We start from the raw sequence: 55082 nt of genomic DNA, 5'->3' as shown, positions 1-55082 counted from the left end.
GCACCTGCGTGCTCATGGGTCAACGGTAATGCCGATCGGCGCGTGGCACGACATCGCGGGGCGGCGGGGCGGGTCGTGCTGAGCCGGGTGAGGGGTCCGGTGATCGTTCCTCCGGATCGGCGGCCGGACTTGTGCTCCGGCGACGGAATCGCCCCCGGTCCGGCTGGTGGCGAAGAGCCCCGAATGCCTTGCGCCATCGGTGCTACTCGCCAGTAGGAGGGTGTGACGGGGGTCCGCCCGGGTAACCCGGCAGACAGGGGTCGCTAACTAGCTGGGAGGACTGCCGTGGAGGGGCCGTTCATGCGGATCGAGGACAGCGGGCTGGTGGTGCCGCTGCGCCCCGACGTAACGACGGTCGGGAGAGGGAGAGGAGTCGACATCCGCCTCGACGACCCGAGTGTGTCCCGTTTGCACGCCGAGATCGTGCGGCGCGGCCCGTACGTCTACGTCGTCGACATGGGCCTGTCCCGCAACGGGACCCGTGTCAACGGCCGGCCGATCGCCCGCCGTGTGCTGGAGGACGGTGACGTCGTGAGCTTCGGCACGGCGCGCTGCCGGATGGGGGGCATCCCCCGTGAGGAGGTCGACCCGGACGTCGAGCTGCGGCGCGCCGTGGCCCCCGAGCTCACCCGCCGCGAGGTCGACGTGCTGACCGCGCTGTGCCGTCCCGCACTGTCCGACGAGGCGTTCGTGGCCCCCGCCACGGCGCGGGACATCGCGGGAGAGCTGGTCGTGACCGAGGCCGCGGTGAAGCAGCACCTGCTGCGGCTCTACCAGAAGTTCCGGATCCCGGAGGGGGCCAACCGGCGCACCCGGCTGGCCAACGAGGTCATCGCGATGGGGCTCGTCCGGCCGCTGCCGCCGGTGCACGTCCCCCAGCAGGGCCGCCCTCCGATCGACGGGCGCCCGCCGGGGATGCGGGGCCCGGCGGAGGCGCGCAGGCCGGGGGCGCCGGGACACGCGCCCGGCCATCCGGGTCCGGCGCGCACCGCGCACACCACGGCGGGCCGCCGGGCCAGCTGAGGTGCCGGACCGGCCTGGCCGAGCGTGCGGTCGCCCTTGATGGCAGCGCAATGAGGGCGACCGCCAGACCCGCCCGAGCGGGGCCGCGCAAGTGACGGCGCGGCTCCGTCCGGGAGTATCCGGGTGATGCGGAGGGGCCGCCACCGTGGGTGTCGGTGGCGGCCCTCACGCATGTCCGGGACCGGTCAGGCGGCCTGCTCGGCGGCCTCGACGACGTTCTGCAGGAGCATCGCGCGGGTCATGGGGCCGACGCCGCCGGGGTTCGGGGCGACCCAGCCGGCGACGTCGCGGACGTCGGCGGCGACGTCGCCGGTCAGCTTGCCGTCGACGCGGGAGACGCCGACGTCGAGGACGGCGGCGCCGGGCTTGACCATGCCGGCGGTGATCAGGCCGGGCACGCCGGCGGCGGCCACGACGATGTCGGCGGCGCGGGTGTGCGCGGCGAGGTCGCGGGTGGCGGTGTGGCAGAGGGTGACGGTGGCGTTCTCGCTGCGGCGGGTCAGCAGCAGGCCGAGGGACCGGCCGACGGTGATGCCGCGGCCGACGACGGTGACCTCTGCGCCCTTGAGCGGGACGTCGTAGTGGCGGAGCAGCTCGATGATGCCCTTCGGCGTGCAGGGCAGCGGGCCGGGCTGCATCAGGACGAGCCGCCCGAGGTTGGTCGGGTGCAGGCCGTCGGCGTCCTTCGCGGGGTCGATCAGCTCCAGCACCCGCTGCTCGTCCAGGCCCTTGGGAAGGGGGAGCTGGACGATGTAGCCGGTGCAGGCGGGGTCGGCGTTGAGCTCGGCGACGGCCCGCTCGACGTCGGCCTGGGACGCGGTCTCGGGCAGGTCGCGGCGGATGCTCTCGATGCCGACCTCGGCGCAGTCGCGGTGCTTCATGTTCACGTAGGAGCGGCTGCCCGGGTCGTCGCCGACCAGGACGGTGCCGAGGCCGACGGACACGCCGCGGTCGCGGAGCGCCTCGACGCGGCGCTTGAGGTCGGAGCGGATCTCGGCGGCCAGGGCCTTGCCGTCCAGAATCTGTGCGGTCATGCATGCCTCCGCGGTGTCTCGCCAGGGACCGAGCCCGGCTCGAGGTCCCGTCCACCCAGGCGCGCGGTGTCCGGACTGTCGTTCGCTCCCCGGTGGTGATCCACCTTGACCGCGCCAGTCGCGTCGAAACCCCATGGTAGCCGTCCCGGGGGCGGCGAGTGGCTCGCGGAAATCGCCGTGAAGTGGCCCTGCCGGACGCTCAGCGGCCCCTCATAGCGTGGACGCCATGAGCGACGAGTGGTTTGACCGCCCGGTCCTGACCGGGCGTTACGTGCGTCTTGAGCCTCTTTCCCTCGACCATGTGGACGGGCTGTTCGAGGCGTCGAAGGAGCCGTCGATCTGGACGTGGAAGAACGAGCGCCAGCCGGAGACCGTGGACGCCGTGCGCGCCTGGATAGAGAAGGCGCTGGCGGGGTGCGAGCGCGGGCTGCGGCTGCCGTTCGCGCAGGTCGACGTGGCGACCGGGGAGGTCGCGGGGAGCACGTCGTATTACGAGATCGCGCCGCACGACCGGGGGCTGTGCATCGGGCACACCTGGCTGGGGGCGCGCTGGCAGCGGACGGGGTTCAACACCGAGTCGAAGCTGCTGCTGCTCCAGCGGGCCTTCGACGACCTGGGGGCGATCCGGGTCGGCTGGCACACGCACGTCCGCAACGAGCGGTCGCGTGCGGCAATCGAGCGTCTCGGCGCGTCGTTCGAGGGGATCCACCGCAAGCACCGGGTCCGCGCGGACGGGTCGATCCGCGACACCGCCGTCTACGCGATGACCGACGATGACTGGCCGGAGGCGTCGAAGGCGCTGCGCGCCAAGCTGCGCTGAGCGCGCACGCCGATGGCGCGCCGGGGGCCGCGCTAGTCGTCGGCGCGTTCGCGGCGGGCGAGGATCCGGTCGGTGCCGTGCCAGCCGAGCTGCCCCGCGAGCATCGCCGCGAGCACCGCGGCGACGAGCCCGACGGCCTGCCGGGACTCCATCAGCAGCGCGTCGGCCTGGCCGACGTGGGCGACCAGAAAGGTCGTCAGCGAGTCCATGCGCGCCTCCCTAGGCGGGCGATCGCGCCGGGGGTCGGGAACGTTCAGGGGGCGCGGCCAGCCAGAGGCTACCTCCCGCGCAGAAGTGGAAAGGACGGCCGGTGCGGGGATCGTGCGTCCCGCACCGGCCGTCCTCAAGCCCCGGCCGCCGACGGCCTCAGTGGGATCAGTGGAAGAAGTGCCGCGTCCCGGTGAAGTACATCGTGATCCCGGCCTTCTTCGCGGTCTCGATCGCCAGCTCGTCGCGGATCGAGCCGCCCGGCTGGACGACGGCCTTGACACCGGCCTCGACCAGCACCTCCAGGCCGTCCGGGAACGGGAAGAACGCGTCCGACGCGGCGACCGAGCCGCGCGCCCGCTCCTCGCCCGCGCGGGCGACCGCGAGGCGGGCGGAGTCGACCCGGTTGACCTGCCCCATGCCGACGCCGACGGTGGCGCCGCCGGACGCCAGCAGGATCGCGTTGGACTTGACGGCGCGGACGGCCCGCCACGCGAACGCCAGGTCGCGGAGGGTGTCCTCGTCGACGGCGTCGCCGCACGCGAGCTCCCAACCGGACGGGTCGTCGCCGGGCGCGTCGACCCGGTCGACGGTCTGCACGAGCAGGCCGCCGTCGATCCGCCGCGACTCGGTGGCGCCGCCGGGGGCGTCCGGGCAGATCAGCAGCCGGGTGTTCTTGAACCGGTTCGTCAGCACGGTCACGGCCTCGTCCTCGAAGGACGGGGCGACGACGACCTCGGCGAAGCTCCCGGTGATCTGCTCCGCCATCGCGGCGGTGACCGGGCGGTTCGCGGCGATCACGCCGCCGTAGGCGGACGCGGGGTCGCATTCGAGGGCCAGCCGGTGCGCCTCGGCGATGTCGGCGCCGACCGCGATGCCGCACGGGTTGGCGTGCTTGATGATCGCGACGCAGGGGTCGGTGAAGTCGTAGGCGGCGCGGCGGGCGGCGTCGGTGTCCACGTAGTTGTTGTAGGACATCTCCTTGCCGTAGATCTGCTCGGCGCCCGCGAGGCCCGTCTCGCCCGGCACCCGGTAGAGGGCGGCGCGCTGGTGCGGGTTCTCGCCGTACCGCAGGGCGTTCGACCGCTCCCAGGTGGCGCCGATGAAGTCCGGCCACCGCGTCTCGGCGGCCTGCTCGTCGGGCGCGTACTCGCTCGCGAACCAGGACGCCACGGCGACGTCGTAGGACGCGGTGTGCTTGTAGGCGAGGGCGGCGAGGCGGCGCCGCTGCTCCAGCGTGAAGCCGCCCTCCTTCACCGCGTCGAGGACGTCCCCGTACGCGGACGGGTCGACGACGACGGCGACGGACGCGTGGTTCTTCGCGGCGGCGCGGACCATCGTCGGGCCGCCGATGTCGATCTGCTCGACGCACTCGTCGGGCCCGGCGCCGGACGCGACGGTCGCGGCGAACGGGTACAGGTTCACCACGGCCAGGTCGAACGGCTCGACGTGCAGGTCGTCGAGCTGCTGGAGGTGGTCGTCCTTGCGCCGGTCGGCGAGCAGCCCGGCGTGCACCTTCGGGTGCAGGGTCTTGACCCGGCCGTCCAGGCACTCGGGGAACCCGGTGAGCTTCTCCACCTTCATCACCGGCACCCCGGCGGCGGAGATCCGGCCCGCCGTGGACCCGGTGGAGACGATCTCCACCCCGGCCTCGTGCAGGCCCCGGGCGAGCTCCTCCAGCCCGGTCTTGTCGTACACGCTGATCAGTGCGCGCTTGATCGCCACCCGACTCACCGGCCGAGCTCCCCTCGTTCCGTCTGACCTGGACTGCCGGACGGTCCGCCGTCCGGCGCGGCGCCGCCGGTCGGGCCGTCGCCGCAGGTTCTGCATTTCATCGAGACCCGCCGGCCCCGCGTGGTCCAGCCGTCGCGGGCCAGCCGTCCGACGACGTCGACCAGGAGCCGGCGCTCCACCTGCTTGATGCGCTCGTGCAGGGAGTCCTCGTCGTCGTGCCAGCCCACGGGGACGGTCTCCTGGGCGATGACGGGTCCGGTGTCCACGCCTTCGTCGACGAAGTGAACCGTACAGCCCGTGACCTTCACCCCGTACGCCAGGGCGTCCCGTACGGCGTACGCGCCGGGGAACGAGGGCAGCAGCGCGGGGTGGGTGTTGACGATCCGTCCGCCGAACCGGGCGAGGACCTCCGGGCCGAGGATCTTCATGAACCCGGCGGACACCACCAGATCGGGTTCGTGCTCGGCGATGGCGGCGGCGAGCGCCGCGTCCCACTCGGCGCGGGACGGGAAGTCGGGGATGCGGAGGGTGAACGCGGGCAGCCCGGCGCGCTCGGCGCGCTCGGTCCCGCCGATCCCTTCGCGGTCGGCGCCCACGGCCACCACTTTCGCCCCGTAGGCTGGGTCTGCGCAGGCGTCGAGCAGCGCTTGTAGGTTGGTCCCCGCACCGGAGACGAGGACGACGAGCCGGGCGGACACCATGACTCCCTTGTGGACGGTGGGGTTGTCGGCAATCGGCATGAAGCCTATCGGCCCTGTTCGGCGCGGTTGAATCCACGGTTGGGAGGAGCGGACGTGAGCGAGCAGCCGGGAGGCCCGGCCCATCCCGTCGAGCAGGGGCGGGATCCGGCGGGACCGCCCCCGGGCCCCGGCCCGGGCTCTCCCCTGGGTCCCCCGCCCGGGCAGCGGCCGGTGGAGCGGACCGGCCGGCGGGCCCTGTGGCTCGGCGTCGTCGCCCTGGTGACCTCGGTGTTCTTCTACCCGCTGGGGCTGGTGCTGGGCGTCGCCTCGCTGGTGATCGGGATCCGGGCGCGGCGGCGGGCGCGGACGGCGCGCGCGACCGCGCCGGGCGCCGTGCCGGGCATCGTGCTCGGCGCGGTCGGGCTGGCGTTCTCGACGATGTCGGTGGCGCTGACGGTGTTCCTGTGGTCGGAGCTGAGCGGCTACCAGGAGTGCATCGGCGCGGCGAACACCGGCACCGACAAGACCGCCTGCAAGCACGAGTACTACCCGAAGATCGAGAAGAAGCTCGACCTGCCCGCGGGCAGCATGGACAAGTACGGCGACCTGCTCTGACCCGCCTCTGACCCGCCCGTTCGGGTCCGCCGGCGAGGCTCGGTCGCGGGAGCCGGTCGCGGCGCGGGGCTCGGTCGCGGCGCGAGGCTCAGTCGCGGCGCGGGGGCCGGTCGCGGCGCGGCTCCTCGCGCAGGACGTAGATCGCGCCGCCGCGGTTCTCGGTGCGCTCGGGGTCCTCGCGCGGCGGCGGGACGGGCTCCGGCTCGGGGTCCTCGACGATGTGGCCTTCGAGGACGACCTTGCCGTCCCGCTCGTCCGGCTCGGGCTCCCCCGGCACGGGCGCCGGCTCCGGTTCCGGATCGTGCAGGACGGGCTCGTCCGCGATCAGCTCGGGCAGCGGGTCCGCGGCGCGGCCGCGGCCGCGCGGCCGGCGCGGCGCCAGCACCGGTTCGGCCTCCTCGAACTCCAGCGGGTCCGGCGCGTAGGGCGAGGGGCGGGAGGCGGGCGGCTCCTCGGGCGCCGGCCGGGGCTCGTCGAGGACGGGCGCGGGCAGCGGCACCGCCGCCTCCGGCAGCGGGGCGGGGGACGGCTTCGCCGCGGGCCGCCGCGCCCTGCTCTTCTTCGGCTTCGGCTTGCGGGGACGGGCGGGCGCGCCGTCCTCCTCCGGCCGCCGCATGAGCCGCCAGTTCGCGACCCACGCCGCGAGCGCCGCGGAGATCCCGACCTCCAGCGCCGCCAGCAGCCCCACCTGCCAGGCCGACGGCCCGACCGTCGCCATCCGCCCGCCGCCGAGCGGGCCGCCCGACAGCGCCGCCAGCAGCGCGACGACGGCGCCGGTCAGGGTCCCGGACACGAAGCCCCACAGCGGCGCGCCCTCCGACGTCGCGCTCGGCATCGTCCGGATCGTCAGCACCCCGCCCACCGCGCCCGCGACGAACGGCGCCGCGAGCGCCAGCAGCGACACCGCGGGCGCGGGCCCCGGCTCGGGCAGCGCGGCGAGCGGCGGGAACGCGGGGACCGTGTCCAAGAACACACCGGTGGGCGACACGCTCGTCCCGGCGCCGACCGCGAACCCGGGGCCGACCGCGTACGCGATCCCCCAGATCACCGCGTTCGGCAGGAACGCCAGCTCCACCAGCAGCAGCAGGACGCCGCCGACGATGCCCGGCGCGAGCAGGTCGTACACCCGGTCGGACTCGGAGACGTGCAGCGCCAGGGACCCGCCGACCAGGACGGCGCCCGCCGCCGCCAGCACCGCGACCGACCCGGCGACCCCGATCACCAGCGACCGCGGGCGGTCCGGCAGCAGCCGCAGCAGCGCGCCCAGCCCGGACCGGACGCGCCGCCCGCGCGCCTCCGCCGCGACCTGCGCGGCGACCATGGCCCGCGCGGCGCCCAGCCCGCCCGCGATGACGGCGACGAGGAGGCAGCCGAGCAGCGCCTGCCACGCGGACGGGTGCACCTCCGGCGCCGACACCGCGAGCGCCATCAGCATCGCCAGCAGCGCGTACGGGACGGCCAGCGCCGCCGCCACCCGCACCACGGCGACCCGCGGCCGCGGCGGCAGCCCGAGCCCCCGGATCATCCACGCGCCGCCCCGGTACAGCAGGGCGCCGGGCAGCACCAGCACGCCCAGCGGCAGCAGCCCGACGCGGCCGTGCCCGTAGGAGAACCCCGCGTGGTGGGAGACGAGCCAGAAGTTCACGGCCGTGCGGAACACCCCGGACAGCCCGTGCCCGAGCGCGGTCTTCGGCGCGGCGACCCAGCCGAGCAGCGTCACGGTCGTCAGCACGGTGAGCCCGATCCCGACGCACCACAGCGACGCCACGAGGCCCGTCACGTACAGCGGGCGGCCGTTGCCCGGCGGCGGCGCGGGGCGCCCGCCGCGCGCCTTCCCGGGGCGCGGCGCGTCCTCGCGGCGCCGCCCCCTCGGGTCCCTCGCCGGTTCGGGGGTCGCGCGCTGTCCCGGCCTCACGTCGCTCACCCGCCCATGCTGGCACCCCGCCCCCGCGCACCCGCCCCCTCGACCCGGCGTGTCGCCTTTGTCGCCCGCCGCGCGTCCCCGGAAGGGCGGCGCGCCCCGGGCCGGCGGCGGCCCCTCGACCGGCCGGGGACGCCCGCGACGACGAAAGACGCCCGGGCCGCGACGGCGGCTCGGGCGTCTTTCGGTGCCTGGTCAGGCGATCGGAAGGGCTCAGAGGCTCTTCATGATCTCCCGCATGAGGACGGCGGTCTCGCTCGGGGTCTTCCCGACGCGGACGCCGACCTTCTCCAGGGCCTCCTTCTTCGCCTGCGCGGTGCCGGCGGAGCCGGACACGATCGCGCCGGCGTGGCCCATCGTCTTGCCCTCGGGGGCGGTGAACCCGGCGACGTAGCCGACGACCGGCTTCGTGACGTTCTTCTCGATGTAGGCGGCGGCGCGCTCCTCGGCGTCGCCCCCGATCTCACCGATCATCACGATGGCGTCGGTCTCCGGGTCCTCCTGGAACGCCTTGAGGGCGTCGATGTGGGTGGTCCCGATGATGGGGTCGCCGCCGATGCCGACGCAGGTGGAGAAGCCGATGTCGCGCAGCTCGTACATCATCTGGTAGGTCAGCGTGCCCGACTTCGACACCAGGCCGATGCGGCCCGGGGTGGTGATGTCGGCCGGGATGATGCCCGCGTTGGACTTGCCGGGCGAGGCGATGCCGGGGCAGTTCGGCCCGATGATGCGGGTCTTGTTGCCCTTGGACTCGGCGTACGCCCAGAAGTAGGCGGTGTCGTGCACCGGGATGCCCTCGGTGATGACGACGCAGAGCGGGATCTCGGCGTCGATCGCCTCGACGACGGCGTCCTTGGTGAACTTCGGCGGGACGAACACGACGGACACGTCCGCGCCGGTCTCCTGCATCGCCTCCTTGACGGTGCCGAAGACGGGCAGCTCGGTGCCGTCGAAGTCGACGGTCGTGCCGGCCTTGCGGGCGTTCACGCCGCCGACGACCTGCGCCCCGGCGGCCAGCATCCGGCGGCCGTGCTTGGAGCCCTCGGAGCCGGTGATGCCCTGCACGATGATCTTGCTGTTCTCGGTGAGCCAGATGGCCATTGTCATGCACCTGCCGCGGCGAGTTCGGCGGCGCGCTTGGCCGCTTCGTCCATGGTGTCGACCTGCTGGACGCCGGTCAGCCCGGCGTCGTTGAGGATCTTGCGTCCGAGCTCGGCGTTGTTGCCGTCGAGGCGGACCACGAGCGGCCGGTCGACGGCCTCGCCGCGGTCGGCCAGCAGCTTGTAGGCCGAGACGATGCCGTTGGCGACGGCGTCGCAGGCGGTGATGCCGCCGAAGACGTTGACGAACACCGACTTGACGGCGGCGTCGGAGAGCACGATCTCCAGGCCGTTCGCCATCACCTCGGCGGACGCGCCGCCGCCGATGTCGAGGAAGTTGGCGGGCTTCTGGCCGCCGAACTCCTCGCCGGCGTAGGCGACCACGTCCAGGGTGGACATGACCAGGCCCGCGCCGTTGCCGATGATGCCGACGGAGCCGTCGAGCTTGACGTAGTTGAGGTCCTTGGCCTTCGCCGCCGCCTCCAGCGGGTCGGCCGCGGCCTTGTCCTCGAGCTTGTCGTGGTCCTGGCGGAACCCGGCGTTGTCGTCGAGGGAGACCTTGCCGTCGAGGGCCTTCACCTGGCCGTCGGCGGTGAGGATCATCGGGTTGACCTCGACCAGCGTGGCGTCCTCGTCGGTGAACACCGCCCACAGCCGCTCGATGAGCTCGGCGGCGCCGTCGAGCGCCTCCTCGGGCAGCCGGCCCTGCTCGGCGATCTGCCGGGCCTGGGCCCGGTCGACGCCGGTCAGCGGGGACACCGGCACCATCGCGAGGCGGTCGTGCGGGACCTCCTCGATCTCGACGCCGCCCTCGACGGAGCAGATGGACAGGAAGGTGCGGTTGGCGCGGTCGAGCAGGAACGAGAAGTAGAACTCCTGCGCGATCGCCGAGCCCTCCTCGACCAGGACCCGGTGGACCGTGTGGCCCTTGATGTCCATGCCGAGGATCTGCCCGGCGAGGGCCTCGGCCTCGTCGGCGGTGTCGGCCAGCTTCACGCCGCCGGCCTTGCCGCGGCCGCCGGTCTTGACCTGGGCCTTGACGACGACCTTCTTGCTGCCCGCGGAGAACAGTTCCTCCGCGATGGCGCGCGCTTCCTGGGGAGTCGAGGCGACCTTGCCGGTGGGCACCGGTACCCCGTACTCGGCGAAGAGTTCCTTCGCCTGATGTTCGAACAGGTCCACGAGGGCGTCCTTAAAACGGATCGACAGCCAGATGACCACGCGAGTGGGGGTACACGGGTGTCCGTGCGGCCGGCACTCCGCGGTCCGCTCCGTCGATGCAGCCTAGTCAACGCCGGTCCGTGCTGCCGCCGCCGGGTCCATTTGTCGCCCAGAGTCCGGAAACCGCAGGTGCGGGCGGTGCGGTGGCGAGCGCGTACGCTCCCTCACGACGGTGACTCGATTGGCATAGTTTGATGTACTTGCGTGAGGCCAGGGGGGAGACGAGGCCCATGGGGCGGCAGCGGGGGGACGTGCGCACCGCCGCCGCGCCTGCGCCCGCGCCCGCCGGGCCCGTCCGCGCCCCCGTCCGGCGCCGTGCCGCGTCCGCGCGGCTGCGCGGGCGCCGGATCCGCCGCGGCGCCGCGTTCCTCGTCGTCGCCGCGCTCGTCGCCGTGGCCGGGGCGAACGTGCCGGAGCCGTCGGCGCCGGGCTGGGCGAGCCCGGGCCTGGTGGGCGGCGGCGGGTGGCCGTTCGCGGGCGTCCCGCTCGATCCGGACGACGCCGACGGCGCCGCGTACCTGCCCGACAGCTCGGCCGTGCGGCTCGCGAACGGGCGGGTGCTGCTCGTCCCGTCGGGTGAGGAGGCGCCGGTCACGGTCGCGGCGGACGATCCGCGGGTGGCGCAGGCGGTGCGGTCCGAGAGCGCGTGGCTGGCGTCCGGGACCGTCCCGGAGGGCCCGGCGGACTCCGGTTTCCGCGACATGGCGGCGCGCGCGCTGCTGGACCTGCGGCTGCTGACGCCGCCGAACGGCGCGTCCCTGGCGTCCTGGTACGGGGCGTGGCGGTACTCGTGGCCGCGCGACTCCGCCTTCGCCGCCGCCGCGTTCACCGTGACGGGGCATCCGTCGGAGGCGCGCCGCGTCCTGCGCTTCCTGGGGCGGGTCCAGACCGACAACGGGCTTTGGGCCGCCCGGTACAACGCCGACGGGACGGCCGTGACGGACGGGCGGCCGCCGCAGCTCGACTCGCTCGGCTGGGTGCTGTGGGCGAGCTGGCTGTACCGGACGGAGAACCCCGGCGCCGACGACCTCCCGGACCTGTGGCCGATGGTGCGGCGCGCCGCCGACCATCTGGCCGGGTCGCTGGACGCGGAGGGCCTGCCGCCCCCGTCGTCCGACTACTGGGAACGCGATCACGGCCGCGAGCAGGACCCGCGGCGGCCGACGCTCGGGGTGGTCGGGCCGGTGCTGGCGGGCCTGCGGGCGGCGGCGGTCCTCGCGCAGGGCTACGGCGACGGGGCCAGGGCGGCGCAGTGGCGGGCGGCGGCGCACCGGGTGTCGGACGCGCTGGACCGGCAGTTCGCGCCCTACGGGTACCCGCGCTCACCCGTGCAGGACGGGCTGATGGACACGTCCGTGACGTTCATCGCACCTCCGTTCGCGCCGGCGGACCAGGCCGTGACCGGGGCGATCGCTTCCGCCGAGCGCGCGCAGGCGCTGCCGAACGGGGGCGTGCTGCCGGGCGAGAGCTGGTCCGGGACGCCGGACGTCGCGTGGACGCCGGAGACCGCGCTGTTCGGGCTGTCGGCCGCGGCGGGCGGCCGGACGGCCGAGGCGCTCGCGCGCCTCGGCTGGCTGTCGGCGCACCGGACGTCGCTGGGCGCGCTGCCGGAGAAGGTGGGCCCGACGGGCCGCCAGGCGGGCGTGGCGCCGCTGGGCTGGACGGACTCGCTGGTGCTGCTGACGCTGGCGGCCCTGCGCGAGCCGCTGCCGGTCCCGCCCGCGTCCTGACCCCCGGGAGCCCCGCTCAGGTGAACTGCTCGTAGCCCATCTTGAGCACGAGCGCGGCGACGACGCACAGCAGCACGACCCGGACGAACCCGGTGCCGCGGCTGATCGCCATGCGGGCGCCGAGCTGCGCGCCGGCGGCGTTGCAGACGGCCATGCCGAGCCCGATCGCCCACAGCACGTGCCCCTGGGCGGCGAACACGGCGAGCGCGCCGAGGTTGGTGCCCGCGTTGATGATCTTCGAGGTGGCGGACGCGTCGACGAAGTCCAGGCCGAGCAGCGCCGTGAACGCGATGACGAGGAACGTCCCGGTCCCGGGGCCGACGAGCCCGTCGTAGAAGGCGATCGCGACGCCGGGCACGACGATCGCGAGGGCCGTCCGGCGCCGGGTCCGCAGGACGAGCCGGGGGGCGCGGCCGAGGTCCGGCTTCAGCACGACGAGCGCGGCGACGGCGAGCAGCACCACCATGATCACCGGCTTGAGCACGTCGGACGAGATCGCCGCGGCGCACAGCGCGCCGCCGGCGGCGCAGCACACCGCGAGGGCCGCGGCCGGGCCGGCGACCCGGACGTCCGGCTTGGCCTTGCGGGCGTAGGCGACGGCGGCCGAGGCGGTGCCGGCGATGGAGCCGAGCTTGTTGGTGGCGAGCGCGGTCGCGACGGGCTGTCCGGGGTTGAGGAGCAGCAGCGCGGGCAGCTGGATCAGCCCGCCGCCTCCCACGACCGCGTCGACCCAGCCGGCCGAGGTGGCGGCGGCCAGCATGACGGGCACCTGCTCGGCGTGCACGGGGGCTCCCGGGGGTAAGGGGTGTTAAGAGTATGACCATAACGCCCCGGGGTGCCCCGCCCGGCCGTCAGGCCGCCCACTCCCGCGCGAGGACCGCCCAGATCTGCTCGTCGCGGCGCTCACCGGCCAGCAGGTACGCGTCCCGCAGGACGCCCTCGCAGGTCATCCCGAGCCGCTTCGCCACCGCCGCGCTGGCGGTGTTGCGCGGGTCGCAGATCCACTCCACCCGGGCCATCCCGCGCACCCCGAACGCCCAGTCGATCATGTGCCGGACCGCGGTGGTGACCAGGCCGCGGCCCCGGGCGCCCGCGCCGAGCCAGACCCCGGCCTCGCAGACGCCGCGCGGGGCGTCGAACGTCCGGAAGACGGTCCCGCCCTCCAGCACGCCGTTCACCCAGATGCCGTAGACGCGGCCCTCGTCCCTGGCCTGCTTCTCCGCGTAGTCCTGCAAGAACTTCCGCGCGGTCGCCTCGTCGACGACGGTGTGCGCCCACGGGATGTACTCGATGACGTCGGTCCGCACGCGCTCGGCGTGCGCGGCGAACTCGGCCGCCTGCCACGGCTCCAGCGGACGGAGCTCGGCGTCGTCGGCCAGGGTGACGGCGAACATGGAGGACCTCCCGGGGGGGTACGTACCGAACGTTTGTTATGTATCCTACGGGACATGCCCGCCCGAGGTGATCACGACGCCCGCCGCCGCGACGTCTCCGAGGCCGTCTGGCGGGTCCTCGCCGACCGCGGCTTCGGCGGGCTGACGCTGCGCGCCGTCGCCGCCGCGATGGGCGCCTCGACCGGCCTGCTCACGCACTACTTCCCGAACAAGAAGGCGCTGGTCTCCTACGCCCTCGACGTCGCCGACGAGCGGACCGCGAGCCGGTCCCTGCGCGGCGCGCAGACCCGGGGCCTCGCGAGCCTGCGCGCCGCGCTGCTGGACGTCCTGCCGCTGACGCCGGAGGCCGCGGTGATGAACCGCGTGTGGGTCGGCTCGTGGGACGGCTCGCTCGCCGACCCCGAGTTGCGCGAGCGCGAGATGCGGCGGTACCGCGGGTGGCGGGCGCGGCTGCGCGTCCACGTCGCCGCCGCCGTCGAGCGCGGCGAGCTGCCCGCCTCGTCCGACGTGGACGACGTCACCGCCGCCGCGGCCGCGTTCGCGCACGGCCTCGTCGTACACGCCCTCTTCGACACCGAGCGGTACCCGCCCGAGCGGCAGACCCGGATGCTCGACGCCTGGCTCGACGCGCTCGCCCGCTGACCGGCGCCCCTGACCGGCGTGCGGGAAACCGGCGGGAACCGGCGGGACCCGTCGTGACTCGAACGTGACGGGCGGTCAGCATGATCGACGGGATCGGCGACGATCGGGAGGACGCATGGGACGTGTGAAGACCACCGGCTACGGATGGACCGGCTCCGTCCTGCCGCTCGTCGGCCTGGTCGGCGGCGCCGTGCTGGGCGCCGCCGTGGGCACGGCGCTGGGGGCCGAGGACGTCCTCATGCCGCCGGCCGCCGGCATCCTGGTCGCCGAGCTCCTCGCCGCGGCGACGATGTTCCTCATCGGCCTCGCGAAGAACAGCACGCGGACGCCCGAGGGCCGGCGGGTATGGACGAACACGCACAAGTACGGCAGGTACGGCGTCCAGTGGTCCGGCGTGACCATCGCCCTCGCCTTCGCGACGCTCCCGTTCGCCGTCACGGTGGGCAAACTGACCCAGCGGGAGCTGATCTGGGTGGGGCTGGTCGTGGCGTTCGCGGCGACGGCCGGGATCAGCCGGCTGATCTACGTGAAGACCTGCGCGGACGCCATCGACCCATGAGGACGGCGGTGCCCGCCGCCACCGCCAGCAGCGCGGCGGCCAGCCCGAACGCGACCTGGGCCGCCGACGCCGGTCCGTGCGGCAGCGCGCGGAAGAACGCGGTGCCGAGGACGGCGATGCCAAGCGTCCCGCCGAACTGCTGGACGGCGTTGAGCAGCCCCGCCGCGGACCCCGTCTCGTGCGGCCGGACCCGCGCCAGCGCCGCCGTGAAGAACGGGACCGTGAACAGCCCGTTCCCTGTCCCGGCCAGGGCCAGCGCGCCGAGCAGCGGCCATGGGTAGCCGTCCGGGTAGGCGCGGTAGACGGGGATCGCCGCGCAGACCCCGGCCAGCATGACCGCGAGCCCGGCGACCATCAGCCGCGGGCCGAAGCGCGGGACGAGCCGGGTCCCGGCGAGCCAGGACGCGGCGGCCATCGCGGCCGACCAGGGCAGCAGCGTGAGCCCGGCGGTCAGCACGTCCTGCCCGAGGCCCAGCTGGATCTGCAGGACGACCACGACCATCAGCCCGTTCATGACCGCGAAGAACAGCGCCGAGGTCGCGAGCGCGGCCGGGAAGCCCCGGCCCGAGAACAGGCTCGGCTCGACGAGCGGAGCGGCGGCCCGGCGCTGGTGCAGGGCGAACACGGCGAGCAGCAGGGCGCCGCCGGCGAGCACCGCCCACGTCCACGCCGGCCGGCCGGCCGGATCGCCCTGGATCAGCGGGTACACGATCATCGCCGCGCCGGCGGTGGCGAGCGCCGTGCCCGCGGCGTCCAGCCGGGGCCGGTGCTGCGCGCGGTCCTCCGGCAGCAACGGCACGGTCGCGAGCACCCCGGCGGCGAGGGGCAGGTTCACCAGGAACGCCGCGCGCCACGACACCGCGTGGGTGAGGACCGCCCCGACCACGGGCCCGCAGATCGCCGACAGCCCCATCACCGGGCCGATGCTCCCGAACGCCTTCGCCGTCTCCGGGCCGTCGAACATCGCGCGGATCAGCCCGATCGTCTGCGGGATGATCAGCGCCGCCGCGGCGCCCTGCACCGCCCGCGCCGCGATCAGCGCGCCCGCCGACGGCGCCGCCGCGCAGCACGCCGACGCGACCGCGAAACCGGCGACCCCGAGCGCGAACACCCGCCGCCGCCCGGCGATGTCGCCGAGCCGCCCGCCGGTGATCAGCAGCACCGCGAACGGCAGCGTGTAGGCGGCGCTGAACCACTGGATCCCGGACTCGCCGCCGCCGAGGTCCCGCCGGACCACCGGCGCCGCGACCTGCACGATCGTCGTGTCCAGCAGGTTCATCGCCTCGGCCGCCAGCAGCGTGGCCAGGGCCGCCCACCGCCACCGGTGGACGGTCGCGGCCCGTGTCTCCTCCCGTACCCGCATGGCACGTCTCCTTTCGGTTCCGTGCCCCAGCCTCGAAGGGAGACCGCAGTATGTTCCAACCACAGCGCTCAGATAGCGGATATCTTCCATCTGAGCGGCCGAAATGAGGGATCATGATGCTGGACGAGCTGGACCGCGCCGTCATCCACGCGCTGCACATCGACGGGCGCGCCCCGTTCAGCCGCATCGCCGACGTCTGCGGCGTCTCCACGCAGACCGTGGCCCGCCGCTACCGGCGGCTGCGCACCGAGGCGGGCCTGCGCGTCGTCGGCGTCCTGGACCGCGACACCGGCCCCGAGACGCACTGGACGGTCCGGCTGACCTGCACTCCGGCCGCCACCCAGGCCCTCGCGCACTCGCTCGCGGCGCGGCCCGACACGTCCTGGGTGAAGCTGACGTCCGGCGGGACGGAGATCTTCACGATCGTGCACGTCCCGGACGGCGCCGGGGGCACGGACGGCGCGGGCGCCCCGCACGCGATGCTGCTGCACGACGTGCCGCGCCGCGCGGGCATCACCGCCGTGTCGGCGCACTGCCTGCTGCACACCTACCTGGGCGGACCGACCGCCTGGCGCGGCATCACCCGCGCGCTGACCCCCGAGCAGGAGGAGCGGTTGCGGCCGCCCGCCTCCGCCGCCGCGGATCCGCGCCCGCTGACCGCCGCGGACCGCGCGCTGCTGGACGTCCTGCGGCACGACGGCCGCGCCGCGCACACCGACCTCGCCGCCGCGACCGGCTGGTCACAGGCGACGGCCGCGCGCCGCCTCGCCGGCCTGCGCGCGAGCGGCACGCTGTTCTTCGACGTCGAGGTCGACTCCACCCTGCTCGGCGGCAGCGCGCAGACGCTCATCTGGATGTCGGTCGACCCGGGACGGCTCGACGACGTCGCCACCGCCCTCGCGGGGCACGACGAACTCGCCGTCGTCGCCGCGACCACCGGCCCCACGAACCTGCTGGCGCAGGCGCTCTGCGACGGCCCCGCCGACCTGCACCGCTACCTCACCCGCGAGCTGGGCGCCCTGGACGGTGTCCGGTCTCTGGAGACCGCGCCCGTCCTGCGCACCCTCAAGCGCGCCGGTGCCGTCAGAGCTTCTCCACCGGCGCGAACCGCAGGACGAGGCGCTTGACGCCGTACTCGCCGCCGAAGTCGACGCTGGCGGCGGCCTTGTCGCCGGCCCCGTCCACGGACACGACCGTGCCGAGGCCGAACGAGTCGTGCGTGACCTTGTCGCCCGGCGCCAGCGCCGGGACCTCCCGGTTGCCCGGCGACTTCACGCCGGGCCGGGCCGCCATCCGCGACATCGCCGACGACGACGCGGACGACGCCTCCCGCTCCCAGTCGATCAGGGTGCCGGGGACCTCGCCGAGGAACCGGGACGGCGGGTTGACCTGCGGCGCGCCCCACGAACTGCGCATCGTCGCGCGGGACAGGTAGAGCCGCTGCCGCGCGCGCGTGATGCCGACGTAGGCGAGGCGGCGCTCCTCTTCGAGCTCCTTGGGGTTGCTCATGGCGCGCAGGTGCGGGAAGACCCCGTCCTCCATGCCGGTGAGGAACACCACGGGGAACTCCAGGCCCTTCGCGGTGTGCAGGGTCATCAGCGTGACGACGCCCTGGTCGGTCTCCTCGGGCTGCTCGCCCGGCGGGACCGGGCCGCCCTTCGCGCCGCCGGGGATCGAGTCGGCGTCGGCGACCAGCGCCACCTGCTCCAGGAAGTCGGGCAGCCGCCCCTCGGCGGACTCGCCGTCGAGGCGCTCCTCGAACTCGCGGGCGACGGCCTCCAGCTCGCGGAGGTTCTCCACGCGGGTCTCGTCCTGCGGGTCCTTGGAGGCCTGGAGCTCGGCGAGGTAGCCGGACTTGTCGAGGATCCGGACGACCAGGTCGGCCGGGGTGAGCGACGCGGCGGCGGCGCCCAGCTCGTCCAGCAGCAGGACGAACTCGCGGACCGCGTTGATCGACCGGGTCGCCATGCCCGGGACGTCCTCGGGGACGCGCAGCGCCTGCCAGAACGAGACGCGCTCGCGGGACGCGTACGCCTCGACGCACGCCTCCGCGCGGTCGCCGATGCCGCGCTTCGGCACGTTCAGGATGCGGCGCAGCGAGACGGTGTCCTCGGGGTTGGCGAGGACGCGCAGGTAGGCGAGGAGGTCGCGGATCTCCTTGCGCTCGTAGAAGCGGACGCCGCCGACGACCTTGTAGGGCAGCCCGACGCGGATGAACACTTCCTCGAACACGCGCGACTGCGCGTTGGTGCGGTAGAACACCGCGACGTCGCCGGGGCGGGCGTCGCCGGCGTCGGTGAGCCGGTCGACCTCGTGCGCGACGAACGCGGCCTCGTCGTGCTCGTTGTCGGCCACATAGCCGGTGATCTTGTGGCCCTCGCCCTGGTCGGACCAGAGCCGCTTCGGCTTGCGGTCGGCGTTGCGCTCGATGACCGCGTTCGCCGCCGACAGGATCGTCTGCGTGGAGCGGTAGTTCTGCTCCAGCAGGATCGTCGTCGCGTCGGGGTAGTCGCGCTCGAACTCCAGGATGTTGCGGATCGTCGCGCCGCGGAACGCGTAGATCGACTGGTCGGCGTCGCCGACGACGCACAGCTCGGCGGCGCCGACCCCCTCGACCGGCGCGGTCAGCTCGCGGACCAGCTCGTACTGCGCGTGGTTGGTGTCCTGGTACTCGTCGACGAGGACGTGCCGGAACCGGCGCCGGTAGTGCTCGGCGGCCTCCGGGAACACCTGCAGCAGGTTGACCGTCATCATGATCAGGTCGTCGAAGTCCATCGCGCCGGCCTGCTGCAGCCGCGCCTGGTACATCTCGTACGCCTCGGCGAGCGTCTGCTCCATGTGCGTGGACGCGCGGTTCTTGAACGTCTCGTAGTCGATCAGCTCGTTCTTCAGGTTCGACACCTGGGCGCTGAACGACTTCGGCGGGTACCGCTTGGGATCGAGGTCCAGCTCGCGGCAGACCAGCGCCATCAGGCGCTGCGCGTCGGCCTGGTCGTAGATCGAGAAGCTCGTGGGGAAGCCGAGCCGCTTGGCCTCCCGGCGCAGGATCCGCACGCAGGCGGAGTGGAACGTCATCACCCACATGGCCCGCGACCGCGGCCCGACGAGGGCGTCGACGCGCTCCTTCATCTCGGCGGCGGCCTTGTTGGTGAAGGTGATCGCGAGGATCTGGCCGGGGTGCGCGTCCCGCTCGCTCAGCAGGTGGGCGATGCGGTGGGTGAGCACGCGGGTCTTCCCCGACCCGGCGCCCGCGACGATCAGCAGGGGGCCGCCGGAGTGCACGACGGCGGCGCGCTGCTGCTCGTTCAGGCCGTCGAGCAAGGGGTGAGCTTCGGTCTTCGACATCACGTGCGAGTGTACGGCGCCGCGCCGACGTTTTCGGCGGCCTCGCCGCCGCGCGCGGGTCGCCGGCCGCCTCCGGGGCCCGCCGGTCCGGATGAGGACATGGCCTCCACCGGCGGCCTTTCCGGGTTGACTCGACCTTGTGGGCGGCGGAGCGTAGGCCGCGCGGGCGGTCCCGGATAACGAGGCACCGCCGGCACTCCCGCCAGCTCCCGCCGGGGGTGCCGCACGGCCGTCCGCGGCCGCGTAGGGCCATCGGGGGCTCGCGCACGGTGACGAAAGGTGGCTTCAATGACGATCCACCAGGAAGAACAGCAGATCCAGCAGAGCGGACGCCGGGGCGCGGAGGTCCCCGAGGCCCTCACGGGCCGGATGGCGCCGCGGTTCCGTGTCGAGGGGGCGGCGGCCGCCCCCGTCCCGGCGCCGCGTCCGGTGCCGATCCCGGTCCCGGTCGAGACCGGGCACCGCTTCCTCGTCTACAAGCAGGACCCCTCGGTCACCGGCCTCGGCGTCCGGCTCACGTTCGTGCCGTCGGTCGTGCTGAACGGCCCGGCCGACGCCCGCGCCAGGACGGACCTGGCGGGCACCACCCCGGTCGCCCGCAACGCCAGCGGCGACTTCGTGTTCACCCCCAACTCGCCGCAGTTCGACTGCGCGCACACGTTCGCGGTCGTCCGCGAGACGATCGCGATGTACGAGCGGCACAACGGCGGCAATCCCCTTCCCTTCGCGTGGAACGTCGGCGGCAACACCGACCCCATCACGGTGTTCCCGCACGCCGGGGAGGGCGCCAATGCGTTCTACAGCCGGACGGCCAAGGCCCTGAAGTTCCTGTTCTTCACACCGCAGGGGCAGCCGCCGTCCAGCGTCCTGTACACGTGCCGATCGCTCGACATCGTGTCGCACGAGACCGGGCACTCCGTGCTGGACGGGCTGAAGCCCGGCTGGCTGTCAGCGGGCAACCCGCCGCAGACCGGCGGCCTGCACGAGTCGTTCGGCGACCTCACCGCGATCTTCCTGGCGCTGGCGCAGCCCGACCAGGCCGAGGCGTTCGTCGCGCTCACCAAGGCGAACCTGCACGACAAGTCGTTCCTGCCGGAGCTCGCGGAGGAGTTCGGCAAGGCCCTCGGCATGCCGGCCGGGCTGCGCAACGCCGACAACGACCTCAAGCTCAGCGAGGTCGGCAACGAGGTGCACGCGATCTCGCAGGTGTTCACCGGCGCGATCTACGACGTCCTGGCGGACGTGTACCTGTTCGAGACGGCCCGCCAGCGCCGCACCAAGGACCCGTCGATCGTGCTGATGGAGGTCGCGCAGGGGCTCTGCAAGCTGCTGTTCGACGCGATCGTGGCGGCCCCGGCGACGGGCGCGCGATACGTGGACGTCGCGAACCAGATGCTGCAGATCTCGGCGGGCCGCGGCGACCCGGCGATCTACCGGACGTTCATCCGCAACCGGTTCGCGGTCCGCGAGATCACGACGGCGGCGACCCCGCTGCGCGACCTGATGAGCGGCGAGATGCGGATGACCGACCCCGGCTACACCGGCGACGGGCAGGACGTCACGGAGGTCGAGCCGCACGACGAGCACTCGGCGAGCCTGCGGGCCGAGCAGGACCGGTCGCTGTGCTGCGGGACGATGCAGATGCCCGAGTACCGGGTCGTCGCGCCGGAGCGGCTGGCGAAACGCGGCCCGCTGGACGACGACGACATCCTCCGCGACGAGCTCGACGAGCTGCGCCGCGCGTTCAGCAAGTGAGGGTGCTCGGCAAGTGAGGATGCTCGGCGGGTGAGGAGCGGGGACACGGCGAGGGAGGCCGGACGGCGATGCGCGTGACGGTCGAGAGCACCGGCGGCTTCACCGGCCGCGCGGTGGTGGTCGCGCGGTACGACGTGTCCGGCCTCCCCGCCGGGCGGGCGGAGCGGGTGCGGCGGGCGGTCGACGCGCTCGCCGCCGCGCACGCCCGCGGCGGCGCCGGGGAGATCGGAGCGGACCTGCCCGGGTACCGGGTGACGGTGGACGACCCGGACGGCGCCGCCGCGCCCCGCGTCTACGAGGTGCACGGCGACCCGTCCGAGCCGTCCCCGATCGGCGTCCTGCTCGACGAGCCGGGGCTCGGCGGGCCTGCGGGCGGCGGGCCTGCGGGCGGCGGGCCGGGGGGCGGCGGGCCCGGCTGATCAGGTCTTGCGGTGCTCGCGGGCGGACTCGGCGGCCAGGTGGACGGTGGGGAGGTCGGCGCCCGTCGCGGCCATGGACGCGGCGGCGACCGCGCCCTCGACCAGCGGCGCGTCGGCGAGCAGGACGCCCTCGCCCTCGGCGTCCTCGATGAGCATCTTGGCGGTGAGGACGGAGCTGCCGATGTCGGCGAGCAGCAGCACGCCGTCGCCGCCGTCGGCGCGCTGCACGGCGTCCTCGACGAGGTCGATGCTGGTGCCGAGGCCGCCCTCGGAGTCGCCGCCGGCGGGCTCGACGACGGCCTTCCCGACGCCCATGGCGCGGGCGACCTCCGCGACGCCCTCGGCGAGCGTCCGGCTGTGCGAGATGATCACTATTCCGACCACGGGTTCACTCCCCTCCGGTGACGTCGGCGAGGGCGCGCAGGACGAGCGCGGTGGACGAGGCGCCGGGGTCCAGGTGGCCGGCGCTGCGCGGGCCGAGGTAGCTCGCGCGGCCCTTGCGGGCCTGCATCGGGACCGTCGCGGCGGCGCCCGCGTCGGCGGCGTCGGCGGCGGCGCGGGCGGAGCCGGCGAGGTCGGCGCCGTCCGCGAGCGCGGCCGCGAAGGCGGCGGCCGCCGGGGCCAGCGCGTCGATCATGGTCTTGTCGCCCTCGTTCGCCTGCCCCAGCTCCTGGACGCCCTCCAGGGCGGCCTTCAGCGCGGCGCCGACCGCGGCGGCGTCCGCCTCGGACGCGTCGCCGAGCGCCTTGCCCGCGCGGCGCAGCGCGGTGCCGTAGAGGGGGCCGGAGGCGCCGCCGGTCTTGGACACGATGGCCCGCCCGGCGCTGATCAGCACCTTGCCCGGCCGCGTCTCGCCGAGCTGCTCGTCATCGGGGAGGGCGGCGACGGCCGCGGTGAACCCGCGGTGCAGGTTGTGGCCGTGGTCGCCGTCGCCGATGGCCGCGTCGAGCCGGGTCAGCCGGTCGGCGTCGGCGGAGACAAGCTCGGCGGCGCGGCGGATCCACGCCGCGGCGCCCCGCCCGTCCAGTCCCCCGCCCGCGTGCTCGTCCGCCCGTCCTTCCATCGGCGCGGTCACCGGCCCCACCGCAGCGCGGGCGTCTCGACGGGCGCGTCCCAGAGCCGGGTCAGGTCGGGCGTCAGCCGGCACACGCTGATCATGCTGCCGGCCATCTCCAGGCTGGTGACGTACGGGCCGACCAGCGGCCGGACGACCGTGGCGCCGTGCTCCTCCAGCCAGCGGGCCGTCGCCGCGTAGGCGATGTACTGCTCCATCAGCGGCGTGCCGCCCATCCCGTTCACCAGCACGAGCAGCTCGGACCCGGACACCGGCATGTCCGCGTCGATCGCGCTGAGGGAGGCGTCCACGATCGCGTCGGCGTCCGCCAGCGGGACGCGCTCGCGGCCGGGCTCGCCGTGGATGCCGATCCCCAGCTCCATCTCGCCCTCTTCGAGCCGGAACGTCGGCTCCCCGGCGGCCGGGACCGTGCAGGGCGACAGCGCGACGCCGAACGAGCGGCTCCGCTCGTTGACCTCGCGGGCGACGGCGGCGACGGACGCGAGGTCGGCGCCCTCCTCCGCGAGCGCCCCCGCGATCTTCTCCACGAACAGGGTGGCGCCGGTGCCGCGCCGCCCGGCGGTGTAGAGGCTGTCCTCCACGGCGACGTCGTCGTTGACGATCACCGACTCGACCTCGATGTCCTCGTCCTCGGCCAGCTCCGCGGCCATCCGGAAGTTCAGGACGTCGCCGGTGTAGTTCTTCACGATGTGGAGCACGCCCGCGCCGCCGTTCACCGCCATCGTCGCGGCGATGATCTGGTCCGGGACGGGCGAGGTGAACACCTGCCCGCAGCAGGCCGCGTCGAGCATGCCGTGGCCGACGAACCCGGCGTGCAGCGGCTCGTGCCCGGAGCCGCCCCCCGACACCAGGGCGACCCTGCCGGACCGCGGCCCGTCCGCCCGCACGACCGTGCCGTTCTCGGGATCGACCCGCAGCGACGGATGCGCGGCGGCGAGGCCGCGCAGCGCGTCGGCGACCACGTTCTCCGGATCGTTGATGAGTTTGCGCATGTCTCAGCTCTACCCCGGCACGGCGTCCCCTCCCAGGCCCAACCACGATCTTCGTGCGCCGGTTTTCGGGGATGCCCGGGGCGGCCCTTCCGTCATAGGTTGCACGGGTGACGAAAGCTCCCGTTCTCCTGTTCGACTGCGACACCGGCATCGACGACGCCCTGACCCTGCTGTACCTCGCCTCCCTCGTCCGGACGGGCGAGGCGGAACTGGCCGGGGTCGGGACGGTGCACGGCAACATCGACCCGCTGACCGGGGCCCTGAACACGCTGCGCGTGCTGGAGGCGGCCGGCCTGGAGGCGGGCGAGAAGGGCGTGCCGGTCGCGGTCGGCGCCGGCCGCCCGATGGCGCAGGACGTCCACTACGCGCTCGACTGGCACGGCAGGGACGGCCTCGGCGACACGAACCTGCCCGAGCCGGCGGGGCGCCCGGTCCCCGAACCGGCCGCCGAGCGGATCGTCCGGGCGGCGCGGGAGCGGCCCGGCGAGGTGACCCTGCTCGCCACCGGCCCGCTGACCAACCTCGGCGCGGCGCTGCTGCTGGACGAGGAGCTGCCGTCGCTCATCCGCGAGGTGGTCGTGATGGGCGGCGCGTTCGGCCACCCGGGGAACATCACCACGCACGCCGAGGCGAACATCTGGCACGACCCGGAGGCCGCCGACCTGGTGTTCGCGGCGGACTGGCCGGTCGTGCTGGTGCCGCTGGACGCCACCCACCCGACCGCCGTCCACGACGACTGGCTCGACCGGCTCGCGGCGCACGACTCCCCCGTCGCGCGGTTCGCCACCCGGATCCTGGAGTTCTACGCCGACGCCTACACGCCGACGCTGCGGCGCCGCGGGGCGGTCATCCACGACGCGCTCGCCGCGATGCTGGCGGTCGATCCCGGCCTCGGCGAGTACGTGCAGCGGCCGGTGCGGGTGGAGCTGCGCGGCGAGCTGACGCGCGGCACAACCGTGTGGGACGCGCGGTCACTGCCCGCCGACGACACCCGCCGCCCGGTGAAGGTCGCGGTCGGCAGCGATGTGCGGGCGTTCCAGGAACGGCTGCTCGCCGCGGTGCTGTCGCTCTGACCGGCCCTGATGGCGCCCCCGCCCTGACACCGCCGCGGCACCCCCATGACACCGCCGCCCGGGACCGCCCGCGAGGCCCCCGGCGCGGCCCGCCGGGCCTTCGGGAAATGGCCGATCTTGGGTGTGCCCGTATCCGGCCGCAGACTTTATTGTTGAATCCGTGACCAACGTTCTGGACGACAGCGGACTGCAGCGGATCCTCGCCGTGATGGCGCATCCGGACGACGTCGACTTCGGCTGCGCCGGGTCGGTGGCGGGCTGGACGGACCAGGGCATCGAGGTCGTCTACCTGATGGTCACCGACGGCGACGCGGGCGGTTTCGACGACGGCGTCACCCGGGAGGAGATGGCGTCGCTGCGCCGCGAGGAGCAGCGCGCGGCGGCCAAGTGCGTCGGCGTCACCGACGTCCGGTTCCTCGGCTACCCGGACGGCCGGGTCGAGGCGACGCTGGACCTGCGCCGCGACCTCGCCCGCGTGATCCGGCAGGTGCGGCCGGACCGGGTGCTGATGCCGAGCCCGGAGCGCAACTACGAGCGGATCTACCCGAGCCACCCGGACCACCGGGCGGTCGGCGCCGCGGCGCTCGACGCGGTGTACCCGGACGCCCGCAACCCGTACGCGTTCCCGGAACTGCTGGCCGACGAGGGCCTGGAGGCGTGGACGGCCCGCGAGGTGTGGCTCAGCGGCGGCCCGGCGGTGAACCACTACGTCGACATCACCGACCAGTTCGACCGGAAGGTGAACGCGCTGCGGTCGCACGCCAGCCAGACCGCCCACATGGGCGACGAGCTGCCGAACATGCTGCGCGGCTGGCTGTCGGCGAACGCCGAGGCGGCGGGGTTCGGGGACGGCCGCCTGGCCGAGGCGTTCCAGGTCGTCGACACGGCCTGACCGGCGCCCGGCCCTCCTTCGCCGGGGCACCGGAACGGTCACGCTGCAAATTCGTCGCGTCACATGCCGTAATCTCGCTGGAATCGGGCATGCACCCCCTGTGTCCTGATTCGGGGGGATGTCATGCCGCATGAGATCGAGGCCACCGCCACCACCTATGCCGCCCCGGAAGTGATCTTCAAGCATCTCTTCGTGGCGGATTCCTGGAACGAGTGGGCCGCGTTCTGGGCCCGCGCCCGGCACGAGGTCGTCGCCTACGACCCGCCGCGCCACTGCGGGTACGTCGCCATCGCCGGGCTGCCGCGCGGCTACCGCGTCGACATCACGCTGGAACCGCACGGGGTGAACACGCTGATCCGCTGGCGCGGGTCGTTCGACGGGCGGATCCCGGGCACCGCGCCGCTGAAGGGCGCGATGCTGCGCCGCCGGTTCGGGTCGTTCGCGCGCCGCGTCGCCTGGCACGCCGAGCGCTGCGAGCCGGGCTGCCCGGCCCGGCTGCCCGTCGAGTTCTGACCCCGGACCGTCCGAGCGCCGGCCGCTCCCCGGGCCGCCCGTTCCCGGACAACAAACCGCTTCCGGACGCACCGCTTCCGGACGCACCGCTTCCGGACACACTGCTCCCGGACGTACCGCTCCCGGGCCGGTGCGGAGGCCGCCGGCCCGCGCAGGTGATCTTCCCGTCGCGGCGGGTAGGAGCCGAGGTGATCATGGCGGCCCTCGGGGGACGGGTCGCCGTCGCGCGAATCGGGGGATCGCATGCGACGCAGCCTCACCGTGCTCGGCATCGCCATCGGCACCGTCACCGTCACCGCCGGAATGGGACTCACCTGGACGATGACGCACGGGCATCCGCCCGGTACCGTCCACCGGGGGGAGCACGGCTCCTCCGGAGGGCGGGTGGTGACGGTCGCGAAGGCACCGGTGTTCGATCCGCTCCGGCTGCGCGGCAACGTCCTGGCCTACCTGCGCGGCCGCCCGGGGCACGCGGGCGTGATGGCGACCGACCTGCGCAGCGGCATGACGTTCGGCGTGGACGAGACGTCCCGGTTCGTCACCGCCAGCGTCATCAAGGTCGACATCCTCGCGGCGCTGCTCCTGCAGCACCAGCGGCAGGGCGTCGCCATGTCGGACGGCGAGCGGGCGCTGGCCGGGCAGATGATCCGCAAGAGCGACAACACGGCGGCGGACGCGCTGTACGCCGACATCGGCCGCGACGCAGGGCTCCGGAACGCGAACGCGGCGTTCGGCCTCGGCAGCACCATCCCGTACCCGGTGTCGTGGGGGTCGTCGTGGACGACCCCGTCCGACCAGGTGCGGCTGGTGCGGATGCTCGCCTCGGACGGCTCGCCGCTCACCGCCGCGAACCGCCGGTACGTCCTCGGCCTGATGGGCTCGGTGACGCCGTCCCAGGCGTGGGGGATCAGCGCGGCGGCGCGCCCCGGCGAGAAGGTCGCGCTCAAGAACGGGTGGGTGCCGCTGCGGTACGAGGGCAACGGCTGGGCGGTCAACAGCATCGGCCGCATCACCGGCCCCGGACACGACTTCGTCGTCGCGGTGTTCAGCGCCGACAGCCCGACGATGGCGGAGGGCGTGGCGACGGTCGAGCACGTGGCGTCCATGGTGGTCTCGCCGCTGCGCGACGCGGGGCGCGAGGCCGGCTGAGCCGCGGCTCTCAGCGGACCGTCAGGGCTGTGAGCGGAGCGTCAGCGTTCTGTCAGCGCGTGCGGTGAGCCTTCGGGAAGGCGGCAGAACTTCCCGAAGGAGCGGCTCATGCGCAACAGGAACGTCCTGATCTCCGGTGCGAGCATCGCCGGCCCGGCCCTCGCGTACTGGCTCGACCGGTACGGGTTCGCGGTGACGGTCGTGGAGCGGGCGCCCGCGATGCGTCCCGGCGGTCAGGCCATCGACGTGCGGGGGCCGGCGCTGGACGTCGCCGGCCGGATGGGGATCCTCGACGCGGTCCGCGGGCTGAGCACCGACCTGCGCGGCATGTCGGTCGTCGGCCAGGACGGCGAGGAGCTCTTCCGCACCACCGAGCGGACCGCCAGCGGCGGCGACCTCGCGAGCCCCGACGTGGAGATCCTCCGCGACGACCTCGCCGGGCTGATCGCCGGGGCGGGCGGCGACCGGATCGAGTACCTCTTCGACGACTCGATCGCCGGGCTGGAGCAGGACGGCGACGGCGTCCGCGTGATCTTCCACGGCGGCGCCACCCGGACGTTCGACCTGGTCGTCGGCGCCGACGGGCTGCACTCCAACGTCCGGCGGCTGGCGTTCGGCCCCGAGGACGCCTACCTGCACCATCTCGGCGCCCACCTCGGCGTGTGGACGGCCCCGAACCTGCTCGGCCTGCGCCGCTGGCAGACGATCTTCCCGGTGCCGGGGAGCGCGTGGGGCGCGATGGCGATGAGCGTCCGCGGCGACACCGAGCTCCGCGTCTACATGGGCTTCGACTCGCCCGAGCCGGTCGCCTACGACCCGCGCGACGTCCGGGACCAGAAGCGGCTGCTCGCGAGCCGCTTCGCGGACGCCGGCGGGGAGATCCCGCGGCTGCTGGAGACGATGCGGGACGCGCCGGACTTCCACTTCGACGCGATGGCGCAGATCCGCATGGACGCGTGGTCGGCGGGGCGGGTGGCGCTGCTCGGCGACGCCGGGTACTGCGGGTCCCCCGCGTCCGGGCAGGGCACCAGCATGGCGATGGTCGGCGCGTACGTGCTGGCGGGCGAGCTGAAGGCCACGGACGGCGACCACCGCGCGGCGTTCGCCGCCTACGAGGCCGAGCTCCGCGACTTCGTCACCGCGAACCAGGGGCTGGCGATCGCGAACGCCGCCCGGAACCGGGACCGGTTCGCCGCCGAGACGGGCGCCACGGAGACGGGCGCCACGGAGCTGGGGATGGCGGATGCGGGCGAGGAGCGGATGGACGACGTCCACGCCGTCACGAACTCCTACAAGCTCCGCGACTACTGAAGGGGGTCCGGGGTCGTGCTGAGCGGCGGGCCGGCCGCCCAGCGGGAACCGCCGGAGGTCAGCCGCGGATCGGGCGGCTGAGCTTCTTGCCCTCGGCGGCGTTCACCGCGAGGCAGGTGACGGTGCGGTCGCCGTCCCGCCACGAGTCGACCGTCGGGTAGTAGAACGACCGGCCGAGGTGCGCGGCGGCCGGGTCGCGGTCGAGCCTGCGCTGGATGCGCAGCTTGCATCCGGTGGAGGCCAGCCGGCTCATCTGCTGATCGCCCGGCATCACGGCCTGCGTCAGCTTGAAGACGGCCAGGACCTCGCCGTCGTGCGGGCCGGTGCAGGGCACCTTCTTGACGCTCTCCACCTCGACCGGCGGGGCCGACTCGCCGGACGGCGCGCCGGAGGAGACCGGGTCGTTGATGCAGTCGCCGACCTTCATCGTGTACGCGTCGATCTTCTCCGGCCGGGTCGTCTTCGGCTTCGGCGTCCCGTCCGGTCCGGTGGCGGACGGCGAGGGGTCCGAGCCGGCGAGCACCAGGTAGCCGATCGCGCTGCCGACGATCCACAGCGCGGACAGGACGATGCCGGCGATGGCGAGGCCGCGGCCCTTGCCGCCGCGCTCGCCGATCTGACGGAGCGAGATGACGCCGAGGACGGCGCCGACGATGCCGCAGCAGCCGATCAGCCCGGTCACGAACGCGGCGATGGCCAGGCCGTTCGTCTTGTCCTGCGGCGGGCCGGAGCCGTAGGCGGGCTCGGACGGCATCGGCGGGGGCGGATAGGGGGCCATGGGATCGGGGCCCGGCTGACCGGGCCCGGGAGGTGGATAACTCATGGGGAGCGACCCTGCCACACCCCGCGGACCCCGTGATCATGATGCCCGATATTCCGGACATTACGTTTTGCTCACGCCCGCCACTGACACGTAGGCGGCGGGCGGGGCGGCGGAGACGGCCTGCCATAGCTAAGCGATCGCTATCGATTGCTAAGCTATGAAGATGGAGCCGCCCACCACGCCGCCGACCCCGCGCGAGGAGCGGATCGCCGCGGCGCTGCGCCAGATCAGCGCCGGGTTCGCGGCCCTGGCCGACGCCGTCGCGGCCGACCCCGCCGAGCCCACCGAGGAGAGCCGCTACCGCGGGCTCATCTCCGAATGGGGCCGGCAGGGCCTCACCAGGGCGGAGGCCAGCGCGCTGTTCCGCAAGCACGGCTTCTCCCCGCAGGCCGCGGGCGGCTGGGTCCGCGGCGACTGGCTGGAGGTCCGCGACGACGGCCGCCGCTACCTCACCGAGCGCTCGCTCCGCTGGCGGGCGGAACAGGAGGACCCCGAATGACCGTCGCCGCCGAACCGTTCAGCGTCCGGATGGAGGTCCGCGTCTACGAGATCGACCCGCAGCTGCACCTCAACGGGGGCTTCTACGTCCAGTACGCCGACCACGCGCGCTTCGCCTGCGTGCAGGCCGCCGGGGTGTCCATCCAGGACCTCGTCGGCGGCGGCTTGGGGCCGGTCAATCTGGAGACCGTCATCAAGTACCACCGCGAGCTGCGCGGCGGCGACCAGGTCGACGTGACCTGCGAATGGGAGTGGGGCGGCGGCAAGACCTACCGCGTCCGCCACGAGTTCCGGCGCTCGGACGGCACCGTCGCCGCCGAGGTCGCGCACGTCAGCGGCCTGCTCGACCTCGGGACGCGGCGCCTCGTCGCCGACCCCCGCGAAGCGTGGCGCACCCGGGCGAGCAGGCCGGAGCTCCTCGGCCTGGCCTGAGGTCCCCGGTCCGTCCGCTAGACGAGGCGGCGGGCGGCCGCCCAGCGGGACAGCTCGTGCCGGTTCGACAGCTGGAGCTTGCGCAGCACGCTGCTGACGTGCGTCTCCACCGTCTTCACCGAGATGAACAGCTCCTTGGCGATCTCCTTGTAGGCGTAGCCGCGGGCGATCAGCCGCAGCACGTCCCGCTCCCGCTGGGTGATCTGGTCCAGCTCCGGGTCGACCGCCGGGACGTCCGTCGCCGCGAACGCGTCCAGCACGAACCCCGCGAGGCGCGGCGAGAACACCGCGTCGCCCTCCGCGACGCGGCCGATCGCGTCCGTCAGCTCCGGGCCCGAGATCGTCTTGGTGACGTAGCCGCGCGCGCCGCCCCGCACCACCCCGATCACGTCCTCCGCCGCGTCCGACACCGACAGCGCCAGGAACCGCGACGGCACCACCCCGTTCAGCCGCCGCAGCACCTCGATGCCGCCGCCGCCGGGCAGGTGCACGTCCAGCAGCACCACGTCCGGGGTCGTCGCGCGGATCACCGACACCGCCTCGTCGACGTCGCCGGCCTCCCCGACGATCTCGACGCCGCCGCCGAGCTCCGCCTTCACCCCGGTCCGGAACATCTGGTGGTCGTCGACCAGCACGACCCGCTTCAGCTCGCTCACGCCTTCTCCATTTCCAGCCGGACCTCGGTGCCCTCCCCCGGGGCGGTGCGGACGGTGGCCTTGCCGCCGTTGCGCTCCATACGTCCGATGATGGACCCCCGGACGCCCATCCGGTCCTCCGGGACCTGATCCAGGTCGAATCCCTTCCCCCGGTCGCGGACGAAGATGGCGACCTTCTCCCCCTCCACCTCCGCGTACACCGACACCGACGGCGACTCCGCGTACTTCGCGGCGTTCACCATCGCCTCCCGCGCCGCCTGCAGCGCCGCGCCCAGCCGGTCGTCCAGCTCGGTGTCGCCGACGCACACCACCTCGATCGGCACGCCGTGGTCGTCCTCGACCTCGCCCGCCGCCGCCTTGATCGCGGCGGCGAACGTCTGGTCCGGGTCCGAGCGCGGCTGGTAGAGCCACGTCCGCAGGGTCCGCTCCTGCGAGCGCGCGAGCCGCTGCACCTCCCGCGCGTCGTGCGCGTTCCGCTGGATCAGCGTCAGCGTGTGCAGCACCGAGTCGTGGATGTGCGCCGCCAGCTCCGCGCGCTCCTGCGACCGGACGCGCTCGGCGCGCTCGGTGTCCAGGTCCTGCCAGAGCCGCACCACCCACGGCGTCACGATCAGCGTCACCCCGGTCAGGATGATCAGCATCGCGATGACGACCGAGCGGGCCTGCCCGACGTCCACCCGCTGCGCCACGAACCCGCCGATGCCGCCGACGACCAGCAGCAGCCCGAGCAGGCTGCGCAGCCAGCGCTGCCGCAGCGGCAGCACCCACCGCTGCCGCTGGTCCCGGTCGGCCTGCTGCCACAGGATCGCGACGCCGACGCCGCCGAGCACGAACGGCCAGATCGCCCACTGCATCAGCCCGCCCGCCTCGCCCGCCGCCCCCCACGGCAGGGCGGCCAGGCCGAGCGTGACCGCGGCGTAGGCGGCGAGCTGCCCCCAGTCGCGGCCCCGCCGCACCGCCGCGCCCTCCCGCGCGGGCACCAGGATCCAGAACGCGCCGTACGCGGCGAGCCCGAGCCCGCTCGCGATCGTCAGCAGGACGAACGCCGACCGGACGATCAGCACGTCCACGCCGAGGTGCGCGGCGAGCCCGCGCGCCACCCCGGCGACGAGCCGCCCTTCCGGCATCCGTTCCAGCCGCGCCCCCTCGGGCCCGGCCGGCGGCGCGGCCGTCACCCCGCCCGCCGCCCCCGCGTCCTGCGGGCCTTCGCCACGTACTCCCACGTCACCGATCGTCACACGCCTCGCGCCGCCCCGCATCAGGGCCGCACCCCGATTTCCCTCAGGGTCGCCCTCGCGGCCCGCCCGTCAGGAGTCGAACCAGACCACCAGGCGGACGTCGTCCGGCGCGGTCCGCTCGGCGAGCGTCTCCATGACCCGCCAGACGTGCCGCCACGCCCCGTCCGGCGGCACCACGTCGCGGCGGCGGAGGGTCACCGCCCGGAAGACGAGGTCGCCGAGTTCGAACTCCTGGCCTTCGGACCAGCGCACCCGGCCCTCCAGAACGTCCTCGTAGGACGCACCGGTCGCCTCCATGAGGCTCGGCCCCCAGAGGCTCTTTCCCATGGGCTCCAGAGTGCCGTCGGGTCGGCGGAGGTACTGGCGCAGCCGCTGGTCGGCGCTCTCGGCGGGCTCGTCCCAGTCCACCCTCGCCACCTCGGCCCAGCTGATCCAGGTCGCGTCGTGGTGCTCCCAGCTCTCGGCCGCCTCCCGGACGGCGTCGGACACGTCCTCGGGCAGCCCCCGCCCGGCCGCCAGCGGACGGAACGAGGCGTAGTTGCGCACCCCGAACAGGCAGCCGAACGCGTCGTAGTGCCGATCGTCGTAGAGCAGGTCGAGGTCCATGGCGGCGCGCCATGACCCGGACGCGTCCGGCCGGAGGGGCCGTTCGCGGCACTCGATGTATCCGCTGATATCGGTTCCCATGCCGCGATCGTCGCAGTGCCGTCAATCCGTTTCCGCCGGCCGGGTTCGCGGCGGCGAGGGCGCCATATCCGGGACGGGTCAGGGTCGTCCCCGATACCGGGGGGTGGCGGGAGCGGACACGATGGTGGGCATGGTCGAGGAACGGAACGCCGGCGAGCGCCGGCGGCTGGCACGGAATCCGGAGCGGCGCGTGCTGGCCGGGGTCTGCACCGGGCTCGGGCGGTACACGGGGATCGACCCCGTCGTCTTCCGCGTGGGGTTCGGGCTGCTGGTCCTCGCGCACGGGCAGGGCGTCTTCCTCTACATCGTCGCCGCCCTGCTGATGCCGTCGAGCCCGGGCGAGTCGTCGCCCGCGGAGCGGCTGTTCCGCCGGTGGTTCGACGCGCCGGCCGTGCTGTCGGCGCTCGGGGCGCTGCTGTGCGTCGGCGTCGCGCTCAGCCTGTTCGGCGGCGTGTCGACGGACTCGATCGCCGTGCTGGTGGTGTTCGGGCTGGTCATGCTGGTCGCCCACGCGCGGGGCGTCGACCTCGTCGGCGCGGCCAGGTCCCTGCCGGAGCGGTTCGCCGGGCACCCGCCGGGCCCGTCCGGCGAATGGGCCTCGGCGGCGAGCGTCTCGCTGGAGAAGGAGGCGCCGGTCCGGACGGGCGGCGGCCTTCCCGAGGGAATGATCGACCTCGCCACGTTCGGGCGCTCCCGCACCGCGGAGCGGCCGGCGGAGCCCTGGGACGAGGCGCCCCCGCCGGAGCGGCGGCGCGAGCGCCCGAAGTCGCCCGCGGCGACGATCACGCTGCTGGCGGCGATGGCCGCCGGCGCCGCGCTGATCCCCGTCGCCCGCGGGTACCCGGCGCCCGAGGCGGCGCTGATCGTCATGGCGCCCGCGCTCGCGGTCGTCGGGCTGGGACTGATCGTCGGCGGCTGGTTCCGGACGCGCGGCCTCGCCGCCGCGGGGACCCTGCTCGCCCTGTCGCTGCTGGCCGCCTCGGCCGCGGCTGACCTGCCGGAGAACCTGAAGTACGGCGACATGGAGTGGCGGCCGATGAACGCGACCAGCACGCACCAGGAGTACCGGATCGGTGTAGGCCAGGGCACCCTGGACCTGACCGCGCTGCCGCTGTCCACGGGCCAGCGCGTCTCGGTCGACGCCCGCGTGGGCCTCGGCGGGATGGAGGTCAAGGTGCCGCAGGGCGTCCGGGTCCGGCTGGACGCCCGGATCGCGCTCGGCGACCTGCGCATCGAGTACCGCACCACGAGCGGCCCGAACGCCAAGGTCGTGCGGGTGCTGGAGCCGGAGGGGACGGCCGTGAAGAACCCGCCCGAGATCGACCTGCGCATCCGCGGCAAGGTCGGGGACGTGGACGTGCACCGTGTCTGAGGGGCGTCGAAGGTTCGACCCGGCCGGGCCGGTCACCGGGATCTTCTTCCTCGCGCTCGCGGGGATCTTCCTCGCGGACGGGCTGTCCGGCGGGGACGCCGTCGAGGCGGCGGTGATGGCGCCGGTCGTGCTGATCGGGCTGGGGGTGGTCGGGACCGTCAGGGTGCTGACCCGGGCCCGCCGCAGGCGGCTGAGGTGACGGGAGTCACCCCGGTGGCCGGGAACATCCGCTCCGGGGGCGGCTGTTCGAAGGATTCGTGAAGTTCTCCGGGAAGAGCGTCCTGCTCGTGGCGCGGCTGCACGTGGACCTGTGCCGCCTCGCCAGCGTGCTGTGTAGCCGCTGAGCCTCTCCGCGCCCACCGCTCGTCCCCATTTCACAGCCGGTCCACGGCTGCCCTGGAGAACCCCTCGATGAATCCGCGTGTCTGGAAATGGCAGTTCTGGCAGCAGATCGTGCTGTCGCTGGTGCTCGGCGTCGCCGCCGGCGCCCTGATCAACAACTTCGGCGGCGGCGAGAAGACCGCCGCCGACTGGCTCGACCCGTTCGGTGACGTCTACGTCAGCCTGCTGAAGGTCGTCGTGGTGCCGCTGGTGTTCGCCGCGATCGTGGTGAGCGTCGGCCGGCTCCGGGGGGTCGGCAGCGTCGCGCGGCTCACCGCGAAGACCCTCGGCTGGTTCGTGGTGACCTCAGCGATCGCGACCGCGATCGGGCTGACCGTCGCACTGCTGATCAAGCCGGGCCAGGGGCTCGGGAAGCTCGCCAGCGAGTCCGCGACCACCGACCCCGTCACCTGGACGCAGGTGCTCCACAACCTGTTCCCGTCCAACATCGTCAAGGCGATGGCGGACGGCAACGTGCTCGGCGTCGTGACGTTCGCGGTGCTGTTCGGCGCGGCGCTGGTCGCGATCGGGCCGCGCGGCGAGCGGCTGACGAGCCTCATCGACGACCTGTACGTCGTGATGCAGAAGGTCGTGTGGTGGGTCGTGCGGCTCACCCCGATCGGGTCGTTCTTCCTGATCGGCTCGGTCGTGGCGACCTACGGGCCGAGCTCGCTCGCGCCGCTGGCGAAGTTCACCGGCGCGATCTACCTGGCCGTCGCGATCATGCTGCTGGTCGGGTACCCGGTGCTGCTGCGCGTGTTCGGGCGGGTGAGCCCGCTGAAGTTCCTGCGCAACTCCTGGCCGGCGATCCAGTTCGGCTTCGTGTCGTCGTCCTCGCTGGCGACGCTGCCGATCGCGCAGCGGGTGTCGATCGAGCGCAACGGCGTCCAGCGGGAGTACGCGAACTTCGCGCAGCCGCTCGGCGCGACGATCAAGTTCGACGGCTGCGGTGCGATCTACCCGGCGGTCGCGGCGGTGTTCGTCGCCCAGTACACCGGCGTCCACCTGGGCGTCGCCGACTACGCGCTGATCGCGCTGGCCGCGGTGATCGGGCAGCTCGGCACCGGCGGCACGCCCGGCCCGGCGCTGGTCGCGCTGACGCTGACCCTCACCACGGTGGGGCTGCCGCTGCAGGCCGTCGGCTACCTGATCGCGATCGACAAGGTCATCGACATGGCCCGGACGGCGCTGAACGTCACCGGCCAGCTCACCGTCCCGGTGCTGGTCGCGCGGTCGGAGGGGCTGCTGGACGAGGCCGTGTTCAACGGCCCGCCGAAGGAGCTGACGTCGGCCCCGTCCACGCCGGACGGGACCGGCGGGACCGGCGGGACCGAGGAGGCGCCGGCCCGCGACCGCGCGGCCGAGCCCGTCCCCGCCTGACCGGCTTGTGCCGGGGGCGCGGGAAGCGCCCCGCGCGCACACCGCCCCTCCCACCACGGGGAACGCCCGCACCGGACAGGTGCGGGCGTTCTCTGTGTGACCCGTGCCGCACCGCCGGGACATCCCCCTCCGGTGGGAACGCGAAGTAGTGTGATCCCAACGGCAGGTGATCGGGGATCGAGGTGTGATGGCAGGGCAGCCCGGTGTCCCGGAGGCCGGCGGCACGGACGTGCTGCCGGGCTCGCGGTCCGCCCTGGATCCCGGCCGCGCGATCAAGCCGGGGCGGCACGGGCTGTCGCCCGAGACGGTCGCCGGCATCCAGCGCGAGCGGCTCATCGACGCGTTCGTGCAGGTGGTGTCGGAGCGCGGGTTCGCGCACACGACGATCGGGCGGGTGACCGAGGGCGCGGGCGTCACGAAGAAGACGTTCTACACGCACTTCACCGATCTCGACGACTGCTTCCTGGCCGCCTACCAGCGCGGCATGGACATCCTGCTGCGGCGGATGACCGAGGCGTACGAGGCGGCGCCGTCGTGGCCGGACGGGATCCGGGCGGCGCTGCGCAGGATGCTCGCGATCCTCGCGGCGGAGCCGCGGTTCGCGCGGGCGTCGCTGGTGGAGGTGAACGCTGCGGGCCCGCAGGTGCGGCAGGCGCGGATCGACAACCTCGCCCGGTTCCGCGGGTTCTTCGAGGACCCGTCGCTGCCGCCGGTCCCGGTCGCGGTGATCGACGCGATCGTGGGCGGGATCTACAGCGCGATCCACGTGCAGATGGAGACGGGCGAGGCGGAGGAGCTGCCGTCGCTGCTGCCGGCCCTCACCTATTTCGTGCTGCTGCCGCTGATCGGCCGCGAGGCGGCCTCCCCCTATCTGACCAGCGAATACTGACGCAGTCGCTCTCTTCGCAGGTCCGGGACACGCGCGCCGCGGTCCCGGTTGTCCCGCTGACCGGATGCGGACGAGGATCGCCGATCCCGTTGACGTGAAAAACCTACGGGTTTCTAGTGTCCAGTGGATCTTGTGTGTGCGCGATCACTTCTCATCCGCCTCGGGGGACTTCGTCAAGGGAGGCGATGGCATGCGCCATCGGCACAGCAGGACGGGGTCGCTGGCGCTGGCCGCGATCCTCGGGATGACCGCCTTAGCCGCCTTCAGCGCACCCGCGGCCTCCGCCGACACCGGCGGAGTGACCGAGACCGCGCTGCCCGTCGGGGACGTCGTGCCGGTCGGCATCGCCGCCGGCGCCGACGGGGGCGCCTGGTTCGCCGCGAACGCCGGCGGCATCGGGCACGTCGACGCCGGCGGCAAGGTCACCGAGTACCCCGTTCCGGACAACTCGCAGAAGCTGGCGGGCATCCCCGACGGGATGGCCACCGGATCGGACGGCACCGTCTGGTTCACCGACCTGTCCGGCGTCGTCCCGCGCGTCGGCCGCGTCGACGCCGCCACCGGCAAGTCCACCCTCTACGAACTTCCGACCACCGGCGACGTGAACTTCGCCAACGCGCAGGTCTCCGGCATCACCGCCGGGCAGAACGGCGCGATGTGGTTCACCGGCGGCTACTCCGGAGCCCTCGGCAGGATCGACCCGTCGGGGAACGTCACCGCCTACGCCACCGGCCTCGCCCCCGCCACCGTCACCCTCGGGCCCGACCAGGCCGTCTGGTTCACCGACAAGTCCGGCTCCATCGGCCGGCTGGACCCCGCCACCGGCGCCGTCACCTCCTACCAGACCCCGTCCGGCGGGAACGGGTCGCCGGCGCTCGGCGGCATCGTCGCCGGCCCGGACGGCAGGCTCTGGTTCACCGAGCCCGGCGTGAGCAAGGTGGGCAGCATCGACCCCGCCACCCACGAGATCCAGGAGTACGGCACCCCCATCGCCGACTCCCGCCCGTTCGGCATCGCCGCGGGCAAGGACGGCAGGCTCTGGGTGACCGAGTCCGCGACCAGCAACGTCGCGAGCGTCGACCCGGTGAGCGGCGCGATCCAGGAGTACGGGCTGCCGAAGACGCTCTCCGCGCCCGCCGAGATCACCGCGGCGCCCGGCGGCGACCTGTGGATCACCGAGCCGGGCCGCGGGCTGATCGGCCGCTTCGACCCGTCCGCGCCGCCGGCCGCCAACCCGAACCCGGCCGTCCCCGCCTTCTCCCCCGGCGCCTACCCGAACGGCGCCGCCGCGTTCATGAACCGCTGCCCGGCCGGGCAGATCTGCCAGACGCAGGTCACCACCGGCGGCACCGTCACCATCGGCTCGTTCAAGCAGACGCTCCCGGCCGGCGCGATCCGCATCACCGGCTACCTCGGCGCCGCCGACGGCACCGGCGACCCGGTGCTCGCCCCGCCGGTCGTCGGGCAGCAGCTCGAGTCCGCGCCGGTGGACGTGCCCGGCGGCCTCATCGGCCAGCTCCCGCTCATCGGCCCGATCCTCGGCCAGTCGCCCGCCGCGATGTGGGACGTCAACAAGCTGACGGTCACGCAGTCCCTCAACGGCCCGATCCACGTGTCGCTGGACGGCGGCGGCATCGGCGCGAAAGCGTCGCTGAACATCCACCTCAACAACCAGCTGCTCGGCTCGTCCTGCGTGATCGGCCCGCTGAACGCGAGCCTGTCCCCCACGTTCAGCGCGGGCTCCCCGGCGTTCGACGACTCGATCTCCTGGATCGCCGCGCAGGTCTCGATCAGCGCGCCGGTCGCCGTGCCCGCCGCTAAGGGCTGCGGCCCGTTCGGCATCCTCGACGGCGTCATCAACCAGATGATGGGGCTGCCGTCGCCCGAGTCGAAGAACTCCATGTCGCTCACCGGCGTGCTGAGCCTCGCGGGCGGCATCAACCCGAGCAACGTCCCGGTCGGGCTCGCCCCGTCCGCCACGGCCAAGGCGAAGGCGTCCCAGTTCCTCAAGAAGGCCCGGACGGCGAAGAAGCCCGCGCACGTCGCCAAGGCCCCGAAGAAGGTCACGCTCCGGCTGAAGGCCCGGCACTGACCTCACCGCACCACCGAAGGAGCGCACATGCGGAGGTCCGCCCTCGCCGGTCTCGCCGTCCTGGCCCTGCTGGCGTCCGGCTGCAGCGGCTCGGACGACGGCGCCGCGCCGTCCGGCGGGGGCACCGCTCCGTCCGGGGGCGCCTCCCGCAGCGCTCCGCTTCCGACCAGGCCCGGGGCGGTCGTCACCAACGGCGTCCGCCCCGGCGCGGAGAAGAAGACCGCGCTGGACGGCACCTGGACGTCCGCGAAGGGCGGCGAGAAGGTCGCCCTCTACCTCTACCGGGGCGCGGCCGCGCTGAACTCCCCCGGGTTCTGCACCGGCACCATCGACGCGTCCGCGCGGATCGAGCTGACCTGCGCGAAGGGCTCCCGGACCCGGACGAGCGGCCGCGCCGTCCTGCGGTCCGGCGCGCTCGTCGTCAGCTGGCGGAACGGCCCCCGGGACACCCTCCACCGCCGCTGACCCGCACGGGCCTTCGCGGCGCCCGCGCGGTCGCCTGCTAGGCGGCGTGGAGGCTGACGGCGAAGGCGGGGCCCGGGTTCGTGAACGTCTGCGGGCCGCCGTGGACGCGGATCCGGTTGGCGCGCAGCGGCCGCTCCGTGACGCCGTCCGCGGCGATCGCGACCTCCGCCAGCTCGCCGGCGATCAGCGTGCTGACCTGCCCGTGCACGGTCGCGCCGTGGCCGGGCGGCCATGTCGTCAGCCACAGCCGCACGCCGTCCGGCGTGTCCAGCGCGACGCGGACCGGGCCGGCCTCGTCGAAGACGAGGCGGCGCCACCAGCCGGACGGGTGACCGGCCAGTTCGCGGACGCGGGCGGCGAGCTGCCCGACGGTGGGCGGGCGGGCGGTGACGGTGCGGCCGTGCGGGTCGTCCTGGCCACGCATAGTGAGATCGGGAACCATGTCCTGGATGTCCTGGTGTGAGCCGGATCCGGGTGAGCGCCACCCGGGAGCAACGGGATGATCAGCGGCTACAGGCAGGACACAGCGCGCTGGCCACGCGGCGGAGGGCCACGGGGCTGTCGGCGGGAACGCGCGCTGGCATGGAAACAAGGAGACACTCCGTGACCAACGGTTGTCAAGCCGAACGCCTCCGTTCACCCGCCGTGCACCCCTGATCCGTCCCGGTCCGTCACCATCCGTCCGGTAACGGATCAAGGAACGGAGTCTGCGATGGACCGGCGGACCGTGCTGCGCGGTGGTCTCGTGACGACCGCGGGAGCGGCTTTTGCCCTGCTGAACGACGGCCCGGCGGGCGCGGCCGGCCTGCTGCGGACGGGCCGCCCGCGGCTCACCCACGGCGTGCAGAGCGGCGACGTCACCGCGAACGAGGCCGTGATCTGGGCGCGTTCGGACCGGCCCGCGCGGATGCTCGTCGAGATCGGCGACCGCCCCGACTTCCGCGGCGCCCGGACCCTCCGCGGCCCGGTCCTCACCCCGGACACCGACCTGACCGGCAAGGCGTTCCTGCGCGGCCTGCCGCCCGGCCGCGAGCTGCACTACCGGGTCCGGCTGGACGGCCTGGACCGGGGCCCGGCGTCCGAGCCGGTGGCCGGCCGGCTGCGCACGGCGCCGCGCACCCGCCGCGACATCCGGTTCGTCTGGTCCGGCGACCTCGCCGGGCAGGGCTGGGGCATCAACCCCGACCTCGGCGGCTACCGCATCTTCAAGGCGATGGCCGCGGTCGACCCCGACTTCTTCCTGTGCAGCGGCGACCTGGTCTATTCGGACGGCCCGCTCTCCGAAACGGTGAAGCTGCCGGACGGGTCGACGTGGCGCAATCTCACCACCGCGGAGAAGTCCGCCGTCGCACAGACCCTCGCCGAATACCGCGGCCAGTTCCGCTACAACCTGGAAGACGCCAATCTCCGCGCGTTCAACGCCCAGGTCCCGATGCTGTACCAGTGGGACGACCACGAGACGCTCAACAACTGGTACCCCGGCGAGATCCTGGACCTGCCGCAGTACACGGAGAAGCGGGTGGACGTGCTGTCGGCGCGGGCCCGCCGCGCCGCCTTCGAGTACACGCCGATCGCCATTCCGGCGGCGAAGGGCGGGCGCATCTACCGCAAGATCTCCTACGGTCCGCTGCTCGACGTGTTCATGCTGGACATGCGCACGTACAAGTCGCCGAACGACGCGGACGACTCCCCGACGCAGCGCGACGGCCTGCTCGGCGCCGAGCAGGCCGCCTGGCTGAAGAGCGGGCTCCGCCGCTCCCGCGCCACCTGGAAGATCATCGCGAACGACCTGCCCATCGGCCTCGTCGTCCCCGACGGCACCGCGCAGGAGGCGGCCGCGCAGGGCGACGGCGGCGCGCCGCTCGGCCGCGAGCGCGAGATCGCCGGGATCCTCTCCGACATCAAGAGGAACCATGTCCGCAACACGGTCTGGCTGACGGCCGACGTCCATTACACGGCCGCCCATTACTACGACCCGTCCAAGGCGGCGTTCAAGGACTTCGACCCGTTCTGGGAATTCGTCTCCGGCCCGCTGAACGCCGGCGCCTTCGGCCCGAACGCCCTCGACGGCACGTTCGGGCCGGTCGCGAAATTCGTCCAGGCGCCGCCGCACGCCAACACCTCGCCCGCCGAGGGCTACCAGTTCTTCGGCGAGGTCGACATCGACGCGGATTCCGCGGCGCTCACCGTCCGTCTGCGCGACCTGGACGGAAAGGTCCTGCACACCGAGACGCTGAACCCCGCCCGCTGAAGGGCTCCGGAGGCCGCGCTCCCGGCACGGCGCGGCCTCCGGCGGCCGGTGGCGGTCAGCGGGTGATCAGGACGTACGCGATCACGGTGAGCACCGCCGTCACGATCAGGTACCTGGTGAACACGTAACGCACATACCCCGCAGATCGGGGCACAGTCCACGACCTGGGATCATCGTCCCTGTGAACCCCGTGCGCACCCTCGTCCCGCCCGTGGCGGCGCTCGCCCTGTGCCTCCTCGTCCCCGGCTGTTCCGGCGGCGGAGGCGACCACCGGAAGGCCGACTGCGCGAAGATCACCGCTGCCCTGCGCACCCCGGCGAAGTCGGACGACGTCCAGGGGATCATCGACGCCCTGCGCCGCGTCCGGCCGAAGCTGAAGGACGACCACCTGGCCGGGCAGGTCGACGTCGTCCTGGACGTGGGCGCGAAGCTGAAGAAGAGCGGCGGCGACGAGACCGGCCGGAACCTGCTGTCCGACTCCGAGGCGATCCGCTTCAGCAAGGCGACCGACGACATCACCAAGACCTGCGGCACCCCGTCCCCCTGACACCACGCCGGACCGGCCGCTCACCCGGCCCACCGACCCGTTCCGGCGGCCCGCTCCGGCGGCCCGGTATCGGCGGTAACCCGCGCGGGCTCCGCGGACCTTTAGGGGTGAGGGGCCCCATCTCGGGTTTGGAGTCGGAGTGGCGGACGATGCGGCGGAACGGTTCACGGTGCTGTTCAGACGGCACCACGCGCGTGTGCGGGCGTACGTGCTGCGCAGGACGGACGAGGCACGCGCGGACGACGTGGTGGCGGAGGCGTTCACCGCGGCGTGGCGGCACATCGACCGGCTGCCCGAGGATCCACTGCCCTGGCTCTACCGGGCGGCGCACAACTGCCTGAACAACGACCGGCGGTCCCGGCGGCGGCGCGACCGGCTGGCCGGGCGGCTGGCCCTCCACCACGAGGACGCGCCCGACCACGCGGCGGGCGTGGTCGAGGAGGTGCGGCTGCGGGAGGCGCTGTGGCGGCTGCCGGACGCCGACCGCGAGGCGCTGATGCTGGTCGGCTGGGAGGACCTCGACCACCCTTCGGCCGCCTTCGTGGCGGGCTGCTCCGCGGCGGCGTTCAAGGTGCGGGTGCATCGCGCCCGTAAACGCCTGGCCGCCCTGCTCACCGACGACACCAGTCCCGCAGAGGAGGCGGCACGATGAACGACCTGGACGGCCTGCTGGCCGCCGCGAACCCGGTGCGCGCGGAGGACATGGAGTACGGGGAGCGGGAGGAGGCGGTGCTGCGGGGCATCACCGCCCGGCGGCGCGGCCGGTGGCGCCCGAGGTGGAGCCCGCGGCCGCGGGCGAGGTGGGCGCTGCCCGGAACGGCCGCCGCCGTGGCGGCGGTGGCGGCCGCGGCGGTGGTGGCGTGGAACGCGCTGACGCCCGAGCCCATCCCCCGGCAGCGGTTCGTGACGTCCGGGCCGGCGCACGCGGTGCTGATGGCCGCGGCGGAGAAGGCCGACCGCACCGAGCCGAAGCGGTTCTGGCACGCGGAGGGCGAGGTAGGGCAGCTGATCCAGCGCGACCACCGCGGCCACCGGTACACGCTGCTCGCGACGTTCCCCACGGAGACATGGCTTCCGCGCGACCCGGTCGACGGGGACGGTGTGCACTCCTACGACATGGGCGCCGTGCGGCTGCGGCCGGTGAGCCCGGCCGACGCCCGGGAGTACCGGCTGGACGGGTCGCCGCAGCCGAACGAGAACCCCGACCCGGACATGGGCATCGCGATCCCGGACGTGCCGGAGGGCCCCCGGCCCGACGACCGGGTCTTCGAGGGGGACCCGGCGCGGCTGCCGACGGACCCGGCGCGGCTGCGGACGGCGATGCTGACCTGGATCCGCGACCACGGCGGCCTGCCGAAGGACCCGGACGCGTGGCTGTTCCGGGAGGCGCCCGGCCTGCTCAGCGATCCGGTGTCGCAGCCGTCGCAGGCGCTGCGGGCGGCGGTGTACCGGATGCTCGCGGGGCTGCCGGGCGTGCGGAACCTCGGCACGGTCCGCGACCCGCTCGGGCGTCCGGCGCTCGGCGTCGCGATGGACGAGACCACCCGCGACCTCGGGACCCTTCAATGGCAGATCATGCTCAGCCCGTCCGAGGACTTCCTGATGGCGAGCCGGGCCGTGGTGGTGCGGCCGGGGACGGCCAACAGCCTGGTGCCCGCCGGGAGCGCGCAGTACTACACGGTGCAGCGGACGGCGGGGTGGACCGACACCCCGCCGGCGCAGAAGCTGCCCGGCGCGCGGCGCTGAGCGGTCAGGACTTCCGCTTGAGCCAGCCTTCCAGGCCGTCGAGGATCCGTTCGAGGCCGAACTCGAAGCTGACGTCCGGCTCGACGCGGATGGTCGGGTTCTCCCGCCACCAGGCGGCGTAGCTGGGGTAGTCGTCGGCGACGCGCTCCACGAACGGGCGGAGCTGCTCGACGAGGTCGGCGGGCGACTTCCCGGCGTCGCGGGTGGCGCGCTCCAGCGCCGCGTCGGACATCGCGTAGCCGATGGCGTGCGACATCAGCAGGTTGCTCGCCCAGCTGACCTCCGCGCCGGACAGGCCGGCGGCGGTCAGCAGCGCGATGGTGCGGTCGCTGACCCGCATCGCGTTCGGGCCGATGGCGGGGTGGTTGCCGAACAGGCCGAGCACCCAGGAGTGGCGGAGCAGGACCGCGCGGAAGGCGCGGACGGTCCCGGCCGCCGCCTCGCGCCAGCCGACCTGGTCCGGGTCGGGGATCTCGACCTCGCCGAGGATCTCGTCGACGACGAGTTCCAGCAGCTCGTCCTTGTTGGCGACGTAGAAGTACATCGAGGTCGCGCCCGCGCTGATGCTGGCGGCGAGGCGGCGCATGCTGAAACCCTCGATGCCCTCGGCGTCCAGCAGCGCGACGGCGGCGCCGACGATCTCCTCGCGGCTGAGCTGCGGGCGGCCCCGGCGCGGACGGCCGGGGCGCAGCCAGACCGAGCCGGCGACGGGATCGGTTTCAGAGGCCATGCGACGTCCTTCTGACCAGGGGATGCTCGGCCGCCCCAGATTATCGGTTGACGAACGCCGTACCAAAGTTAGTACAGTGTGCGAAAATTCGATCGCCGTACGAACGGGGATGCCATGTCCGCCCGAAATCCGCGCCGCTGGGTGATCCTCGGCGTGCTCTGCCTCAGCCTTCTCGTGGTGGTCATCGACAACACGGTGCTGAACGTCGCGATCCCGTCGCTGGTCGAGGACCTGCACGCGAGCAACTCCGACATCCAGTGGATCCTGGACGCCTACATGCTGGTGTTCGCCGGGCTCCTGCTCACCGCGGGCGCCCTGTCGGACCGGTTCGGGCGCCGCCGCGGCCTCGTCACCGGCCTCATCCTGTTCGGCGGCGCGTCCGGCCTCGCCGCGCTGGCCGACTCGTCCGGCGAGCTCATCGCCGCGCGGGCGCTGATGGGCATCGGCGGCGCGTTCCTGATGCCCGGCACCCTGTCGATCCTCACCACCGTCTTCGACGACGAGGAGCGCAAGAAGGCCCTCGCCATCTGGAGCTCGGTGCTGATGGTCGGCGCCGTCGCGGGCCCGCTGGTCGGCGGCCTGCTGCTGCGCGACTTCTGGTGGGGCTCGGTGTTCCTGCTGAACATCCCGATCGCGGTCCTCGGGGTCGTCGCCGCGCTGCTGATCATCCCCGAGTCGCGCGGCCCGGCCGTCCGCCCGGACGCGGTCGGCGCCGTGCTGTCGACCGCCGGGATGACCGCCCTCGTGTGGGGCGTGATCGAGACCGCGCGGGACGGCTGGTCGTCCGGCCGCACCATCGGCGGGTTCGTCGTCGCGGTCGTCACGATCACCGCGTTCGTGCTGTGGGAGCGGCGCTGCGCGGAGCCGATGCTGCCGATGGGCCTGTTCCGGGACCGCAACTTCAGCGGCGCCAGCCTCTCGGTGGTGCTGATGTCGTTCTCGGCGGGCGGGCTGCTGCTCGCGCTCACCCAGTACCTGCAGTTCGTCCTGGAGTACAGCCCGTTGAAGGCGGGCGCCTCGTTCATCCCGCTGATGGTCGCCGCGATGGCGTTCAACGGGGTCGGCGTGGTGGTCGACAAGAAGCTCGGCGCCCGCGTCGCGGTGGCCGCCGGCCTGCTGCTGCTCGCGGCCGGCTTCGGCGTGCTGGCGACGCTGTCGCCCGGCGACGGCTACCCCAAGCTCGTCGTCGCCCTCGTCGTCATGGGGATGGGCAGCGGGACGATGGGGCCCGCGGCGTACGGGACGCTGCTCGGCGCGCTGCCGCCCGAGCGCGCCGGCGTCGGCTCGGCGGTCAACGACACCGTCCAGCAGGTCGGGCAGGCGCTCAGCGTCGCGGTGCTCGGCAGCGTCCTGGCGGCGGCGTTCTCCAGCCACATGCCGGACGGCGTGACCGGCGCGGCACGCGAGTCCATCGGCGACGCGCTCGCGGTCGCGGCGGCCAAGGGCGACGCCGGGCTCGCGGCGGCGGCGCGCGACGCGTTCACCGACTCGATGGCCACCATCGCGGTCGTCGGCGTGGTCGCCGGCGTCGCCGCGGCCGTGCTGGCGTTCCTCGTCCTGCGCCCGGCCCCGTCGGCGCAGCAGGACGCCCCGAGCGCGCCGGTCGACGTCGCCCCCTAGACGACGCCTTTTACAAATCACCATATGCCACTTCATTACCGGCGATGCATGACCGGTTTTTAGTGGACCGCTACATTCACTTTACCCCTCCTATACGTTCTGGATGAGTAACTAATCGCGACGCGGAATAGCGACACATCCGCGTTGTTCGAGGCGTGACAGTTCCCCCGGCCCGGTGCCCGCGCGGCACCGGCCTGCCACACCCCAGAACAGAGGAGTGATACGTGAATTACGGAGACGAGCTACGACGCGAGATCATGTCGGAGGGGGTCACCCCGCTCATCGGAGTGTTCGACATGTTCTCCGCCTCCGTCGCCGCGAAGCACTACGACGGCCTCTTCGTGTCCGGATTCGGGTTCGCCGCGTCGCACTACGGGCTGCCCGACATCGGCTTCATCGCCTGGCCGGACCTCGTCGCGTTCGTGCAGCGGCTGCGGCTCGCCTTCCCCGGCCGGCACCTGCTGGTCGACATCGACGACGGGTACGTCGACCCGGAGGTCGCCTGCCACGTCGTCGAGCAGCTGGAGATGATCGGCGCGTCCGGCGTCATCCTGGAGGACCAGCAGCGGCCGCGCCGCTGCGGGCACGTCGACGGCAAGCGGATCCTCCCGCTGCCGGAGTACCTCGAGAAGCTCGACATGGTGCTGCGCACCCGCGGCGACCTCGTGGTGGTCGCCCGCACCGACGCCACCGACGAGGACGAGATCCTGCGCCGCGCGCAGGCCCTCGCCGAGACCGACGCGGACGTCGTCCTGGTCGACGGCGTCCGCAGCGTCGACTGGATCCGCCGGGTCCGGTCGGTGATCGGCGGCAAGCCGCTGCTGTTCAACCAGATCGCGGGCGGCAAGTCGCCGCGCATCTCGCTGCCCGAGCTGACCGAGCTCGGCGTGGACGTGGCGATCTACAGCACGCCGTGCCTGTTCGCCGCGCAGAGCGCGATGGACGCGGCGCTGCTCGAACTGAAGGGCGCCGACGGCCGGCTGCCCGAGATGACGCCGGACGCCGTCGGCGTCAAGGAGTCCATCGAACTGCTCGAACGCAACATCAGCCGGCACCACCGGCCGAACGGCCGGAAGATGGCGGGCACCCCCGCCTGAGCCTTCCGAACACCGGCATTCGCCCATCGCGGTGATTCCCCATCCGGGAGTCGCCGCGATGTTTCGTCCTTGCACGGTTCCCGTCCTTCACGGGTTCCTTTTCGCACGAATTCCGCCGTCCACGGGATCCGTCTTCCACGTGATTCGCCGTCCGCGAATTCCACCCGTCCACGAATTCCACCCGTCCACGAATAAAGGGGTCACCATGCGCATGCTCACCAGGCTTCTGGTCCTGTCCGCCCTCACCTGCGCCGCCGCGGCCGCGACGGCCGGCGTCACCTGGGCGTCCACCTCCCCGTCCGCCCCGGCGGCCCCGGCCGCGCACGGGGACAGCCTCGTCAGCGCGTTCAACAACACCGGCGACGACGCCGGCGACGACAGCTGGCTGGAGATCGACCGCTCGTTCAACCTCGCCAAGGGCGACGGCAGCCCGGGCAGCGACATCATCAACGAGGTCAGCGGCGCGTCCAGCGGGATGTCGCCCGGGTCCGCGAACGGGTCGCTGTCCGGCACCTCGACGACCACGTCCCCGCCGCAGTCGGACGACGAGTGACGTCCGGGACGGCGCCCGCGCACCGGCCGGGCGCCGTCCGCTCACCCGCGGGTGACGATCGGGCGGCCCTTGGGGCAGGTCAGACGGTGTCGAGGTGATTAGGGCGGAAAACCGGAAAAGTAGGGGGCATCCGATTACGGTCGGTTGGTGATCGCCCACGGAACGGGGGCGGTCGCGACCGGCGAGGAGTGACAGTGACCCCCGAAGCACGAACGGACGCCGCGGAGGCGTCGCATATGGACCGGGTCGACGTGAACCCCGGCGTCGACCGCGCGACGGAGCCCGACGAGGACCGGGTCCTGCTCGAGCTGTACGGAGAGCCCGACGAGGACGGCATCCACCGCGGGGAGGGGCTCTCATGACGGCGGCGAGCATGCTGGCAGAGGCCCGCAAGTCCCTCGGGATGTCGGGCCGTCCGAACACCATCACCAAGGAGTACGCCGCCCGGCACGGGGACGAGTTCCTCAAGGCGTCCTGGTGCGACATGGCGATCACCTACTGGGCGCGGCACAGTGGCAACGCGGACGCCGTCCTGCTCGGCGGCGACCGCGCCTACACCGTCTGGCACGCCGAGGACTTCCAGAAGGCCGGGCGCTGGCACGCCGGCACGGCCGCGCGGGTCGACGCGGCGAAGCCGGGCGACATCGTCTTCTTCGACTGGGGCGCGTCCAACAGCATCTCCGCGATCGACCACGTCGGCGTGGTCGAGAAGGCGCTCGGCGGCGGACGGGTCCAGACGATCGAGGGCAACACCTCCGACGCCTGCAAGCGCAGGGTGCGCGGCGCGGACGTGATCGCGGGCTACGGACGGCCCGACTACAACGGCGACGACTGGACGGAGGCCATCGTGAACAAGCTGCCGCAGGTGAGCAAGGGCGACACGGGCGAGCACGTCGAGAGCGTGCAGGGGCTGCTGCTGGCGCGCAGCCACCCCGAGGTGTCCGTCAACGGGCGCTTCGACGACACCACGGAGGCGGCGGTGAAGGCCGTCCAGAAGTGGGGCGGCGTCACGGCGGACGGGGTCGTCGGGCCGGACACCTGGCCGGTGCTGCTGCGCGTGCACTAGGACCGAAACTCCCCCGGTCCCGGGACAAATAAGCCACGTCGGGGTCTAGTACGCGATTCAACCGCGGCATACCTTCGTAAGGTCGCATGTCGCGGAGCGGTTCCGGCAGGCACGCCGCGGAGTGCTCCAGAGAGGCGGGGCCCCGATGACGTGGCCGAACCAGCGCGCTCCGCCCGGGGACGTCCTCTCTCCGGTCCACCCCGAGACGTCCCTGGGAGAAACGCATGCCACGTATCCGTGTCGAGGTCGACGGTGCGACGTACGAGGACGACGTCGAACCGCGGCTTCTTCTCGTCCACTATCTGCGCGACCGGCTGGGGAAGGTCGGCACCCCCGTGGGGTGCGACACCAGCAACTGCGGAGCCTGCACCGTCCTGATGGACGGCATGAGCGTCAAGAGCTGCTCCGTGCTCGCCGTCCAGGCCGACGGCCGTGACGTCACGACCGTCGAAGGGCTGGGGATCGGCGGCGCGGAGCATCCGATGCAGCGCGCCTTCCACGAGGAGCACGCGCTCCAGTGCGGCTACTGCACCCCCGGCATGATCATGGCGTCGATCGATCTGCTGCGGGAGAACCCCGACCCGTCCGAGGAGGAGGTCCGGGACGGGCTGGAGGGCAACCTGTGCCGGTGCACCGGCTACCAGAACATCGTGAAGGCCGTCCGGCGCGCCGCGGCGGAGATGCGGACGCCCGCGCAGGAGCGGGAGGTGACGCCATGACCGCGACGGCCGAGGGCCGCCCCGCGAAGGAGATGGGCTCGCCCCGGAAACGGTCGGAGGACGCCCGGCTGATCACCGGGCGGACGAAATGGACCGACAACATGGCGCCGGCGGGGGCGCTGTACGTGGCGTTCCTGCGCAGCCCGCACGCGCACGCGCGCATCGCCGGGGTGGACGTCGCGCAGGCGAGGAGCCGCCCCGGGGTGGTGGCGGCGTTCAGCGGCGCCGACTTCGCGGACGAGCAGGGGGCGCTGCCGTGCGCGTGGGTCGTCACCGAGGACATGAAGCATCCGGACCATCCGCCGATGGCGGTGGACGAGGTCCGGTACGTGGGCGAGCCGGTGGCCTGCGTGGTCGCGCGCGACCGGTACGCGGCGTTCGACGCGCTGGAGGAGATCGACGTCGACTACGAGCCGCTGCCCGCCGTGGTGGACATGGAGGCGGCGGTCGCGGACGGCGCCGACCTGGTCCATGAGGACCTCGGCACGAACACCTCGTACACGTGGGTGTTCGAGAACGGGGACCTGGACGCGGCGATGCGGGACGCCCCGGTCGTGCTGGAACGCCGGTACGTGCAGCAGCGCCTGATCCCGACGGCGATGGAGCCGCGGTCGGTGCTGTGCGTCCCGGAGGGCGACGAGTTCACGCTGTACTCGGCGACGCAGATCCCGCACATCCTGCGGCTGATGCTGGCGACGGTCACCGGGATCGGCGAGCACCGGATCCGGGTCGTCGCGCCGGACGTGGGCGGCGGGTTCGGGTCCAAGCTCCAGGTGTACGGCGAGGAGGTCCTCGCGCTGCTGCTGGCGCGGCGGCTGGGCCGTCCGGTGAAGTGGACGGAGTCGCGCAGCGAGGGGAACATGACCGTCCACCACGGCCGCGACCAGATCCAGCGGCTGACGCTCGCGGCGGAGCGGGACGGGCGGATCCGGGGCCTGAAGGTGGAGCTGCTCGCCGACATGGGCGCCTACCTGATGCTGGTGACGCCGGGCATCCCGCTGCTGGGCGCGTTCATGTTCAACGGCATCTACAAGATGGACGCCTACTCCTTCACGTGCTCGGGCGTGTTCACGACGAAGACGCCGACGGACGCGTACCGGGGCGCGGGGCGCCCCGAGGCGACGTTCGCGATCGAGCGGCTGATGGACGAGCTGGCCGCCGAGCTCGGCATGGACCCGATCGAGGTGCGGCGCCGCAACTGGATCGCGCACGAGGAGTTCCCGTACGACACGATCGCCGGCCTCACCTACGACAGCGGGAACTACGAGGCGGCGACGGACAAGGCCCTGGAGCTGTTCGAGTACGACAAGCTGCGCGCCGAGCAGGCGGACCGGCGGGAACGCCATGACCCGGTGCAGCTCGGCATCGGGGTGTCGACGTTCACGGAGATGTGCGGGCTGGCGCCGTCGCGGGTGCTGGGGTCGCTGTCCTACGGCGCGGGCGGCTGGGAGCACGCGTCCGTCCGGGTGCTGCCGTCCGGGAAGGTCGAGGTCGTCACGGGGTCGTCCGCGCACGGGCAGGGCCACGAGACGGCGTGGGCGCAGATCACCGCGGACCGGCTCGGCGTCCCGTTCGAGGACGTGAAGGTGCTGCACGGCGACACGGCCGTGTCGCACAAGGGCATGGACACCTACGGGTCGCGGTCGCTGGCGGTCGGCGGGATGGCGCTGTACTCGGCGTGCGACAAGGTCGTCGACAAGGCCCGGAAGGTCGCCGCGCACCTGCTGGAGGCGTCCGAGCAGGACCTGGAGTTCGAGAACGGGCGGTTCGGCGTCCGGGGCGTCCAGCAGGAGGGCCGGACGCTGCAGGAGGTCGCGCTGGCCGCGTTCGCGGCGCACGACCTGCCGGACGGGATCGAGCCGTCGCTGGACTCCGACGCGACGTTCGACCCGGACAACTTCTCCTTCCCGCACGGCACGCACCTGTGCGCGGCCGAGGTCGACACCGAGACCGGGATGGTGAGGATCCGCAAGTACGTCGCGGTGGACGACGTCGGCAAGGTCGTGAACCCGCTGATCGTCGAGGGGCAGGTGCACGGCGGGCTGGCGCAGGGCATCGCGCAGGCGCTGTACGAGGAGGCCGTGTACGACGCGGACGGCAACCTCACGACGACGACGATGGCCGACTACCTGATCCCGTCGGCGGCGGACCTGCCGCCGTTCACGACCGACCGCACCGAGACGCCCGCGACGTCCAACCCGATGGGTGTGAAGGGCGTCGGCGAGGCGGGCACGATCGCCTCGACCCCGGCGGTCGTGAACGCGGTCGTGGACGCGCTGCGCCCGTTCGGCGTGGACGACGTCCCGATGCCGTGCACGCCGGAGCGCGTGTGGCGCGCGCTCCGCGCGGAGTCCACGCCCGACACGGCCGAGCCCGGCGCGGGCGGCGGCCTCGGATCGGCCGGAGGTGCCCAGTGATCCCCGCGACGTTCGACTACGTGCGGCCCGCGTCGGTGGACGACGCCGCGCGGGCGCTGGCCGACGCGGGCGAGGACGCGAAGGTCCTCGCCGGCGGGCAGAGCCTGATGCCGCTGCTGCGGATGCGGCTCGCCTACCCCGACGCGCTCATCGACCTCGGCCGGCTGGACGGGCTGCGGGAGATCCGCGACGACGGCGGCGCGGTGGTCATCGGCGCCATGGCGACGCACCACCAGGTGGTCGGCGACCCGCTGGTGCGCGAGCACCTGCCGCTGCTCGCGCGGGCGACGGAGACGGTCGCGGATCCGGCGGTCCGGCACCGCGGCACGTTCTGCGGGTCGCTGGCGCACGCGGACCCGGCGGGCGACCTGCCGGCGGTCGCGCTGGCGCTGGACGCGGTGCTGCTGGCCCGGTCGGTGCGCGGCGAGCGGGAGATCCCGGCGGCGGAGTTCTTCGTCGACTGGATGACCTCGGCGCTGGAGCCGGACGAGCTGCTGGTCGGCGTCCGGGTGCCGAAGCTCGGCGCGGGCTGGGGCGTGCACTACGAGAAGTTCCACCGGACGGCGCAGGCGTGGGCGATCGTGGGTGTCGCCTGCGCGGTGCGCCGGTCGGGGGACACCGTGGAGGACGCCCGCGTCGCGCTGACCAACATGGGGCCGGCGCCGGTCCGGGCGAGCGGGGTCGAGGAGGCCGTCCGGGGGCGGGCGGCGTCGCGGGAGGCGTTCCAGGCCGCCGCCGCGCGCGCCGCCGAGGGCACCGAGCCGCCCGCGGACCTGCACGGCTCCGCCGAATACCGGACGCACCTGGCGTCCGTGCTGACCGCGCGGGCGCTGAGCGCGGCGGCGAACGTATGAGCGGCCCGGCTCGGCGGGTGCGCGGGACCGTCCCCTCGCACGCGGCGCGCGGCTGAGTCGTGGCCGTGCGGCCGGGTCCCCGCGCCCCGGGGCCCGGCCGCGCGGCCGCCCGTGCCGCCGCGAGTGTGGGGACACCCCGCACTGGCGGCGCCCGGGTGATCGCCGTAGGGTCGCGAGGAAGTACACCGGACGATAAGGACCATGATCATGGAGCTCGACCACGAATTCACCGTCCCCGTGCCGGTGGATCGGGCCTGGTCGGTGCTGCTCGACGTGGAGCGCGTCGCGTCGTGCATGCCGGGCGCGACCCTCGACTCGGTCGACGGCGACGAGTACGCGGGCCGGATGAAGGTGAAGGTCGGCGCGATGACCATCACCTACCGGGGCACCGCGCGCATCGTCGCGGCCGACGAGTCGTCCCGCACCGTCACGATGGAGGCCGCCGCGAAGGAGGCGCGCGGCTCCGGCACGGCGTCGGCGACCGTCCAGGCGAAGCTGCGCCAGCAGGAGGACGGCACGACCCTGGTGTCGGTGCGCACCAAGCTGAACGTGACGGGGCGGCCCGCGCAGTTCGGCCGCAACATCCTGTCCGAGGTCGGCTCGAAGATCATCGCGCGGTTCGCGAAGGCGCTCGCGGCGGAGCTGGAGTCGCCGGCCGAGCCGGAGGCCCCGGAGGCTCCCGTGGCCGAGGCCGCCGCGACGGCCCCGCCCGCGGCGCCCGTGCAGGAGGAGACCGCGCCGGAGCCGGAGGCTCCGGCCGAGGAGCCGGCGCCGGAACCCGAACCGGCCGCCGAGAAGGCCCCTGAGCAGGCCGCCGAGAAGGCCGCCGAGCCGGTGAAGCCCGCCGAGCCGGTGAAGCCCGCCGAGCCGGAACCGGCGAAGGCGGAGGTGGCGCGGCCCGTGCCGGCCGCGCCGCGGCACGCGGCGCCGTCCGAGCGGCCGCCGCTGCGGCTCGCGCGCGACGACGACGCGATCGACCTGCTGGAGGTCGCCGGGCCGTCGCTGGTGAAGCGGGCCGTCCCGGCGGCGGGCGGGCTCGTCGTGCTGCTGCTGGTGATCCGCTGGCTGGTGCGGCGCCGCAGGCGCTGACGGCCCGCCGAGGCTCGGAGCCGGTTCAAGCGCGGGTCAACGATCGGCATGCGATCGGCGACGACGGTGGAACGCGCCGCCGCGATGGCGTGGCCTTGTCCCGTGGACACGATCGAGCTGCAGCGGATCTCGGGGATCGAGCACGACAACTGGTGGTACCGGGAACGGCGCGCGATCGTCTCCGGTGAGCTGCTGCGCTTCAGCGTGCCCGGTACGGCCGTCGACGTGGGCGCCGGGGCGGGCGCGGACGCGCGGATGCTGGCCGGGCACGGCTGGCGGACGACCGCCATCGACCTGAACCCGGGCGCGGTCGCGCTCGCGCGCGCACACGGCGTCGAGGCGTACGAAGGCGACGCCCGCTACCTCCCGCTCCCCGGCGGGCAGTACGACCTGGCGCTCGCGATGGACGTGCTGGCGCACATCGACGACCACGAGCGCGCCGCCGCCGAGATCGCCCGCGTGCTGAAGCCCGGCGGGACGGCGCTGGTGTGCGTCCCGTGCGACATGGCCCTGTGGTCGGCTCACGACGTCGCGCTCGGGCGCGTTCGCCGCTACACCCGCGACGCCCTCACCGAGCTCCTCGAAGGCGCCGGCCTGCTGCTGGAGCGGCTGTGGAGCCGCGGCGTGCTGCTGCGCCCCGTGCTGCGCCGGCTCCGGCACCGGACGACGCGCCGCGAGGACCTCGCTCCCCTGCACCCGCTGGCGAACGAGGCCCTGTGGCTGTCGATGGCCGTGGAGCGGCGGCTGCCGCTGTGGTCGTGGCCGGGCACCTGGCTGTTCGCCCGCTGCCGCCGCCCCGGCTGACGCTGCCGCCGCCCCGGCTGACGCTGCCGCCGCCCCGGCTGACCGGACGGCGTTCACCCGCGGCGGGGGGGGGGCGGGGGGGGGGGCGCGAGGGGGGGGGGGGCGGCGG

Annotated in this window: 58 protein-coding genes and 1 riboswitch (1 of these 59 running past the window's edge); of the genes, 37 read left to right on the top strand and 21 right to left on the bottom strand. The window is 73.6% G+C overall.

Features of this window, described 5'->3' with window-relative positions:
* A protein-coding gene (locus tag ABT299_RS24580) for a DUF3017 domain-containing protein (RefSeq protein ID WP_190868509.1) crosses the window boundary here: on the bottom strand, positions 1 to 16 show its beginning. 413 nt of this gene lie to the left of the window's left edge; only the first 16 of its 429 coding nucleotides appear in the window; the start codon lies at positions 14 to 16; its stop codon lies beyond the left edge, outside the window.
* 269 nt (positions 17 to 285) lie between these two features.
* Here ABT299_RS24580 and ABT299_RS24575 point away from each other — a divergent pair, with 269 nt between their 5' ends.
* Positions 286 to 1023: an FHA domain-containing protein gene (locus tag ABT299_RS24575; protein ID WP_190868510.1), complete on the top strand. Its 738-nt coding sequence runs from the start codon at positions 286 to 288 to the stop codon at positions 1021 to 1023.
* Positions 1024 to 1208: 185 nt separating this feature from the next.
* Here the strand turns inward: ABT299_RS24575 and ABT299_RS24570 are convergent, their stop codons facing one another.
* Positions 1209 to 2057, bottom strand: coding sequence for a bifunctional methylenetetrahydrofolate dehydrogenase/methenyltetrahydrofolate cyclohydrolase (locus tag ABT299_RS24570; RefSeq protein ID WP_433141809.1), 849 nt, complete (start codon positions 2055 to 2057; stop codon positions 1209 to 1211).
* Positions 2058 to 2103: 46 nt separating this feature from the next.
* A riboswitch (ZMP/ZTP riboswitch) is annotated at positions 2104 to 2189 on the bottom strand.
* A gap of 94 nt (positions 2190 to 2283) precedes the next feature.
* On the opposite strand from ABT299_RS24570, the gene ABT299_RS24565 reads away from it, so the two are divergent.
* Complete coding sequence (locus ABT299_RS24565) at positions 2284 to 2877, top strand: GNAT family N-acetyltransferase (protein ID WP_500252112.1); 594 nt, start codon at positions 2284 to 2286, stop codon at positions 2875 to 2877.
* A gap of 32 nt (positions 2878 to 2909) precedes the next feature.
* Here ABT299_RS24565 and ABT299_RS24560 read toward each other — a convergent pair whose 3' ends face one another.
* The 3 genes from ABT299_RS24560 to purN all read right to left on the bottom strand — a co-directional run bounded on the left by ABT299_RS24560 (position 2910) and on the right by purN (position 5519).
* On the bottom strand, positions 2910 to 3086 hold the full coding sequence (locus ABT299_RS24560) for a hypothetical protein (protein WP_190868513.1): 177 nt from the start codon (positions 3084 to 3086) through the stop codon (positions 2910 to 2912).
* A 166-nt stretch (positions 3087 to 3252) separates the two neighbouring features.
* Positions 3253 to 4818, bottom strand: a complete 1566-nt coding sequence (gene purH / locus ABT299_RS24555) for a bifunctional phosphoribosylaminoimidazolecarboxamide formyltransferase/IMP cyclohydrolase (RefSeq protein WP_500252111.1) — start codon at positions 4816 to 4818, stop codon at positions 3253 to 3255.
* Entirely contained in the window at positions 4815 to 5519 is a 705-nt protein-coding gene (purN, locus tag ABT299_RS24550) for a phosphoribosylglycinamide formyltransferase (protein WP_500252121.1), read from the bottom strand. Before purN ends, purH begins: the two co-directional genes overlap by 4 nt.
* A gap of 93 nt (positions 5520 to 5612) precedes the next feature.
* Between purN and ABT299_RS24545 the strand changes: the two genes are divergently transcribed.
* Positions 5613 to 6113, top strand: coding sequence for a hypothetical protein (locus ABT299_RS24545; protein ID WP_190868515.1), 501 nt, complete (start codon positions 5613 to 5615; stop codon positions 6111 to 6113).
* Between the two features lie 88 nt (positions 6114 to 6201).
* Here the strand turns inward: ABT299_RS24545 and ABT299_RS24540 are convergent, their stop codons facing one another.
* The 3 genes from ABT299_RS24540 to sucC all read right to left on the bottom strand — a co-directional run bounded on the left by ABT299_RS24540 (position 6202) and on the right by sucC (position 10316).
* On the bottom strand, positions 6202 to 8037 hold the full coding sequence (locus ABT299_RS24540; protein WP_500252110.1) for a cell division protein PerM: 1836 nt from the start codon (positions 8035 to 8037) through the stop codon (positions 6202 to 6204).
* A 210-nt stretch (positions 8038 to 8247) separates the two neighbouring features.
* A complete protein-coding gene (sucD, locus tag ABT299_RS24535; protein ID WP_190868516.1) occupies positions 8248 to 9135 on the bottom strand; it encodes a succinate--CoA ligase subunit alpha in 888 nt (295 codons plus the stop codon).
* A 2-nt stretch (positions 9136 to 9137) separates the two neighbouring features.
* Positions 9138 to 10316: an ADP-forming succinate--CoA ligase subunit beta gene (gene sucC / locus ABT299_RS24530; RefSeq protein ID WP_190868519.1), complete on the bottom strand. Its 1179-nt coding sequence runs from the start codon at positions 10314 to 10316 to the stop codon at positions 9138 to 9140.
* A 269-nt stretch (positions 10317 to 10585) separates the two neighbouring features.
* Here sucC and ABT299_RS24525 point away from each other — a divergent pair, with 269 nt between their 5' ends.
* Positions 10586 to 12085: a glycoside hydrolase family 15 protein gene (locus ABT299_RS24525; RefSeq protein ID WP_387021644.1), complete on the top strand. Its 1500-nt coding sequence runs from the start codon at positions 10586 to 10588 to the stop codon at positions 12083 to 12085.
* 16 nt (positions 12086 to 12101) lie between these two features.
* Here ABT299_RS24525 and ABT299_RS24520 read toward each other — a convergent pair whose 3' ends face one another.
* Complete coding sequence (locus tag ABT299_RS24520; RefSeq protein WP_347256951.1) at positions 12102 to 12869, bottom strand: sulfite exporter TauE/SafE family protein; 768 nt, start codon at positions 12867 to 12869, stop codon at positions 12102 to 12104.
* 67 nt (positions 12870 to 12936) lie between these two features.
* Positions 12937 to 13479, bottom strand: a complete 543-nt coding sequence (locus tag ABT299_RS24515) for a GNAT family N-acetyltransferase (RefSeq protein WP_190863358.1) — start codon at positions 13477 to 13479, stop codon at positions 12937 to 12939.
* A gap of 54 nt (positions 13480 to 13533) precedes the next feature.
* Here ABT299_RS24515 and ABT299_RS24510 point away from each other — a divergent pair, with 54 nt between their 5' ends.
* Together ABT299_RS24510 and ABT299_RS24505 are read left to right on the top strand one after the other, a co-directional pair.
* Positions 13534 to 14121 (top strand): TetR/AcrR family transcriptional regulator, encoded by a 588-nt coding sequence (locus tag ABT299_RS24510; RefSeq protein WP_500252109.1) that lies wholly within the window; start codon positions 13534 to 13536, stop codon positions 14119 to 14121.
* 115 nt (positions 14122 to 14236) lie between these two features.
* Complete coding sequence (locus ABT299_RS24505) at positions 14237 to 14680, top strand: hypothetical protein (RefSeq protein ID WP_500252108.1); 444 nt, start codon at positions 14237 to 14239, stop codon at positions 14678 to 14680.
* Here ABT299_RS24505 and ABT299_RS24500 read toward each other — a convergent pair.
* Entirely contained in the window at positions 14631 to 16043 is a 1413-nt protein-coding gene (locus ABT299_RS24500; protein ID WP_500252107.1) for an MFS transporter, read from the bottom strand. The two genes, ABT299_RS24505 and ABT299_RS24500, sit on opposite strands and share 50 nt — an antisense overlap.
* 113 nt (positions 16044 to 16156) lie before the next feature.
* Here ABT299_RS24500 and ABT299_RS24495 point away from each other — a divergent pair, with 113 nt between their 5' ends.
* Complete coding sequence (locus tag ABT299_RS24495; RefSeq protein WP_500252106.1) at positions 16157 to 17170, top strand: Lrp/AsnC family transcriptional regulator; 1014 nt, start codon at positions 16157 to 16159, stop codon at positions 17168 to 17170.
* On the opposite strand, the gene pcrA is transcribed toward ABT299_RS24495, so the two are convergent.
* A complete protein-coding gene (pcrA, locus tag ABT299_RS24490) occupies positions 17127 to 19388 on the bottom strand; it encodes a DNA helicase PcrA (RefSeq protein WP_190863349.1) in 2262 nt (753 codons plus the stop codon). The genes ABT299_RS24495 and pcrA overlap by 44 nt on opposite strands.
* 288 nt (positions 19389 to 19676) lie before the next feature.
* Between pcrA and ABT299_RS24485 the strand changes: the two genes are divergently transcribed.
* Positions 19677 to 21143, top strand: coding sequence for a hypothetical protein (locus tag ABT299_RS24485; RefSeq protein ID WP_500252105.1), 1467 nt, complete (start codon positions 19677 to 19679; stop codon positions 21141 to 21143).
* A gap of 68 nt (positions 21144 to 21211) precedes the next feature.
* Positions 21212 to 21562 carry a protealysin inhibitor emfourin gene (locus tag ABT299_RS24480; RefSeq protein ID WP_500252104.1) on the top strand — a complete coding sequence of 117 codons (351 nt, stop codon included), beginning with the start codon at positions 21212 to 21214 and terminating at the stop codon, positions 21560 to 21562.
* On the opposite strand, the gene dhaM is transcribed toward ABT299_RS24480, so the two are convergent.
* From dhaM to dhaK, 3 genes are read right to left on the bottom strand one after another with little or no spacing between them, the layout of a single operon-like run.
* Entirely contained in the window at positions 21563 to 21946 is a 384-nt protein-coding gene (gene dhaM, locus ABT299_RS24475; RefSeq protein WP_190863342.1) for a dihydroxyacetone kinase phosphoryl donor subunit DhaM, read from the bottom strand. It abuts the gene before it with no gap.
* 4 nt (positions 21947 to 21950) lie between these two features.
* Positions 21951 to 22637: a dihydroxyacetone kinase subunit DhaL gene (gene dhaL / locus ABT299_RS24470; protein WP_500252103.1), complete on the bottom strand. Its 687-nt coding sequence runs from the start codon at positions 22635 to 22637 to the stop codon at positions 21951 to 21953.
* Positions 22634 to 23629: a dihydroxyacetone kinase subunit DhaK gene (dhaK, locus tag ABT299_RS24465; protein ID WP_190863341.1), complete on the bottom strand. Its 996-nt coding sequence runs from the start codon at positions 23627 to 23629 to the stop codon at positions 22634 to 22636. The genes dhaL and dhaK overlap by 4 nt, the downstream gene beginning before the upstream one ends.
* 107 nt (positions 23630 to 23736) lie before the next feature.
* On the opposite strand from dhaK, the gene ABT299_RS24460 reads away from it, so the two are divergent.
* From ABT299_RS24460 to ABT299_RS24440, 5 genes are all read left to right on the top strand, one after another.
* Positions 23737 to 24702: a nucleoside hydrolase gene (locus ABT299_RS24460; RefSeq protein ID WP_387021668.1), complete on the top strand. Its 966-nt coding sequence runs from the start codon at positions 23737 to 23739 to the stop codon at positions 24700 to 24702.
* Between the two features lie 208 nt (positions 24703 to 24910).
* Positions 24911 to 25594: a PIG-L deacetylase family protein gene (locus tag ABT299_RS24455; protein ID WP_190863372.1), complete on the top strand. Its 684-nt coding sequence runs from the start codon at positions 24911 to 24913 to the stop codon at positions 25592 to 25594.
* A gap of 123 nt (positions 25595 to 25717) precedes the next feature.
* Positions 25718 to 26107 carry an SRPBCC family protein gene (locus tag ABT299_RS24450; protein ID WP_190863335.1) on the top strand — a complete coding sequence of 130 codons (390 nt, stop codon included), beginning with the start codon at positions 25718 to 25720 and terminating at the stop codon, positions 26105 to 26107.
* A 243-nt stretch (positions 26108 to 26350) separates the two neighbouring features.
* Positions 26351 to 27256, top strand: a complete 906-nt coding sequence (locus ABT299_RS24445) for a serine hydrolase (protein ID WP_500252102.1) — start codon at positions 26351 to 26353, stop codon at positions 27254 to 27256.
* Positions 27257 to 27364: 108 nt separating this feature from the next.
* Positions 27365 to 28567 (top strand): FAD-dependent monooxygenase, encoded by a 1203-nt coding sequence (locus tag ABT299_RS24440; protein WP_500252101.1) that lies wholly within the window; start codon positions 27365 to 27367, stop codon positions 28565 to 28567.
* A gap of 58 nt (positions 28568 to 28625) precedes the next feature.
* On the opposite strand, the gene ABT299_RS24435 is transcribed toward ABT299_RS24440, so the two are convergent.
* A complete protein-coding gene (locus tag ABT299_RS24435) occupies positions 28626 to 29321 on the bottom strand; it encodes a DUF4190 domain-containing protein (RefSeq protein WP_500252100.1) in 696 nt (231 codons plus the stop codon).
* 232 nt (positions 29322 to 29553) lie between these two features.
* Between ABT299_RS24435 and ABT299_RS24430 the strand changes: the two genes are divergently transcribed.
* Together ABT299_RS24430 and ABT299_RS24425 are read left to right on the top strand one after the other, a co-directional pair.
* Positions 29554 to 29889, top strand: a complete 336-nt coding sequence (locus ABT299_RS24430; RefSeq protein ID WP_190863327.1) for a hypothetical protein — start codon at positions 29554 to 29556, stop codon at positions 29887 to 29889.
* Complete coding sequence (locus tag ABT299_RS24425) at positions 29886 to 30320, top strand: acyl-CoA thioesterase (protein WP_500252099.1); 435 nt, start codon at positions 29886 to 29888, stop codon at positions 30318 to 30320. The genes ABT299_RS24430 and ABT299_RS24425 overlap by 4 nt, the downstream gene beginning before the upstream one ends.
* A 17-nt stretch (positions 30321 to 30337) precedes the next feature.
* Here ABT299_RS24425 and ABT299_RS24420 read toward each other — a convergent pair whose 3' ends face one another.
* From ABT299_RS24420 to ABT299_RS24410, 3 genes are all read right to left on the bottom strand, one after another.
* The gene (locus tag ABT299_RS24420; RefSeq protein ID WP_194737389.1) at positions 30338 to 30967 is read right to left on the bottom strand and encodes a LuxR C-terminal-related transcriptional regulator; all 630 of its coding nucleotides are present in this window, start codon (positions 30965 to 30967) and stop codon (positions 30338 to 30340) included.
* 5 nt (positions 30968 to 30972) lie between these two features.
* On the bottom strand, positions 30973 to 32103 hold the full coding sequence (locus ABT299_RS24415) for an ATP-binding protein (RefSeq protein WP_206700190.1): 1131 nt from the start codon (positions 32101 to 32103) through the stop codon (positions 30973 to 30975).
* Positions 32104 to 32283: 180 nt separating this feature from the next.
* Positions 32284 to 32901 (bottom strand): hypothetical protein, encoded by a 618-nt coding sequence (locus ABT299_RS24410; protein ID WP_190863317.1) that lies wholly within the window; start codon positions 32899 to 32901, stop codon positions 32284 to 32286.
* 130 nt (positions 32902 to 33031) lie between these two features.
* On the opposite strand from ABT299_RS24410, the gene ABT299_RS24405 reads away from it, so the two are divergent.
* The 7 genes from ABT299_RS24405 to ABT299_RS24375 all read left to right on the top strand — a co-directional run bounded on the left by ABT299_RS24405 (position 33032) and on the right by ABT299_RS24375 (position 39480).
* Positions 33032 to 34273, top strand: a complete 1242-nt coding sequence (locus ABT299_RS24405; RefSeq protein WP_500252098.1) for a PspC domain-containing protein — start codon at positions 33032 to 33034, stop codon at positions 34271 to 34273.
* On the top strand, positions 34266 to 34472 hold the full coding sequence (locus ABT299_RS24400; protein ID WP_190863312.1) for a hypothetical protein: 207 nt from the start codon (positions 34266 to 34268) through the stop codon (positions 34470 to 34472). The genes ABT299_RS24405 and ABT299_RS24400 overlap by 8 nt, the downstream gene beginning before the upstream one ends.
* 58 nt (positions 34473 to 34530) lie before the next feature.
* Complete coding sequence (locus ABT299_RS24395) at positions 34531 to 34617, top strand: putative leader peptide (RefSeq protein WP_360747061.1); 87 nt, start codon at positions 34531 to 34533, stop codon at positions 34615 to 34617.
* Positions 34618 to 34684: 67 nt separating this feature from the next.
* A complete protein-coding gene (locus tag ABT299_RS24390; RefSeq protein WP_500252097.1) occupies positions 34685 to 36034 on the top strand; it encodes a dicarboxylate/amino acid:cation symporter in 1350 nt (449 codons plus the stop codon).
* A gap of 187 nt (positions 36035 to 36221) precedes the next feature.
* Positions 36222 to 36923, top strand: coding sequence for a TetR/AcrR family transcriptional regulator (locus tag ABT299_RS24385; protein WP_190863308.1), 702 nt, complete (start codon positions 36222 to 36224; stop codon positions 36921 to 36923).
* 190 nt (positions 36924 to 37113) lie between these two features.
* On the top strand, positions 37114 to 39015 hold the full coding sequence (locus tag ABT299_RS24380) for a Vgb family protein (RefSeq protein ID WP_500252096.1): 1902 nt from the start codon (positions 37114 to 37116) through the stop codon (positions 39013 to 39015).
* Positions 39016 to 39042: 27 nt separating this feature from the next.
* The gene (locus tag ABT299_RS24375; RefSeq protein ID WP_190863304.1) at positions 39043 to 39480 is read left to right on the top strand and encodes a hypothetical protein; all 438 of its coding nucleotides are present in this window, start codon (positions 39043 to 39045) and stop codon (positions 39478 to 39480) included.
* Positions 39481 to 39517: 37 nt separating this feature from the next.
* On the opposite strand, the gene ABT299_RS24370 is transcribed toward ABT299_RS24375, so the two are convergent.
* Entirely contained in the window at positions 39518 to 39904 is a 387-nt protein-coding gene (locus ABT299_RS24370; protein WP_500252095.1) for a cupin domain-containing protein, read from the bottom strand.
* Between the two features lie 288 nt (positions 39905 to 40192).
* On the opposite strand from ABT299_RS24370, the gene ABT299_RS24365 reads away from it, so the two are divergent.
* From ABT299_RS24365 to ABT299_RS24350, 4 genes are all read left to right on the top strand, one after another.
* On the top strand, positions 40193 to 41731 hold the full coding sequence (locus ABT299_RS24365) for an alkaline phosphatase D family protein (RefSeq protein ID WP_500252094.1): 1539 nt from the start codon (positions 40193 to 40195) through the stop codon (positions 41729 to 41731).
* 181 nt (positions 41732 to 41912) lie between these two features.
* On the top strand, positions 41913 to 42278 hold the full coding sequence (locus ABT299_RS24360; protein ID WP_387021706.1) for a hypothetical protein: 366 nt from the start codon (positions 41913 to 41915) through the stop codon (positions 42276 to 42278).
* A gap of 139 nt (positions 42279 to 42417) precedes the next feature.
* Positions 42418 to 42930, top strand: coding sequence for a sigma-70 family RNA polymerase sigma factor (locus tag ABT299_RS24355; RefSeq protein ID WP_190863295.1), 513 nt, complete (start codon positions 42418 to 42420; stop codon positions 42928 to 42930).
* Entirely contained in the window at positions 42927 to 44024 is a 1098-nt protein-coding gene (locus tag ABT299_RS24350; RefSeq protein WP_500252093.1) for a CU044_5270 family protein, read from the top strand. The genes ABT299_RS24355 and ABT299_RS24350 overlap by 4 nt, the downstream gene beginning before the upstream one ends.
* Positions 44025 to 44028: 4 nt before the next feature.
* Here the strand turns inward: ABT299_RS24350 and ABT299_RS24345 are convergent, their stop codons facing one another.
* Complete coding sequence (locus ABT299_RS24345; protein ID WP_190863290.1) at positions 44029 to 44754, bottom strand: TetR/AcrR family transcriptional regulator; 726 nt, start codon at positions 44752 to 44754, stop codon at positions 44029 to 44031.
* 114 nt (positions 44755 to 44868) lie between these two features.
* On the opposite strand from ABT299_RS24345, the gene ABT299_RS24340 reads away from it, so the two are divergent.
* The 10 genes from ABT299_RS24340 (at position 44869) to ABT299_RS24295 (ending at position 54973) form a co-directional block, all read left to right on the top strand.
* Positions 44869 to 46374: an MFS transporter gene (locus tag ABT299_RS24340; protein ID WP_500252092.1), complete on the top strand. Its 1506-nt coding sequence runs from the start codon at positions 44869 to 44871 to the stop codon at positions 46372 to 46374.
* Positions 46375 to 46598: 224 nt separating this feature from the next.
* A complete protein-coding gene (locus tag ABT299_RS24335; protein WP_347256949.1) occupies positions 46599 to 47471 on the top strand; it encodes an isocitrate lyase/PEP mutase family protein in 873 nt (290 codons plus the stop codon).
* A gap of 205 nt (positions 47472 to 47676) precedes the next feature.
* Positions 47677 to 48024, top strand: coding sequence for a hypothetical protein (locus ABT299_RS24330; RefSeq protein WP_387021723.1), 348 nt, complete (start codon positions 47677 to 47679; stop codon positions 48022 to 48024).
* 194 nt (positions 48025 to 48218) lie between these two features.
* The gene (locus ABT299_RS24325; protein WP_500252091.1) at positions 48219 to 48386 is read left to right on the top strand and encodes a hypothetical protein; all 168 of its coding nucleotides are present in this window, start codon (positions 48219 to 48221) and stop codon (positions 48384 to 48386) included.
* Entirely contained in the window at positions 48383 to 49090 is a 708-nt protein-coding gene (locus ABT299_RS24320) for a peptidoglycan-binding protein (protein WP_387021726.1), read from the top strand. Before ABT299_RS24325 ends, ABT299_RS24320 begins: the two co-directional genes overlap by 4 nt.
* Positions 49091 to 49314: 224 nt before the next feature.
* A complete protein-coding gene (locus ABT299_RS24315; RefSeq protein ID WP_190863281.1) occupies positions 49315 to 49809 on the top strand; it encodes a (2Fe-2S)-binding protein in 495 nt (164 codons plus the stop codon).
* Entirely contained in the window at positions 49806 to 52226 is a 2421-nt protein-coding gene (locus ABT299_RS24310; RefSeq protein ID WP_500252090.1) for a xanthine dehydrogenase family protein molybdopterin-binding subunit, read from the top strand. Before ABT299_RS24315 ends, ABT299_RS24310 begins: the two co-directional genes overlap by 4 nt.
* Entirely contained in the window at positions 52223 to 53080 is an 858-nt protein-coding gene (locus tag ABT299_RS24305) for an FAD binding domain-containing protein (protein WP_190863276.1), read from the top strand. Before ABT299_RS24310 ends, ABT299_RS24305 begins: the two co-directional genes overlap by 4 nt.
* A gap of 207 nt (positions 53081 to 53287) precedes the next feature.
* Positions 53288 to 54169, top strand: a complete 882-nt coding sequence (locus tag ABT299_RS24300; RefSeq protein ID WP_500252089.1) for an SRPBCC family protein — start codon at positions 53288 to 53290, stop codon at positions 54167 to 54169.
* 102 nt (positions 54170 to 54271) lie between these two features.
* The gene (locus ABT299_RS24295) at positions 54272 to 54973 is read left to right on the top strand and encodes a class I SAM-dependent methyltransferase (RefSeq protein ID WP_347256948.1); all 702 of its coding nucleotides are present in this window, start codon (positions 54272 to 54274) and stop codon (positions 54971 to 54973) included.
* Positions 54974 to 55082: the final 109 nt, after the last annotated feature.

This window comes from Spirillospora sp. NPDC000708 (assembly GCF_040299565.1).
Taxonomy (GTDB): Bacteria; Actinomycetota; Actinomycetes; order Streptosporangiales; family Streptosporangiaceae; genus Spirillospora.
Note: the sequence above shows the minus strand (reverse complement) of the source record. Positions and strands in the feature narration are given on the sequence as shown.

Excerpts from the sequence above, each read along its gene's own strand:
- ABT299_RS24570 (WP_433141809.1), bottom strand. The coding sequence starts at position 2,057 with ATGACCGCACAGATTCTGGACGGCAAGGCCCTGGCCGCCGAGATCCGC.
- ABT299_RS24565 (WP_500252112.1), top strand. The coding sequence starts at position 2,284 with ATGAGCGACGAGTGGTTTGACCGCCCGGTCCTGACCGGGCGTTACGTG.
- ABT299_RS24560 (WP_190868513.1), bottom strand. The coding sequence starts at position 3,086 with ATGGACTCGCTGACGACCTTTCTGGTCGCCCACGTCGGCCAGGCCGAC.
- purN (WP_500252121.1), bottom strand. The coding sequence starts at position 5,519 with ATGGTGTCCGCCCGGCTCGTCGTCCTCGTCTCCGGTGCGGGGACCAAC.
- sucD (WP_190868516.1), bottom strand. The coding sequence starts at position 9,135 with ATGGCCATCTGGCTCACCGAGAACAGCAAGATCATCGTGCAGGGCATC.
- ABT299_RS24525 (WP_387021644.1), top strand. The coding sequence starts at position 10,586 with ATGGGGCGGCAGCGGGGGGACGTGCGCACCGCCGCCGCGCCTGCGCCC.
- ABT299_RS24515 (WP_190863358.1), bottom strand. The coding sequence starts at position 13,479 with ATGTTCGCCGTCACCCTGGCCGACGACGCCGAGCTCCGTCCGCTGGAG.
- ABT299_RS24510 (WP_500252109.1), top strand. The coding sequence starts at position 13,534 with ATGCCCGCCCGAGGTGATCACGACGCCCGCCGCCGCGACGTCTCCGAG.
- ABT299_RS24505 (WP_500252108.1), top strand. The coding sequence starts at position 14,237 with ATGGGACGTGTGAAGACCACCGGCTACGGATGGACCGGCTCCGTCCTG.
- ABT299_RS24500 (WP_500252107.1), bottom strand. The coding sequence starts at position 16,043 with ATGCGGGTACGGGAGGAGACACGGGCCGCGACCGTCCACCGGTGGCGG.
- ABT299_RS24495 (WP_500252106.1), top strand. The coding sequence starts at position 16,157 with ATGATGCTGGACGAGCTGGACCGCGCCGTCATCCACGCGCTGCACATC.
- pcrA (WP_190863349.1), bottom strand. The coding sequence starts at position 19,388 with ATGTCGAAGACCGAAGCTCACCCCTTGCTCGACGGCCTGAACGAGCAG.
- ABT299_RS24485 (WP_500252105.1), top strand. The coding sequence starts at position 19,677 with ATGACGATCCACCAGGAAGAACAGCAGATCCAGCAGAGCGGACGCCGG.
- ABT299_RS24480 (WP_500252104.1), top strand. The coding sequence starts at position 21,212 with ATGCGCGTGACGGTCGAGAGCACCGGCGGCTTCACCGGCCGCGCGGTG.
- dhaK (WP_190863341.1), bottom strand. The coding sequence starts at position 23,629 with ATGCGCAAACTCATCAACGATCCGGAGAACGTGGTCGCCGACGCGCTG.
- ABT299_RS24455 (WP_190863372.1), top strand. The coding sequence starts at position 24,911 with ATGGCGCATCCGGACGACGTCGACTTCGGCTGCGCCGGGTCGGTGGCG.
- ABT299_RS24450 (WP_190863335.1), top strand. The coding sequence starts at position 25,718 with ATGCCGCATGAGATCGAGGCCACCGCCACCACCTATGCCGCCCCGGAA.
- ABT299_RS24445 (WP_500252102.1), top strand. The coding sequence starts at position 26,351 with ATGCGACGCAGCCTCACCGTGCTCGGCATCGCCATCGGCACCGTCACC.
- ABT299_RS24440 (WP_500252101.1), top strand. The coding sequence starts at position 27,365 with ATGCGCAACAGGAACGTCCTGATCTCCGGTGCGAGCATCGCCGGCCCG.
- ABT299_RS24435 (WP_500252100.1), bottom strand. The coding sequence starts at position 29,321 with ATGCCGTCCGAGCCCGCCTACGGCTCCGGCCCGCCGCAGGACAAGACG.
- ABT299_RS24430 (WP_190863327.1), top strand. The coding sequence starts at position 29,554 with ATGGAGCCGCCCACCACGCCGCCGACCCCGCGCGAGGAGCGGATCGCC.
- ABT299_RS24425 (WP_500252099.1), top strand. The coding sequence starts at position 29,886 with ATGACCGTCGCCGCCGAACCGTTCAGCGTCCGGATGGAGGTCCGCGTC.
- ABT299_RS24415 (WP_206700190.1), bottom strand. The coding sequence starts at position 32,103 with ATGCCGGAAGGGCGGCTCGTCGCCGGGGTGGCGCGCGGGCTCGCCGCG.
- ABT299_RS24410 (WP_190863317.1), bottom strand. The coding sequence starts at position 32,901 with ATGGGAACCGATATCAGCGGATACATCGAGTGCCGCGAACGGCCCCTC.
- ABT299_RS24405 (WP_500252098.1), top strand. The coding sequence starts at position 33,032 with ATGGTCGAGGAACGGAACGCCGGCGAGCGCCGGCGGCTGGCACGGAAT.
- ABT299_RS24390 (WP_500252097.1), top strand. The coding sequence starts at position 34,685 with ATGAATCCGCGTGTCTGGAAATGGCAGTTCTGGCAGCAGATCGTGCTG.
- ABT299_RS24385 (WP_190863308.1), top strand. The coding sequence starts at position 36,222 with ATGGCAGGGCAGCCCGGTGTCCCGGAGGCCGGCGGCACGGACGTGCTG.
- ABT299_RS24380 (WP_500252096.1), top strand. The coding sequence starts at position 37,114 with ATGCGCCATCGGCACAGCAGGACGGGGTCGCTGGCGCTGGCCGCGATC.
- ABT299_RS24375 (WP_190863304.1), top strand. The coding sequence starts at position 39,043 with ATGCGGAGGTCCGCCCTCGCCGGTCTCGCCGTCCTGGCCCTGCTGGCG.
- ABT299_RS24370 (WP_500252095.1), bottom strand. The coding sequence starts at position 39,904 with ATGCGTGGCCAGGACGACCCGCACGGCCGCACCGTCACCGCCCGCCCG.
- ABT299_RS24365 (WP_500252094.1), top strand. The coding sequence starts at position 40,193 with ATGGACCGGCGGACCGTGCTGCGCGGTGGTCTCGTGACGACCGCGGGA.
- ABT299_RS24350 (WP_500252093.1), top strand. The coding sequence starts at position 42,927 with ATGAACGACCTGGACGGCCTGCTGGCCGCCGCGAACCCGGTGCGCGCG.
- ABT299_RS24345 (WP_190863290.1), bottom strand. The coding sequence starts at position 44,754 with ATGGCCTCTGAAACCGATCCCGTCGCCGGCTCGGTCTGGCTGCGCCCC.
- ABT299_RS24340 (WP_500252092.1), top strand. The coding sequence starts at position 44,869 with ATGTCCGCCCGAAATCCGCGCCGCTGGGTGATCCTCGGCGTGCTCTGC.
- ABT299_RS24330 (WP_387021723.1), top strand. The coding sequence starts at position 47,677 with ATGCGCATGCTCACCAGGCTTCTGGTCCTGTCCGCCCTCACCTGCGCC.
- ABT299_RS24320 (WP_387021726.1), top strand. The coding sequence starts at position 48,383 with ATGACGGCGGCGAGCATGCTGGCAGAGGCCCGCAAGTCCCTCGGGATG.
- ABT299_RS24315 (WP_190863281.1), top strand. The coding sequence starts at position 49,315 with ATGCCACGTATCCGTGTCGAGGTCGACGGTGCGACGTACGAGGACGAC.
- ABT299_RS24310 (WP_500252090.1), top strand. The coding sequence starts at position 49,806 with ATGACCGCGACGGCCGAGGGCCGCCCCGCGAAGGAGATGGGCTCGCCC.
- ABT299_RS24300 (WP_500252089.1), top strand. The coding sequence starts at position 53,288 with ATGGAGCTCGACCACGAATTCACCGTCCCCGTGCCGGTGGATCGGGCC.